Genomic DNA, 44,295 nt, shown 5'->3' with positions numbered 1-44,295 from the left:
GAACCCGGACCACCGTGCCGTCGATCATCGCATATTCCATGTCGGCCTCGTCAGAGACCGCTTCAAAAAGCCGTTTGAAAACACCGGCTTTCATCCAGTCGCTGTAACGGGAATAGACCGAGTTCCAATGCCCGAAATACGTCGGAAGGTCCCGCCATGGGCTGCCGGTCCGGGCAATCCATAAGACCGCCTCGATAAAAAGACGGTTGTCCTGCCCGCTGCGCCCCCGATCCGTTTTCTTGCCAAGGCACAGCGGTTCCATTTTCGCCCATTGGGCGTCTGTCAGTACGAAGCGATCCATACGGATTTTGAATCACATTTGGTGACTTTGAAAAAGCACAATTCCCAACAGACCCCAAAAAGCTTCAGGAAACACCGCTTTCTTGAAAAAAGGCGGCACCCAGAAACTTTTATTATGGCAAATCTTTCTCCATTAAAAAAAAGCCCGGTACGAAACCGGGCCTTTTTCATGTCAGCGTGCCGCGATCTGCAGCCGGTCGGCCACGCGCGCCCGGCCCATAAGCGGTAGCAGGTCGCGCATTTCCGGTCCGCTGTCTTCCCCCGTCAGCGCAAGGCGTAGCGGGTGGAACAGGGCGCGGCCCGTGCGCCCCGTGGCGTCCTTCACGGCCGTGGTCCATGTTTTCCACGTGGTTTCGTCCCACGGTTCCGCAGGCAGCGACTCCAGCGCCTGCAGCAGGTAGGGACGATCCGCCTCCTCGATCACCGGGGGGATGATCTCACCGGCCACGACGTCCCACCAGTGACGCAGTTCACCCACCATATCCACATTGCCCCGCACCGCCAGCCAGAAGGCTTCAGTCGCGCCTTCGGGCAGGCGGGCGCGGATTTCCTCGAACGGCATGGCATGCATGATGCGACGGTTCAGGCCCAGCAACTGCCGCATGTCAAACCGCGCGGCAGAGCGCGAGACACGGCCAAGGTCATAGCTCTTTGCCAGTTCATCAAACGACAGTGGCGCCGGATCGTCCGCGCTGCCCAGGCGCGCAAGGTAGGACACGATGGCCGATGGCTCGACCCCGTCCTGCCGCAGCGCGCGAATCGACAGCCCGTCAAAACGCTTGGACAGCTTGCCGCCGCCTTCATCCAGCAACAGCGGCAGGTGCGCGAAGGTGAACCGGTTGCGCTTTGCCCCCAGTGCCTCGGCAATGTCGATCTGCACGCCGGTATTGGTCACATGGTCCTCACCGCGGATGATGTGGGTGATGCCCAGTTCCATGTCATCCACGACGGATGCCAGCGTGTACAGCACTGTCCCGTCCGCGCGCACCAGCACGGGGTCGGAAATGGCGGGCAGCTTCACCCGGCACGCCCCCATGACCAGATCATTCCATTCTACCGTGCGGTGATCGGACAGCCGGAAGCGCCAGTACGGCACCTTGCCATTGGCTTCGGCCTGCGCGCGCTGCTGCGGGGTCATGCGCAGCATGGCGCGGTCATAGACCGGCGGCTTGCGCATGCGGATACGGGCCTCGCGCTTGGAGGCCAATTCCTGTTCACTTTCAAAACACGGATAAAGCCGCCCGCTGGCCTTAAGCTGCTCAATGGCCAGCGCGTAGCGGTCCAGCAGGTCCGACTGCCGCACGAATTCGTCCCAGCCAATGCCAAGCCAGCGCAGGTCGTCCTGCAGGGCCTGCACATAGTCCTCCTTCGAACGACCACGATCGGTATCGTCAATGCGCAGCAGGAAGCGGGCATTGTGGCGGCGGGCAAACAGGGCATTGGCAATGGCCTGACGCGCATTGCCGACATGGATCAGCCCGGTCGGGCTGGGCGCAAAACGGAGTTTCATGCCCCCTATATGCGGCGATTACGCCCCGAATGCCAGAGAACACATGCGCAATCCGACGCGGAAACGCCACCCCTTCAGGACCGGGCCGAACGCCGGACGCACCCGGAAAGCCCGCTTTTGCGATGCCAGACGCCTTGGGGAAGTTTTTTCAGGTGGACTATAAGGAACGCCGCCTTTTTGAAAAAAGGCGGCGCCCAAAAACTTTTATACTTTTACAGATTCAAGGGCGTTCTTACGCCTCATCATCCTCGTCACCGCCACGACGGGGGTCAAAGGCGCGCCAGTCGCGCTCCATCGGGCTTGCGGCATGGGCTGCGAAATCATCCAGTTCATTGGCCGAACGCCAGCCCTGATCACCCGCTTCCAGCACTTCCGCATCCTCCCCAAAGGAAAACCATGCCTTGAGGATGTCGGCCGCCGACAGGCCTGGCATGCGGCAGCGTTCGATGCTGTCGCGCACATAGGCACGCGCAAAGGCATTGGCCTGGATCAGATCGGGGAAGCCGCCGACTTCCTCGACAATATTGTCCTCGGCACCGCCTGACAGATCCAGAATCCGCACGCGCCATCCCCCTTCGGGGGCAAAAATGGTTTCTGACAAGATGAAGCCTTTCGTTATGCGTTCGTGCGCGCGACGCGGGCCTGCGGCCTAGCGGTTGCGCATGTGGCGCAGCAGGAACTCACGCCCCGCCTTGACCCGTGGCACATCGTCATAGGCCACGATGTCGGCCGTGGCATAGGTTTCCGACCAGCGGTCGGGAATGAAGGAGCCGGTGCCGATCACATCGACCGGGGCATGGGCGTCAGCCATGCTGAGGCATTTTTCCACGCTGAAACCCGATGACGCGATGATGCGCACATGCGCGAACCCGGCCTCGTCCAATGCCTCGCGCATGCGCCAGATGGCGGCGGCGGAAACCCCCGTGCCCACAAGGTAGCGCAGTTCCTTGTCCGACCGGTACCGCCGGATGCTGCCCGGCGTGTGGCGTTCCAGCACGTCATAGGACGATTGCGGGTCCAGCCCCTCCAGAAAGCGGCCGCCATGCGTATCCAGACGCACGGCCAGACGCCCGGTTGCGGCCTGGTCGGGAAAATGGCGACAGACTTCCAGCGCGTCCGTCACCTCCCGCCCGAAATAATCCACCAGCACCACAAGATCCACTTCAGGATAGACCTCATGGAACATCTCGGCGGCCCGCAGGGTGGACCCGGCATAGCCCACCAGCGCGTGCGGCATGGTGCCCAGGCCCTTCGTGGTGCCGAAATAATGCGCCGTCGCATCATTGGCGCCACCAACAAAGCCCAGCGCCCCTTCCTTCTGGGCGGCATGACTGCCGACGGAGGCGGCATAGGCCATCTGTTCCTGCATGCCAAAGCCCGCGCAGTGCCGCGCCTCCATCGCCATGAAGCGCACATGCGGCAGCGCCATGGCCATCTGGTAGGCATTGTGGGCGGCGACACAGGCCGGGCCAAGACGCTGGAGCACCAGCGTCTCCAGCACCGCAAGCTGCGCGAACGATCCGGTCACGTAGGCCAGCGGTTCGCCCGCGCCCACCCATGTTCCCTCGGGGAACATGAGGTCACATTCGATAGCGATCCCACGTTCGGCCGCGACGGCATGCAGCCAGTCCACCATAAGCCGTGGCGCGGACACGACGGGGCGGCGCAGAAAGACGGCATAAGTCACCTTCCTGTCCCCAAAGTGTTCGACAATGGCACGCGTGCGGTTGAAATACGCATCCGTGCGGGCGGCGATCACGTCCGGTTCCACCGCACCCGCACCCCGGCCTGCCTTCTCACCATGGGTCATAGCCCCTCCAATCCCCCCGATACGGGCGGAACTAGCGTGCCCCGCCGTGCGTGCGATGCATCCGCGTCTTCAGTTCTTCAGACAGGCGGAACGCCATCTCCAGCGACTGTTCCGCGTTCAGGCGCGGATCGCAGAAGGTTTCATAGCGTTCACCCAGATCCTCTTCCGTCAAGCGGTGTGCGCCGCCGATGCACTCGGTCACGTTCTGGCCGGTCATTTCGAAATGCACGCCGCCGGGATGGGCGCCGGCTGCCTCGAACACGTCAAAAAAGCCGTGAATCTCCGACAGGATGGCGTCAAACGAACGCGTCTTGACACCCGTCGAGGTCGAACTGGTGTTGCCATGCATGGGGTCACACAACCATGTGACCGTCCGCCCCGTGGCCATCACTTTCTCGAGCAGCGGCGGCAGGTGGTCACGCACCTTGCCCGCCCCCATGCGCGAGATGAGCGAAATGCGCCCCGCCTCATCTTCCGGATTGAGGATGTCGAGCAGGTGCTCCAGATCCTCGATGGTGGTGGTGGGGCCGACCTTGATCCCGATGGGGTTGCGCACCCCGCGCAGGAATTCGACATGCGCGCCATCAGGCTGGCGGGTACGGTCCCCGATCCACACGAAATGGGCCGAGCAGTCATACCATTCGCCCGATGTCGAATCGATGCGGGTCAGCGCCTGTTCATACGGCAGCAGCAGGGCCTCGTGCGAGGTATAGAACTCGGTCTCGTCGATCTGGGGCGTGGTGGCCGCCGTCAGGCCGCACGCGGCCATGAAGTCCAACGTTTCGCCAATGCGTTCGGCCAGCAGCCCGTAACGCTGCGCCAGCGGCGAGCGTTCGACAAAGCCCAGGTTCCACCGATGCACCTCATGCAGGTTGGCATATCCCCCGCTGGCGAACGCGCGCAGCAGGTTCATGGTGCCAACGGACTGGAAATAGCCGGTTTCCATGCGCTTCGGATCAGGAATGCGCGCGGCTTCCGTGAAGTCCGAGCCATTGATGATGTCACCGCGATAGGACGGCAGCGTCACGCCATCCTTCGTTTCCGTGTCGGACGAACGCGGCTTGGCGTACTGCCCGGCCATGCGCCCGATCTTGATGACGGGCACCTTTGCACCAAACGTCAGCACCACGGCCATCTGCAGCAGCACGCGGAAGGTGTCGCGCACGATGTCGGCGGTGAATTCGCTGAAGCTTTCGGCGCACGCGCCGCCCTGCAGCACGAAGGCCTGCCCCGTGGCGGCCTTGGCCAGATGGGCGCGCAGGCGCCGGGCTTCACCCGCGAAAACCAGCGGCGGGTAGCGGCGCAGACGCGCCTCCACGCCCTCCAGGGCGGCTTCGTCGGGATATCGCGGCATCTGCCGCGCCGGAAACGACCGCCAGCTCTCCGGCGTCCAGGCCTGCCGGGAAGAACTGTTGTGGCTGTGCGTCGCACTCATGGGTCGGATCCTAATTCCTCTTGATACAAGACAGTCCCCACCGCCAGCGGCGGAAGGGCAGTCTTTATGTCGAAAAAAGCCCGGCATGGCAAAGCCTGTTCTGGCCCCGGCCCTTCCACTCATGCCGCCAGCGGGGACTCGATGTTGCATTGACGCCACAAACCGACCCGATCCATACAGTACCAGGTCGCATTACAGTCATGCTTCGCCCATATGTAAAAGTGACATGGTTGGCCTGCCAGACCACGGCTTCCCCTGGCGAAGCATGGTTGGCATGGTGCCCTCTCAGGTAAAAGGATTACGGATCATGGCCACCACACGTGGGAAATTCATAACCGCCCTGGCTGCGGGGCTGTGCCTGTTCAGTGTGACGGCCATGGCCGCACCCGACAACAGTGACGACAGCAACAGCCAGAGCGAAGACAAGATGACCGTTCATGGCCAGCGCAACCACCTGCCGCCAGGCTATGAGGAAGCGCCGTCCATGGAACTGAACCATGGCCCAGACCCCGACCATCTGGAACACGTGCATCGTGATTCGGTCACCGGCACGGACCTGTCACGCTTTGGCAGCGCGTACCAGAGCAGCGGGATCAACGGCGATGGCCAGCTTGGCGATTCGACCGGCAATGGCTGGGTCGCGCCCCGCTAGAAAACGGCTTCAGAAATAATAAAAGTTTTTGGGTGCTGCCTTTTTTCAAAAAGGCAGCATTCTCCCACGCCTGTCGGAAAAAAGCTTCACCAGAAACTTCTTTTTGATTCCCGGGATATTTCAACCGTTGCCGAGACACTGCCCGGCAACGGTTTTTCATATGGACCGTATCAGACTGGGTGATGGGGCGTGACACGCGTGCGGGTACGCATGGTCACGAATTCCTCCGCCGAGGAAGGATGGATGCCGATGGTCCGGTCCCAGTCCCCCTTCTTCAGCCCCGCCGTTACCGCGATGGCCAGGCCCTGCATGATTTCCGGCGCGTCATCACCCAGCATATGCGCGCCCACCACGACCTGACTGGCCTGATCCACCACCAGTTTCATGAACGTGCGCTGCTGGCGGCCGCTGAGCGTGTTGCGCATGGGACGGAAGCGGCTGACATACACATCCACGGCGCCCTTATGCGCGGCCTCGGCTTCCGTCAGGCCAACACTGGCAAGGGCGGGGGTGAAGAACACCGCCTTGGGCGTCGTGGCATAGGACCACTGGCGCGCCGGTGCGCTGCCAAACAGGCGGTCGGCCAGGTTATGCCCCTCCGCAATGGCTACGGGGGTCAGGTTCAGCCGGTTGGTCACGTCGCCTATGGCATAGATGCCAGGCACGGTTGTCTGGCTGCCTTCATCGACAATGATGCGCCCGTTTTCCTCCATCGCCACACCAAGCTGCGTCAGGCCAAGGCCGGTGACCTTGGGATGACGGCCGGTGGCAAAGAAAACGCAGTCGGTTTCGATCCGGCCACCGTTATCAAGGGTGACGGCAAGGCTGCCATCCTTGCGCTTTTCAATTTCAATGGGCGATGCGCTGACATGCTGGCGGATGCCGCGCAGGTCGATGGCGTCATGCAGGGCGTGGCGCAGGTCACCATCAAAACCACGCAGCGGCTGCTGCTGGCGGTAAACCAGGTCAACTTCCGAGCCGAATCCACGGAATATCCCCGCAAATTCCACGCCAATGTAGCCACCACCCACCATGCACACCCGATGCGGGCGCTGTTTGAGGTGAAAGGCCTGATCGGACGATATGGCGTATTCCGCACCAGGAATTTTCGGGGCCGTCGGGGTGGACCCCACCGCAATGACGATCCGGGCGGCGGTTACCCGGCGGGGGGCTTCATGGGGAGCAAGCGGGGACGGGTCGATGCGCAGGGTGTGCGCGTCCTCGATGGTGGCATGGCCGGTGAACAGGGCGACGCCCGCCTTTTCCAGCATCGAGACATACAGGCCGTTCAGGCGCGTGATCTCCCGGTCCTTGGCTTCGATCAGCGCGGCCCAGTCGTGCTGCCCGCGCTTCGTGTTCCAGCCGAAACCATGGCTGTCATCCACCCAGTCGCCATATTCACTGGCCTGGACCATCAGTTTCTTGGGCACGCAGCCAAGGTTGACGCAGGTACCGCCCCAGTGGCGGCTTTCCGCCACGGCCACGCGCGCCCCATGGCTGGAGGCCACGCGCGCGCACCGCACGCCCCCCGAACCCGCGCCGATTACAAACAGATCGAAGTCATAACTCATGCCGGTTGTGCATCCTGCTTCCGGCCGGAAGGACGGCCTGCAGCATGCGTCATTCCGGCGATCTCCCGCCCGGACGCGGGGTGGGAGCAATAAAAAAAAGCCCCGGCCATGGTTCCTGTGGCCGGGGCTGGTGCGCGATCAGCGTTCAGCGAACGCCTTTTCCACCACGTAGGCGCCGGGGTTGGAGTTGTTCCCCTCGTCAAAGCCACGGTCCTGCAGCAGCTTTTCCGTATCGGCCAGCATTTCCGGCGAACCGCAGATCATGACGCGGTCATGCTCGGGGTCCAGTTCGGGAATGTTCAGGTCGGTAAAGATCTTGCCCGTCTCGATCAGCTTGGTGATGCGGTCGGTCACGGCAAAGGCTTCACGCGTCACGGCCGGGTAATACAGCAGCTTGCCCTTCACGTCCTCGCCGAGGAACTCATGTTCGGGCAATTCGTGGCGGATGTGGTTGGCATAGGCCAGTTCACCCGAGATCCGCACCGTGTGGCTCAGGATCACGTGGTCATAGCGTTCGTAGCATTCCGGGTCCTTGATCAGGCTCATGAAGGGCGCAAGCCCCGTGCCCGTGGACAGGAAATACAGGTTGCGGCCCGGCCGCAGGTTGTCCAGCAGCAGGGTGCCGACGGGCTTGCGGCCGATCAGTACCTTGTCGCCCACCTTGACATGGCGCAGGCGCGAGGTCAGCGGGCCGTCGGGCACCGCGATCGACAGGAATTCGAGGTGATCCTCGTAATTCGCGCTGGCGATGCTGTAGGCGCGCAGCAGGGGCTTGCCCTCGACCTCGATGCCGATCATCGTGAACTGGCCGTTCTCGAAGCGCAGCGCGGGGTCACGCGTGGTGGTGAAGCTGAACAGCCGGTCGGTCCAGTGATGGACCGACAGGACGGTCTCCGCATTCAGGTGGCTGTATTCCTTGGTCGGTTCAGCCAGGTGGAACACGCCTTCCTGCCCATCGACCGGGGCAAGACCGGTGAGCATGGTCTCAGCGGTTGGCACAATCAATGTATCTGACATCTGGTTATCATTCTCCCGGCTGGATATGACGCAGACACAGGATTCCCTGAAACATGCGCCCGGCCACAGCTACATAACTAAGGCGGGCATGTTTAGGCCATCCACAGCGTGGAATTCCAGCACAAAACTAACATATCACGCGCCACGGGAAGCAGATTCACCACATAATCCCCATTCCGGGGCGCGCATGTCACGTCACACGCGTACGATGCGGGGTTCTATTCAATGATTTCGGGCATGGATGCAAGTACTGAGTCCATTGTCGTCAGCGCGTGGATGACGCACATAGTCAGGTATGACTTCTGAATTCCCCGACCGGGCCGCCCCTGCCCTGCTGGCGCTGGATGCGGCGATCGCCGCCACCGGACTGCATGTTGAAACCCGCGAACGCCCGAAGCTGGAACGCGTGATCGCCCGCAGCCTGCAGCCCGGTGCGACGCGGATAGATGACGCCACGTTCCGCTCCGCCCTGTGCACCGTCCGGCGCAAGCCGTGGGGATCGCGCCTTATGGACCTCACCCGTCGCGCGGGGCAGGTCTGGGTAACGCGCGCGGATACGGAAGCCGCTGCCGTCAGCGTGGACGACCCCGAACCCGATGATGCGCGCCTGCTGTCGGCCCTTGCCCCCGTGCTGCGCCAGAAACTGCGCGCGCAGGGCGATACGCCGCGCGTGGCGGTGGAAAACATCCGCGCGGACCTGTTTGACGGCACCGGGCGCACGCTGGCGCCTGCGGAACTGCGCACCCTTGCCGTGGCGGTGGCCGACGCCTTCGCCCTGCCGGATGCGGACGCCTTCGCTGCCGAACTGGAACGCGAGGACGCAAGCCGCAAGGACCGCGACACCCAGATCGAGGATACGGCACGTGCGCGCAGGCGCGAGGAAGTGCTGCGCCTGCGCGAATGGGAAAAAAGCCTTGTCCCCTTCAGCGACGTGCCCGGCCTGCTGCGCTGTTCGCACCGCGAGGCCCTGCGCTGGATCGCGGAAAACCGCCTGCCCGTCGCCCGGCGCGTGCCACAGGCGGATGGGCAGGAACGATGGGAGTTCGACCCGACCGAACTCATGGCCCTGCGCCAGCAGTTGCCCCAGTGGCGCAGGGAAGGACAGGAAACCCCGTCCCGCACGCCGCTGGCCCCCGACCTTGGCAACCGCCGCGTAGGCAACGCCGTCATTGCGCAGGTCGCGGCCCTTGACCGCTACGCTACCCATTTCCGCACCGCGCGCGCGCTCAACCGCCGCATCACGCTGGTGACGGGGCCGACCAACAGCGGCAAGTCCCATACCGCGCTCGATGCACTGGCCCGCGCCGAAAGCGGGCTGGCGCTGGCCCCGCTGCGACTGCTGGCGCATGAGTTCCGCGAGTCGCTGACCGCGCGTGGCGTGCCGACATCATTGGCCACGGGCGAGGAACGCATCGACGTGCCCGGCAGCCGCCATCTGGCCGCGACCGTGGAAATGTGCCCGCTGAACAATCCGGTCGATGTCGCGATCATTGACGAAGCCCAGATGCTGACCGACCCCGACCGGGGGGCGGCGTGGACGGCGGCCATCATGGGGGCACCCGCGCGGCACCTGTTCATCCTTGGCGCGCCGGACTGCATCCCCATGGTCAGGCGCATTGCCGAACTGTGCGGTGACCCGGTGGATGAAATCCGGCTGGAGCGCAAAAGCCCGCTGGTCGCCGCCGAACGCTCGGTCAGCCTGCATGAACTGCAGAAACATGATGCGCTGATCGCCTTTTCCCGGCGCGAGGTGCTGGACCTGCGTGCGCTGCTGCTGGCGCAGGGCAAGCGTGTCGCGGTGGTGTATGGCGCGCTCAGCCCCGAAGTGCGCCGGGCGGAAGCCCAGCGTTTCAATGATGGCGACGCCGATATCCTGATCGCGACCGACGCCATCGGCATGGGGCTGAACCTGACCATACGCCGCGTCGTCTTTGCCGCGCTGCGCAAATATGACGGCAACCAGACGCGCGACCTCAACCCGCAGGAAGTCAAGCAGATCGGCGGTCGCGCCGGGCGCTACGGCAAGCATGAACAGGGTGTGGTGGCCGTGCTGGAAGGGGTGGGCAGCCCGTCCTTCATCCATGCCATGCTGGCAGCCCCCCCGCAGCCGATCGAGGACATGCGCCCGCAGGTGCAGCCCGATGCCGACATTGTTCAGGCGGTGGCCGCCGAAATCGGGTCGGACAGCCTGTTTGGCGTGCTGGTGCGCATCCGCCGCGCGGTGCTGCGGCGTGATGACCCGAATTACCGGCTGGCCAACATGGAACAGGCCTTCGCCATCGCAACCGCGCTGGAAGGCGTTGCGGACCTGACACTGGCGCAGCGCTGGGTTTACGCCATGTGCCCGGTGGATGACCGCGACAACGGCATCCAGCGTCTTGTCCACTGGGCGGCGGACCATGCGGCGGGCAATGCCGTGCCGCCACCGGGCACCGGCCGCCTGCCACCGCCCGAACGGGCCGAGCGCACGGAACTGGAACGCGCGGAAAAGCGCCACAAGCGGCTGGTGGCCTGGCGGTGGCTGGCGCTGCGCTTCCCCGAAGCCTACGTCAACCGCGAGGAAGCCGAGGCCACGACCGCGCGCCTGAATGACTGGATCGAGGACGTGCTGCGCCAGCAGAGCATCCGCGCCCGCGCGCCGCGCATATCCCCCTTCAGCCCCGATAACCGCGCCAGTCCACCGGGACGCGGCAAACGGGGTGCCCCATCAAAGGACAAACGCCCGCACCGCAAGCGGCGTTAAGGGAAAGACGGGAAAACGGAAGCTTCGCCAAAAACGTCTTTACTGATTTCAAGTTTTCAGGCGGCGCGGATGACCTCGATGCCGCCCATATAGGGACGCAGCACATCGGGGACGGCAATGCTGCCATCCGCCTCCTGGTAGTTTTCCATGACCGCGATCAGCGTACGGCCCACGGCCAGGCCGGAACCGTTCAGGGTATGGACGAAGGCGGGCTTGCCCTCCGCCGTGCGGTAGCGGGCATTCATGCGGCGGGCCTGAAAGTCACGCGTGGTGGAACACGACGAGATTTCGCGCCATGCCTTCTGCCCCGGCAGCCAGGCCTCAAGATCAAAGGTCTTTGCCGCGCCAAAGCCGGTATCCCCCGCGCATAGCAGCATGCGTCGATAGGGAATGCCCAGCTTTTCCAGCACCATTTCCGCGCAACGGGTCATGCGTTCATGCTCGGCGTCACTTTCCTCCGGCGTGGTGATAGACACCATCTCCACCTTCTGGAACTGGTGCTGGCGCAGCATGCCGCGCGTGTCGCGGCCTGCGGCCCCGGCCTCGCTACGGAAACACGATGACAGCGCGACAAGGCGGCGCGGCAGCATGGTGCCCGGCAGGATCTGGCCCGCGACACTGGCGGTCAGCGGCACTTCCGCCGTGGGGATCAGCCAGCGGCCGTCCTCGGTGCGGAAGGACTGGTCGGCGAATTTGGGCAACTTGTCGGTGCCGTACATCGCCTCGTTATTGACCAGCACGGGCACGGCGGTTTCCTCGTAGCCGTTTTCGCCGGTGTGCAGGTCCAGCATGAACTGCCCCAATGCGCGTTCCAGCCGCGCAAGCTGGCCACGCAGCACCACGAAACGCGCCCCCGACAGGCGGGACGCGGTTTCGAAATCCATCATGCCCAGCGCTTCGCCCAGTTCGAAGTGTTCACGCGGGGCAAAGGCGAATTCACGTGGCGTGCCGTTCTGGTGCACCTCCACGTTCGCATTTTCATCCGCGCCCTCGGGCACGCTGGCATCCAGGCGGTTGGGCAGGCGTTCCAGCGTGCCACGGATCTGTCCATCCAGGTCATCGGCACGGGTCTGCAGTTCTTCCATCCGGCCTTTGGCGCTGGCCACTTCGGCTTCCAGCGCCGAACTATCCGCACCGGATTTGCGCATTGCCCCGATTTCCCTGGAAATCTGCTTCCGGCGCGCCTGCAGTTCCTGCAATGCGGTTTCAGCGGCGCGGCGATCATGGTCCAGCAGCAGCAGCGCCTGCGCCACGGCAGGCTCGCCCCGCCGCTTCAGGTCAGCATCAAAACCGTCGGGATCGGCGCGAAGGGCGCGCAGGTCGTGCATCAGGGGGTCTCCTCGGTGTCTTCAGGCGGGGTGCGCGGCTCGACAAGGCGGGCGCAGATAATGGAAATTTCGTACAGCCCGATCAGCGGCACGGCCAGACCGGTCTGGGTAATCACGTCGGGCGGCGTCAGGATGGCGGCGGCCACGAACGCGCCGACATAGGCATAGCGCCGGACCTTCGCCAGCCCCTTTGACGTGACCAGCCCCACCCGCGCCATGAGTGTCAGCACCACGGGCAGCTCAAACGCCATGCCGAACGCCAGGATCAGCTTCATGACCAGCGTCAGGTATTCCGATACCTTGGCCTGCAGTTCGATCTGCAATCCGTCCTGCCCGTCCGCCGTCTGGAACGACAGGAAGAACTTCCACGCGGCGGGGAATATGAAATAGTACGCCAGCGCCGCCCCGATGGCGAACATGACGGGCGTTGCGACCAGGAACGGCGCAAAGGCGCGTTTTTCGCTGCGGTACAGCCCGGGGGCTATGAAGATCCACGCCTGCACCGCCATCATGGGGAACGACAGGCAGGCCGCGCCGAAGAACGCAACCTTCATGTAGGTGAAGAAGGCTTCATACAGCGCGGTATAGATCAGGTGCGGCTGTTCCCCATTCTGGCGCATGATGTCGCCCAGTGGCTTGGCCAGGAAGAAATAGATCTGTTCCGAATAATAGTAACAGACGGCAAAGCACACCATGAACGTCACGATGGACCACAGCAGCCTGCGCCGCAGTTCCACCAGATGTTCCAGCAGCGGCATGGGCTGGTCGTTGATCGAATCCTGATTCAGGGTTTCGTCTCCTGCATCCATCGCGTTCTTATTCCCGCCCATCGGCTGTAACGGAGACACGCTGCCCCCGGTGAATGACCCTGACCGGCGGCAGGAAGGCCGGGGGCGTCAGGTCTGGCAGTTCCGCCGCGATACGGCGCGCGATACGCGGCGGAAGGAAATCCGGCGCACTGGCCAGCAGGGCTTCATCAACTTCTTTCCGGGCGGCGGCGGACACGGGGGGCATATAATGGCGCGCAGGCACCTGCTGTTCAGGCAGCGCGTCACCTGCGACGGGTGTTGCCGGAAGGGCGGCGGGGGTATCCCCCATCAGCGTGGCGGGATCGAGCGAGCGGCGCAGCGCGCCATCCCCGTCAATCGCCTTCATCAGCTTGTCGCGCACGTTCATCCGCTTGAGCTGGCCAAGCTGGTCGCGCGCTTCCGTCAGGTCCGCCTCACGCACCATTTCGTCCACATGAGACTGGAATTCGGTGGCAAGACCGCGTGCCTTCTTGATCAGGCCGGTCACCGTGCGGATGGCGATGGGCATGTCCTTTGGCCCGATCAGCAGCAGGCCCACCACCCCGATCATGGCAAATTCAGACCACGCGAAATCGAACATGACCACTTTCCTCCACCACCATGCACGCACGGCACACCCGCACGCCACCGCGCGGCTTCATGTTTCGCCCGTGCATATCCTGCACACCTATCACGACGCGGGCGGGTCAGGAACCTCGTCCGGCGCATCGGGGGGCATGGCGGTATCGGGCACGTCCACCAGCAGTTCCTCGCGCCGGGGCAGGTCGCCCAGATCCTTCAGGCCGAAATGCCGCAGGAAACCCGATGACGTGCCCCACAATATGGACCGCCCCGGTACTTCCTTACGACCCAGCGGCATGATCAGTTCCGCCTCCAGCAGGGTGTCCAGCACCTGCTGGCTCAGGCTGACGCCACGGATTTCCTCGATCTCGGCACGGGTGCAGGGCTGGTGATAGGCAATGATCGCCAACGTTTCCATGGTCGAACGCGCAAGCCTGCGTGGCCGTGGCATGACGCGGGTCAGGCGCGGGGCCAGGTCGGGCGCCGTGCGGAACTGCCAGCCCCCGGCCACCTCCACCAGCACGACCCCACGCCCCGCATACCGCGCCGCCAGCGCGGACAGGGTGGCGGTGACATAGGCGTCCCGGTCGGCCGTGTCATGCGGTATGCCGCCCTGCGCGCCCAGTATTTCGGCAATGGCGCGGGTGCTGAGCGGATCGGCGCGGGCAAAGATCAGGGCTTCCACCAGGCGTAGCGAAAATTCCCGCACGTCGATCATGGCGGCAATCTCATCTTCCGGCGGCAGTCCCGGCTGTTGCGTCTCGTTCATCAGGCCATGTCCCCTTCCGGTTCTGTCCCGGCAGCATCTGGCTGCCCTGTGCGTTCGCGCAGCCAGATACGGCCAAACTGTTCCGCCTGCTGGAGTTCGATCATCCCGCTGCGCGCCATTTCAAGACTGGCCAGCAACGTACCCGCCACGGCGGCGCGGCGGCCGGTCTGCACCATTGTTTCCGTCATGCCGGCCTGTGGCGGCAGGTCGGGCACGAAGCCCTCCAACCCGCACCAGTCCGCCTTCAGGTCATGCGTGCCGAGCATGCGCCGCAGCCGTGCCAGCGCGTCCTGCACCGTCCAGAACCGCAGCACGCGCGGCTGGTAGACGGATCGGCGCGCGCGCCGGCGCATGGCCGCCATGTATCCACGCATAAGCTGCGGCACATCGACCGCAAGGCCCGAGCGATCGATTTCCACAAGGTTTTCCGCCTGCCCGCGCTCGAATACTTCCAGACCCAGTTGCGGACGCGCGGCCAGCCAGCGGCCAAGCTGGACCATCCGCTCCAGTTCCAGCAGCCGTTCATGCAGCAGGCTGGCCGCTTCCTCCGCATCGGTGGCTTCGTCGTCGTCTTCCGGCAGCAGCAGGCGGGACTTGAGCCACGCCAGCCACGCCGCCATCACCAGCCAGTCCGCCGCCTGTTCCAGCCGCACGTCGCGTGCCGCACGCACCACGGCCAGGTACTGATCAACCAGTTGCAGGATGGAAATGCGCCACAGATCCACCTTCTGCGCCCGCGCCAGTTCCAGCAGCAGGTCCATCGGCCCGTCAAACCCGTCCAGATGCACGATCGGGGCGCTGGTGGACGCGGATGGAACGGACGGGGAATTATCCCCGCTCACCGTTCCCTCCGCAGCACAGGGTCGCGGGCCGTGGCGGGATCAGGAATGGACCAGCTCGCACGCCTGGCTTTTCGCCTTGGCCTTTTCACACAGGCTGACCGCCTGCGCCTTCGCCAGTCCCTTGACGCGCAGGCGATAGAAGGTCTTGCCACCCCGTTCCGCCTTCACCACGGTGGGCTGGTATGGCCCGAACACATCGGGATAACGCGTAATGAGGCGGGTCCAGCTTTTCAACGCCGCTTCCTGCGAATCCAGCGCAGCAAGCTGCACGCCATACGCCCCTGTACCCGTGCCGGATGCACGTGGCACGGGGGGTGGCAGCGGGGCGGCCTGCGGTTCGGGTGCTTCCGCCCGCGCCGGGGCGGCGGGTGGCGGCGCGCTGGCGGGCGTATCCGCGGCTGGTGGCGGGGCGGGGGCGGCAGCTGGCGGCGTCTGCGCCGGGGCCGGGGCCGGTTCGCCTTCACCGGCCACCTGTCCGTACTGGCGGGCCATGGCGTCGGGCTGTGGCTGTTCGGGCGGCGGGGACAGGCGCATCACGCCGCCATCGGCGGGCATGCCGTCGCCCGCGCCAAGTATCTGCATCCCGCCCGGATCGGCGGGCTTGACGCGCACCGGGCCGGGCGGCGGCCCCAGAACGGGAATCCCGGCCTGATGATGACCGAACAGCGACCATCCCCCAATGGCCACCACCAGCACGCCACCAAGACCCGCCGCGCCATAGACCAGCTTGCGCGTCAGCGGATCGTCACCCAGCAGGTTGCTGCCCGCCACGCGCGCCAGCAGGGCCCTGAAGTCAAAGCCGCCCCGGCGCCCCTGCGAGGAGGCGGCCGGACCGATGTCATCCGCCGGTTCCATGGGTTTGCGCATGCCCAGATCGGGATTGGAATCGGTCCCCATGCGCTCCCGCCCCGGGCCGGAGGGCGCGGAATAGGGATCGGGCGCGGGCGGGTTGTCGCCCCTGCTGTCAGGGGGGACATTGGGGGGGGATGTGTTGTCAGGGCTCATCGCATCTCCTCGACCGGCTGTACGCCGAGCACTTTCATACCCGATCGCAGCACGGTTGCCGTTGCCTCGACAAGGGCAAGCTTCATGCGGGTGGCGGCAATATCATCTTCCTGCAGGAAGCGCAGGGTCGCATCATCGCGCCCCCGGTTCCACAGCGCATGGAAATCCGACGCCAGTTCATTCAGGTAAAAGGCAATGCGGTGCGGTTCATGCGCGGCCGCCGCCGATTCGACCATGCGCGGCCACTGCGCCATGCGCTGCAGCAGCGCCAGTTCCGCATCCGCCGTCAGGCCCGACAGATCCACGCCCGCCAGTTCCGCGGGCGTGATGCCACCCGTGATCCTGCCGTCATTGACCATGCCTGCCGCCGACCGCAGCACGGAACAGCAGCGCGCATGGGCGTATTGCACGTAGAAGACGGGGTTGTCGCGGCTCTGCGCCACGACCTGATCCAGATCGAATTCCATCTGCGCATCGGCCTTGCGGGTCAGCATGGTGAAGCGCACGGCGTCGCGCCCGACCTCATCAATCAGGTCGCGCAGGGTGACGAAGGTTCCCGCGCGCTTGGACATGCGCACCGGCTGCCCGTCGCGCACGATGCGCACGATCTGGCATAGCAGCACATCCAGCACCGGCCGGCCGTCCGTCGCCAGCGCCGCGACCGCCGCCTTCATGCGGGTGACATAGCCGCCATGGTCAGCACCCCATACGTCCACCAGCACATCCGCGCCCCGGCGGATCTTGTCGGCATGATAGCCGATGTCGTTGGCGAAATAGGTGTTCGATCCATCGGACTTGCGCAGCGGACGGTCCACGTCATCCCCGAATTCGGTGGAGCGGAACAGCGTCTGCGGCCGGGCTTCCCAGTCATCGGGCAGCTTGCCCTTGGGCGGCTCCAGCACGCCTTCGTAGATCAGGCCCTTCTTTTCCAGCTGCGCGATGGCGCGGTCGGTTTCGCCATCGGCCAGTATCCCGGCCTCGCTGGTGAAGACATCATGATGCACGCCAAGGGCCGCAAGATCCTCGCGGATCATGGCCATCATGGTATCGACCGCCTCACGCTTCACCGTATCCAGCCACAGGGCGGGATCGGCGGGTTTCAGGCCGGGAGCGGCGAGGCTGTCGGCAAACCTGCGGGCCAGCGCCTCGCCTACCGGGACCAGATAGTCGCCACCATACTGGATCGCGCCACCGGGCACGACGGCGGCGAATTCTTCCTCGGTCACGGTGGTGCCCAGCGCCTGCAGGTAGCGCCAGTAAGTCGCCCAGGCCAGGGCGATGACCTGCGCGCCGGCGTCGTTGATGTAATATTCCTTGGTGACCTCGTAACCCGCCTTGATCAGCAGGTTGGCCAGCACGTCACCCACAACCGCCCCACGGCAATGGCCCACATGCATCGGGCCGGTGGGGTTGGCGGATACGTATTCCACGTTCACCTTCACTCCGTTCCCGGCGGTGCTGGTGCCGTAATCCTCCCCCGTCTCCAGCACGCTGCGCGCCACGCCCTGCCACACGGCGGGGGCCAGGCGCATGTTGACGAAACCGGGGCCGGCCACCTCCGCATGGGCGATGCCGGGCACATCCGCCAGCGCCGTCACCAACTCGCCCGCGATTTCCGCCGGGCGACGCCGCGCGGCCTTGGATACGACCAGGGCCGCATTGGTCGCAAGGTCGCCATGGGCCGGATCACGGGTGGGCGTGACCTCCACCCGGTCCAGCAGCGCAGGCGGCAGGTCGGGCACGATCCGGCCCAGTGCTGCGCGCACATGCGTAAGGTAACGGACGAACAGACTGTCTGACATGCGGCACGGTTTCCCAACAAAACGGTAAGTGGACCATCAGGCCCGGCAGGAATGGCCCGCCGTGATACCAGAACGGCAGGCAATCGGATAAATGCGATGGGCGTGTTTCACCCCGGCGAGGACAGGTCCGTCAACCGTCGATATTCCTCCATCGCGCAGCGATCGGTCATGCCGGCAATATAATCCGCCACAACGCGGCATGCGCCCGCCCTGTCGCCCCCGTCATGCGCGGCCAGGGCTGGCTCCCGCGTGCCATCGGGCAGCAGTGCAAGGTTTTCCGACAGGATGGTGAAAATCGATTCGACCGTCAGCCGCGCCTTGCGCGTCATGCGGTTGACGCGCCAGTGACGGTACAGCCGCGCATACAGGAATTTGCGGATTTCCAGATTGGCGGCGGCAATATCCGGGCTGTACGCCACAACGGGGCGGGCGGCATGGCGGATGTCATCGGAACATTTCGGGGCAAGGCGTTCAAGGTTACGCTGGGTCTGCCCGATCAGGTCCATGGCCAGCGTGTTGATGACGCGCCGGATGGTTTCATGGCGCAGGCGGGGATCGTTATTGCTGGCCTGACACCCGCTGAGGCGCTGGGCCGTACGGGCATCGGCCAGGGCTTCACGCACGACGGGCAGGGCTTCCAGTTCCTCGATATGCAGCAATCCCGCGCGCAGGCCGTCATCAAGATCATGGGCGTGATAGGCGATATCATCCGACAGGGCCGCAACCTGTGCTTCGGCCGCGGCATAACTGCCCAGTTCCAGCCCGTGCCGGGCCGCGTAATCGGCCACATAGGGCGTGGGATGGTCCACCGGCCCGTTATGCTTGGCCAGCCCTTCGAGCATTTCCCATGTCAGGTTCAGGCCATCAAAGGCGAAATACCGCCGCTCCAGCAGCGTCACCAGCCGCAGGGACTGTGTATTGTGGTCGAAACCGCCCCACGGCTTCATGGCCGCCGACAGCGCTTCCTCCCCCGCATGGCCAAAGGGGGTGTGGCCAAGGTCATGGGCCAGGGCGAGGCCTTCGGTCAAGTCTTCCTCCAGCCCCAGCCTGCGTGCGATGGAACGGGCGACCTGGGCGACTTCCAGCGAATGGGTCAGGCGGGTGCGGAAAAAATCGCCTTCGTGGTTGAGGAACACCTGCGTCTTGTACTGCAGCGTGCGAAACCCCGCCGAATGCAGCACCCGGTCCCGGTCGCGCTGCCATGGGCTGCGGGTCGGGGCCTCGGCTTCGGGGTAGAGCCTGCCACGGGCCGTGGCGGTCTGGACAGCATAGGATGCAGTGCTCATATAAGATCAGGATCCAGCCATGGATGGAACGGCACATGATGATGCCGCCGCCCATCCATAACCCGCGCGCAGCCTGTGGCCAACATGGTCCCATAGCCCTGCGTGCCATTGATCATGGTGAAACCCGATGTCCATGCCCCCTGCCCCCGCCACTGACAGCTTCCGCGTATCGGACGCGGCGGCTCGCCGCCTACGTGAAATACTGGATGAACAGCCAGCCTCCCCCGCGGGGGAGCCTGCGCTGCGGGTATCGGTCGAGGCAGGGGGGTGCAACGGCTTCCAGTACAAATTCGCACTCGATGGCGAAAGCCAGCCCGATGATATCGTGATCCCCGCGGGCACCGTCCGTGTCGTGGTCGATCCGGCCAGCATGGACCTGCTGACAGGGGCGGAACTGCATTTTGATGACAGCCTGATGGGCGCGCACTTTACCGTGCGCAATCCCAATGCCGCGTCATCATGCGGGTGTGGCACGAGCTTTTCGGTCGAATGATGAAATTCGCCACCTGGAACGTCAATTCCATCCGCCAGCGCCAGGACCATGTGCTGGACTACCTGGCCCGCGAACAGCCGGACGTGCTGGCGCTGCAGGAAATCAAGTGCCAGACCGAGGTCTTTCCCGTCGATGTGTTCAGGGCGGCAGGCTATGACAGCATCATGGTGGGCCAGAAAAGCTATAACGGCGTCGCCATCCTGACCCGCCACCCGCACGAAGTCACGCATACCGCCCTGCCCGGCTGGGAAACCGATCCGGCACAGGCACGCTACGTCGAAATCCGTTGCCGTGGGCTGGTGTTCGGCAACCTGTACCTGCCCAACGGTAATTCCGGCGGCAGTGCGGGCTACGACTCCAAACTGGCGTTCATGGAGGCACTGGCCCTGCATGCACGCGGCATGCTGCTGGCCGGTCAGGATTTCGTCCTGCTGGGTGATTACAATGTCTGCCCCACCGACGAGGACTACGCCCCCGGCGCGCTGTCGCCCGATGACGCCTTGGTCCGCCCGCAAAGCCGCGCGGCCTTCCGCCGCCTGCTGTGGCTGGGGCTGACCGATGCGTTGCGCGCGCTGCACCCGGTGGGGCGGTTCTATACATTCTGGGATTATCAGGCGGCGGCATGGCAGCGTGACAGCGGGCTGCGCATTGACCATGCCCTGCTGTCCCCCCGCGTTGCCGAACGGCTGCTGACCGCCCTGCCCGCACGTGACGAACGGGGCAAGCCGCAGCCATCCGACCATGTGCCGCTGGCGGTTACGCTGGCGGATGCGCCGGGCTGACGCCACCATGCCCGCGCGCCCCACCGGGCAGCGGGCAATGGTCGGGCACGGGCAGCAGCCGGAATTCACGCAACGTGCCCGACATGCGGAACTGCCCGAAATCCATATCCACCCGGTCGGCCACGCCATTGCTGAAATAACGCATGCCCGTCTCGAACACCGGGGTCATGTCGCGGGTGGTGGTATTGTAATAGGCAACATGCACCCGCTGCGCCGCAAGCGGGGCAAGGGCGGGGAACGTGGTCGCGACCGGCGGCGCGTCATGCCCCAGAAACAGCACGTATGTGCCAAGCGCCCCGGTATCCACCGTGCCATCGAACAGGAATGGGGCAATCGGCCCCTGCCCGTCCTGTCCCGCCTGAATGACGGCTGCCGTATGGGCCACGGGAAACAGCGTGCCCATGGGCAGCGTCACGTCATGCGCCACGGGATCGGTGTAATGCACCTGTCCCCCGGTGGGGCGCATATGCGCCTCCCCCGCGATACGGGGGGCGGGATGGCCGTTTTCCGTCTGGTCGGCACGGAATACCAGGGATGAGCCGTCCTTTTCCTCCAGCACGGCATAATCCGAATCACTGACCGTTTCCGTCCCTTCGCGATCCACGGTGCGCAGGCGCAACTGCTGCTGCGTGGACCATGCCGAACACATATCGGACAGGACGAAGGTCAGCCTGCCCTCCGCCGTGACGACATCGCCACCGCTGACCGCTACCAGCGTCAGGTCATAGACCGCGCGGTGGGCCGCCATGACCGGCGCCGCCTGCACGGGTGTGGCGCGCCACAGGGCCGCCAGCGTCATGCCCACCATCACGCACCGCCCCACCGGCACCCCGTACTGCACGGCACGGGGCATCAGGAAGGCAAGTGCATCGGCCGGCATCACGCCACTCAGTTCTTGGCCTGACCAGGCTTGGGGCGCGGCAGGTCAAGGGCGAGCGAGAGTTCCTTCAGCCGCTGCGGCTCGACCGGGGCGGGCGCGCCCATCATCAGATCCTCGCCCTGCTGGTTGAGCGGGAACAGGATGACTTCGCGGATGTTCGGCTCATCGGCCAGTAGCATCACGATACGGTCCACGCCGGGGGCCGAGCCGCCATGCGGCGGCGCGCCATAGCGGAAGGCGTTGAGCATGCCGCCAAAGCGGGCCTCGACCTCGCTGGCCGGATAACCCGCGATCTCGAACGCGCGGATCATCACGTCAGGCTGGTGGTTACGGATCGCGCCCGAGGACAGTTCGATGCCGTTGCACACGATATCGTACTGGAACGCCTTGATGGTCAGCGGATCCTGGTTCTGCAGCGCATCCATGCCGCCCTGCGGCATGGAGAACGGGTTGTGGGAGAAATCGATCTCACCCGTTTCCTCGTTGCGTTCATACATCGGGAAATCCGTGATCCAGCAGAAGCGGAAGGCGTTCTGTTCGATCAGGTCCAGTTCGCTCGCAACCCGCGTACGCACGGCGCCGGAGAACTTGACCATCTCATCGCCCTTGCCCGCGACGAAGAACACGGCATCCCCCGCCTTCAGGCCGGTTCTGGCGCGAATGGCCTCGATGCGGTCGGCCTCGAGGTTCTTGGCGATCGGGCCCTTGCCGCCTTCTTCGGCGAAGATGATGTAGCCAAGGCCGCCAGCACCGGATTCGCGCGCCCAGTTGTTCAGCTTGTCAAAGAATGCACGCGGGCGGTCACCCGCGCCGGGGGCCGGGATGGCGCGGATCTGGCCGCCATCGGCTGCGATACGCGCGAACAGGCCAAAGCCGGAACCGGCAAAGGCTTCGGTCACGTCCGACAGCTTCAGCGGGTTGCGCAGGTCTGGCTTGTCGCTGCCATAGACTTCCATGGCCGTGGCGTAGGGAATGCGCTCGAACGGTCCTTCGCTTACGATGCGGCCACCGCCGAATTCGCGGAACACGCCTTCCATCACCGGCTCGAGGGTCGCGAACACGTCTTCCTGCGTCGCGAACGCCATTTCGAAATCAAGCTGGTAGAACTCACCGGGTGAACGGTCGGCACGGGCGGCTTCGTCACGGAAGCACGGCGCAATCTGGAAATAGCGGTCGAAGCCCGCCACCATCGCAAGCTGCTTGAACTGCTGCGGGGCCTGCGGCAAGGCATAGAACTTGCCGGGGTGCATGCGCGCGGGCACCAGGAAGTCGCGCGCGCCCTCCGGCGAGGACGCGGTCAGGATCGGGGTCTGGAATTCCACGAAGCCAAGATCCGTCATCCGCTTGCGCAGGCTGGCGATCACCTGCGCGCGCAGCATGATGTTGCGATGCACCTTCTCGCGCCGCAGGTCGATGTAGCGGTAGGTCAGGCGCAGGTCCTCGGGGTAGTGCTCGTTGCCCGCAACCTGCAGCGGCAGCACGTCGGCGCTGGACTGGACATCGATTTCACGCGCGCGCAGTTCGATCTCACCGGTGGGCAGGTTCGGGTTTTTTGTCGCGCCATCACGCAGCACGACTTCACCCGTGACCGTCAGCACGCTTTCCACGCGCACGCGTTCCGCCGTTTCCAGCACGGGGGAGCCTGCGGGGATCACGATCTGCGTCATGCCGAAATGGTCGCGCAGGTCAATGAACAGCAGGCCGCCATGATCGCGCTTGGAATGTACCCATCCGGAAAGGCGGGCCGTCTGCCCGGCGTCTGCAGCCCGCAGGGCTGCACAGCTATGGGTACGATAGGGATGCATGATCTTGTCCTGATTCTACCAGATTTGGGGGATGCGCCCTGAAGGGGCCACACCCGGTTGCAGGCGCGACAAAGCCAATACCGTCCACGCCTGTCAAGGTCATAGGTGGCAGCCCCGGCCTGCGGGGCCGTACCTTACACGTATTCGGGGAACAGGTCGCATAACCCGTCCGCCGTGGCGGGGCAGCGGCCACGTTCGGTAATCAGCCCGGTCACAAGCCGCGCGGGCGTCACGTCAAACGCCGGATTGGCCGCCCGGCTGCCATCGGGCACAAGCTGCACGGCCGTTACGGCGCCGGCGTCGTCACGGCCCTGGATGTGGGTGACCTCGCGCCCGCTGCGTTCCTCGATGGGGATTTCCTTCACGCCATCGTTGATGGTCCAGTCGATGGTGGTGGACGGCAGCGCCACCCAGAAGGGCACGCCATTGTCATGCGCCGCCAGCGCCTTGAGGTAGGTGCCGATCTTGTTGGCCACGTCGCCCGTGCGGGTCACGCGGTCGGTGCCCACGATCACCATGTCCACCTGGCCATGCTGCATCAGGTGGCCCCCGGCGTTATCGGCAATGACCGTGTGCTTCACCCCGTGGCGGCCCAGTTCCCATGCGGTCAGCGATGCGCCCTGGTTGCGCGGGCGGGTTTCATCCACCCATACATGCACGTCAATGCCCCGGTCATGCGCCATGTAGATTGGCGCCAGCGCCGTGCCCCAGTCCACGGTCGCGATCCAGCCCGCGTTGCAGTGGGTCATGATGTTGACCGGGCCGGGACGGCGGGCGGCAATGTCCTCGATCAGTTCAAGGCCCTGCCGGCCGATGGCCTCGTTCTGGATCACGTCTTCATCACAGATGCGCCCGGCTTCGTCATACGCCGCCGCCACACGGTCCGCGACTGCCGTGGTGCGCAGGCGGGTCAGCATGCGCCGGATCGCCCAGCCAAGGTTGACCGCCGTGGGCCGGGTGGCCGCAAGCAATGCCGCGTCACGTTCCATGGCTTCATCGCTGCTGTCATGCCGCAGGGCCAGCGCCAGTCCATACGCCGCGACAGCACCAATCAGCGGCGCGCCACGCACCTGCATGGTGCGGATGGCATGCGCCACCTGGTCGCGTTCGGTCAGGCGCAGGATATCCAGCGACCACGGCAGGCGGGTCTGGTCAAAGATATGGACCGACCAGCCATCATCCGTGTCCACCCATACGCTGCGATAAGAGACGTTATCAATCTTCATATAATACGTGCCGCCATCCAAAAGCCAGAACACACAAAAGGGCGCGCAGGGAAGCATCCGGCCCACCGGCATTCAAGCCCCTTCGGCCCCGAATACTTCATGAACCGGCAATATGGGCCTTTTGTACCACGTGGCAACATGGCCGTGCCCCCGCATGGCAACCATCATACAGGCAGTCCGCATGGTATTCCACACCGGAGCGCATGCCCGGTCATGCATGTGGTCCCGATGCCCTGCAAAGGAAAGGGTACGGGCATCATCACGCCATGGGAATGCACGAAAGAAACACTGCCGTTCCATGACGGGCACATGGACCCATGTGTGCGGCAGACAGACTGATAAAAAACAATAAAAGTTTCCGGATACCGCCTTTTTTGAAAAAAGCTTCGCCAGAAACTTCCTTATGACTGACAGCCTTGAGGAACAAAAAATCCCGCCATGCGCAACGCATGGCGGGATCGTGCCGATCAGCCCCAGGGCCGGGATATTTAGCCCTGCGGTCCGTCCGACAGCGGCAGACGGGTCAGGATCGTGGTCAGGCGCTGGGCAAAGCCGGTCGGGTCCTTCGGGCTTTCGCCATCCTGGATACGGGCCATGTCCATAAGCGTCAGGGCGATGTCCTGCACCGGGTCGCCATTCTTCACCCGGGTCGCAAGATCCGCGATCAGCGGATGCGCCGGATTGACCTGCAGCACGGGCGCGGTGTCGGGCACCTGCTGGCCGCTGCGCTTCATAAGCCGGATCATCTGCAGGTCCGGTCCGGATTCGGGGGCCGCCAGCACCACGGCGCTGCTGACCAGGCGGTTGGTGCCCTTCACATCCGATACCGCATCCCCCAGCGCTTCCTTCAACGCGGGAATGACGACGTCCAGCGCATCCTTTTCAGCCTGCGTTTCCTCCGGTGCGCCGAACTTTTCCAGATCGGTGTGGAACTGGCTGATATTGCGCAGCGGCGTGTCCTTGTACACGCCCAGGCGTTCGGGCCAGAAGGAATCCACCGGGTCGGACAGCAGCAGCACCTCGATGCCGCGGGCGCGGAAGCCTTCAAGCTGCGGGGAGGACGGCAGCATTTCCGTGCGGTCGCCAGTCAGGTAGTAAATGGCTTCCTGCTCGGGCTTCTTGCGCTCAAGATAGGCATCCAGCGTGGTCCAGCCGTCCTGCGTGCTGGAACGGAAGCGCGCGATGGTGGCCAGTTCCGTACGGTGTTCGGCGTCGTCCCAGATGCCTTCCTTGAAGGTCGGGCCGAAATTGTCCCAGAACTTCTCGAAATCCGCCTCGTCCTTGCTGCGGGTCTTGAGTTCCGAGATCACGCGGTTGGTCACCGCCTTGCGGATGCGCGCCAGCACCGGTGTCGCCTGCAGCATTTCACGCGATACGTTCAGCGGCAGGTCCTCGGTATCCACCACGCCGGTTACGAAGCGCAGCCACGGCGGCAGCAGCCCTGCGTCATCGGTAATGAACATGCGGCGGACATGCAGGCGGATCTGGCTTTCACGCACCGGTTCGGCGAATTCGAACGGCTTGCTGCCAGGAATGAACAGCAGCGCCGAGAATTCCAGCATCCCTTCGGCATGCCAGTGCAGCGTGGCCCATGGCGTGTCGAAGTTGTGGCTGACGTGGCGATAGAACTCGTTCAGCTGTTCTTCATCAATCTCGCCACGCGGCTTGCGCCACAGCGCCGTGCCCTTGTTGGCCGACGTTTCCTCGCCATCGTCCTTCACGATCGTGATGGGCCACGAAATATGGTCGGCCCATTTGCGCACGATGGTTTCAAGCTGCCACGAATCAAGGAAGTCGTTCGCATCTTCCTTGATGTGCATGATGATGTCGGTGCCCGCCCTGTCGCGCGTCGCCGGACTGATCGTGTAGTTGCCCTTGCCGGTGGAGGACCAGCACCAGACTTCATCACTGCCCGCGCGGCGCGAGATCACGTCCACCCGGTCCGCCACCATGAAAGCGGCGTAGAAGCCCACGCCGAACTGCCCGATCAGGCTTGGCTTGTCCTCGGGCCTGGCATTGGCCAGTTCCTCGCCAAAGGCACGGGTGCCCGAACGCGCGATGGTGCCAAGGTTGCGGGCAAGGTCTTCCTTGCTCATGCCCGCGCCATCGTCGCTTATGGTCAGCAGGCGGGCGTCCTTGTCGGGATTGATGCGGATCTTCGCATCATCAGGCAGGGCGCGGGCGCCATCGGTCAGGGCCTCGAAACGGCGCTTGTCGGTGGCGTCCGCCGCATTGGCGACGAGTTCGCGCAGGAAGATCTCGCGTTCGGAATAAAGCGCATGCACCACCAGATCGAGCAGGCGGCCGACCTCGGCGCTGAATTCATGCTGTTCACCCGTGGCTTCGGGCGGGGTTGTCGTTGTGTTTTCCGTCATTGCCGGTCCTTTGTTCATGAAAATATGGTCAGGTTTCAATTTGTAATGAATATGGAAATCTTCGCGGCGTTTTCAATGGCCTGCGTGCAGGAGGAAATGGAGAGCGTTTCTGTATCCCGCCTGTAAAAGGTCATTTGAAAAATCAGGCCGGGAAACATCGGGCAATCAGGAAAAGTTCTTGGCGAAGCTTTTTTCAGAAAGCTTCGGGAAACGCCGCCTTTTGGAAAACAGGTGGCACCCGGAAACTTTTCTCATTTCCTGTCAATCCGTTATTTCAAAACCCGCTTTCAATCAAAATCCGTCGGCAGGGCCGGATCGCGGACATGGTCGAACATACGCGCGATCTGGTGGGGCAGGACGCGGCCCATGGACAGGTCCGTAGGAATTTCATCGGGGCCAAACCAGCCGATTTCGGATGTCTCGACGCTGGTCCGTGCCTGTCCACCAGTCAGCGCGCATATGAAATACAGCGTGTGGCATGAAAACGGCGCGGATGGATGGCCCTGCCGGTCACGGTCCCATACGGCGGCAAGCTTGGTCACACGGACATCATATCCGCTTTCCTCGCGCACTTCCTTGACCGTGTTTTCCACCGGACTGAGGTTCACATCCGCCCAGCCGCCGGGAAGGGTCCAACGGTCATGGTCCAGTACTTCACGCACCAGCATGATCCGCTGGCGGTCATCAAACACGGCGGCCCGCACTGTCACCTTTGGCGTGGCATAACCGTCCTGCTGGCTGAACAGATCCAGCACGCGCGTCATGTCGGCATCACTGCCTGCGGCCATCATGTCGGCTGCGATCTGCCGTATGCTTTCATAACGTTCACGGTCGAACGGGCTTTCGGCATAGGTCAGGCCACTTTGCGCCAGCGCCTGCAGGTCACGGGCCCAGATCAGCCATTGCGGGGTTGTCATGCATTTTCTCCTTCGGGTGACCAGCCGGGCGGGGCCAGTTCAAACTGGCTGAAGACAAAAGCGGGCGCGACCTGACAGCCCATGAGGCTCCATGCCCCCTGGCTGGCCGCCGCCTGCCATGCGCCCGGTGGCACCACCGCCTGCAGCACCTGCCCCTGCGCGGGCAGCGGCCCCAGCACGATCCGCTCAACAGGCGCGCCCTGCCCCGCCGCGATTTCAAGCAGCAGCGGGCTACCGCCCTGCCAGCACCAGATTTCCGCTGCATCAACCCGGTGCCAGTGCGAACGTTCCCCTTCCGCCAGCAGGAACGTGATGGTCGAGACCGCGCCACGCGGGCCATCAGCGGATGCGTCACGCCATATCTCGCGGTAGCTGCCGCCTTCGGGATGAGGTTGCAGGTCCAGCAGTCGCCGCACGGTTGCGGCAGGCGTGCCGGGATCGCGCAAATCTGTCATGGTGGTTCTGGCTCCGGTCATGATCTCATGCCCCGGCGTAACGCCCCTGCCGCCAGACCGCAAATGGCAGGCATGATAAGGAATAAAAGTTTTCGGGTGCCCTACGGCCCGCCACCATCCGGCGATGGCGTGAAATCGAGGTTCTGGTCCGTATAGATTTCCATCACCTCGCTAAACGGACGGCCCTGCCCGTCGCGCAGCACCGCGCGCTGGCGCATGATCGTGGCCGGCGCCACGACCCGCCCGCTGGCCGCCCCGAACAACGGGCCGGGCCATGGCGCCCATAACGGGGCAAGCTGCAGCCGCTCACGGGTGAAATGCAGCGGTGCCACGACATGGCCAAAGGCTGTGTCCGTATTTTCCAGCGTAGCGTTCATTTCCGGCGTCAGCAGATCAGGCACATACCAGTTATCCGCAACCGAAAGCACATGCGTGCCGCAGGTCAGCCGGACCCGCCGGTGCCGCACCGCCTGCGTGGCGCCTATGCCCAGATCGGCCCGCACCTGCGCGGGCACCGGGTCAGGCTGCGGCAGGGGCGCCTTCTGCGCCACCACCACGGGGCGGGCGGCCATATGGTGGGTGGCGCACCAGTCTTCCAGCGCCAGTGTGGCGCTGGCGTGGGTCCGCAGCGTCTTTTCCAGTGCCTGCACGACTGTCAGCAGGTTCGCCCGCCCGGACGGGGTATCAGGCCAGGACAGGCCATCCGCCCGGGCATAACCGGCATTGAACAGGCCAGCCCCCACGATTATCGCCGCCACAAACCGGCCCCTGCCCATGCTGCGTCGCTTCACGGCGCCATGGTCCGCCCATGCACATGCACCGTAACCTGCTGGCTGTCATCCACGGCTGACGTACCCAGCCAGACCCGGAAGCGGCCCGAAGGGATGTCCCACCGGTCATGCCTGCCATCAAAATGAGCCAGCAGCCGCGGATCAACCTGCACCGAGACCTGACGGCTTTCACCCGGCGCCAGCTTCACGCGCTGCCAGCCCGCCAGCCTGCGCGCCCCCCCATCGGGCAGGCCGACATAGACCTGCGGCACGTCCACGCCGGGACGCGTGCCGGTGTTGCGCACGTTGAACGTCACCGTCAGCTGCTTGTGGTGATACCCCGCCACCAGCCCATCGGTCGCAAAGGTGGTGTAGGTCAGGCCATGGCCGAACGGATAGAGCGGCTTGAGGTGATTGCGGTCGAACCAGCGGTAACCGACATCGCTGCCTTCGTCGTAAACCAGTTCCTGATCGGTGTGGAACTGCATTTCGAACACGTTGTTCGCGTTCACGCCCGCGATATCGGGATGGGCCAGCTGGGATTCAGCCTGCGGGAAGGTCATGGTCAGATGACCCGATGGCGCGACCTTGCCAAACAGCAGCCGGGCGAGGGCGGTCCCACCGCCGGAACCGGGGAACCATGCCTCCAGCACGCCCGCTACGCTGCTGTTCCACGGCATCAGCACCGGGTCGCCGGTTTCCATGACCACGACAGTGTGCGGGTTGGCGGCGGCGACAGCGGCAATCAGGGCATCGGCATTGCCATCAAGGTGCATGTTCGGCGCGTCCATCCCCTCAAAGGTGAACTGCGTTGCATACACGACGGCCACATCGGCCGCGCGGGCGGCACGGACGGCGGCGGCGATATTCGTGCCCGGATCATAGGTGATATGGGCGGCCGGGGCTTCGGCCCGCATGGCCCTGAGCGGGGAAGACGGGAAATACACCGGATCGCCCGGCCAGTCCTTCTTGCCCGGTCCCTTGACCACTTCGCCCCCGATGGGATCGACCTGACTGGAACCGCCCCCCGAAATCACGCCCACATCCGCATGGCCACCAATGACCGCGATGCGGGCGGTGGTGGCAAGCGGCAGGACATTGCCCTCGTTACGCAGCAGAACCGCGCCTTCTTCCTCATCACGCTGGGCGACAAGGGTATCGGTCACCACATCCAGCGGGGCCCGCACGGGCGGATGGTCAACCAGCCCCTGCGCGAACAGGGAGCGGACAATCCGCTGCGCCATGTCATCAATACGCGACTGCGGCACACGGCCTGCCTTCACATCCGCCGCCAGCAGCGTCTGGAAATAGGGGCGTGCATCGGCATGGTCCCCCGCGGATTCCTGGTCCAGCCCGGCCAGCGCCGCACGAGCGGAGGAATGGGTCGCGCCCCAGTCGGACATGACGAAGCCGGGATAATGCCAGTCCTGCTTCATCGTCCTGGTCAGCAGGTACGGGTTTTCGCACGCATACAGGTCATTGACGCGGTTATACGAACACATGACGGAACCGGGGTGCCCGGTTTCCATGGCGATCTCGAACCCCAGCAGGTCGCTTTCGCGCATGGCGACGTGGTCGATATCGGCACTCATGGTCATGCGCGATGTTTCAAGGTCATTCATCGCATAATGCTTGAGGGTGGAAATCACGTGCTGTGACTGCACGCCCGCAATGGTGCTGCCGACCATGCGGCCAGTCTGCAGCGGATCCTCGCCCGCATATTCGAAATTGCGGCCACCGCGCGGGTCACGGGTCAGGTCGGCCCCACCGCCCAGCAGGACGTTGAAACCGCTCTGCCACGCTTCACGACCGATCATGGCCCCGGCCTCACGCGCCATGTCCACATCCCACGAACTGGCGGTGGACAGGCCCGATGGCAGGGAAACCGCCGCACCATCCTTGCGGATATGCGCCGGATTACGGATACCAAGCCCCGCATCGGAAATCTGCAGGTCAGGCAGGCCCGACCCCGCAGGCGCGCGCAGGTACGCCGCCGAGCCAAGCCCGCCCGGAGGGGCGACACTGCCATTGAACCCGCCGCCATCCACGCTGAACAGCAGGGACATCTTGTCTTGCAGGCTCATATGCGCGAGTACCTGCCGCGCCCTTTCATCCGCCGGGTCGGTCGGGCCTTTCGCGGCATGGGCATGCGCGGCACCGTGCGCCACCATCATGCTGCACGCCACGGCAGACAGCAGGAATATCTTGCGGGACAATTTCATGCGGCAGGCTCCTCCTTGATGATCGGGGTAGCGGCGACGCGGGCCAGGCGGTCCCATCTGCCGGCTACGGCAATATTACTGAAACACTCTATCCCCAATCCGCATGATCTGGCGCAAGGCGGGACTGGAAATTGGGGCAACAGGTGTAAAAAAAACCCCACCAGCAGGTCATATACATGCCTGCGGGCGGGGTTATCGGCAAAAGCGGCCGGGCAGTTCAGGTCAGTTGCTGTTGCTGCGGGTGCGCATGTACAGAATGACAGTCTGGGTCGGGACGGAGTTCAGGTCTTCCGCATCGACGTCGCGGCTGACAACATAATCACCAAACGCACCGGGCTGCGACGTGATCCAGCGGCCATACAGGCCTTCCAGCACCGGGGCCAGCCATGTGCCCGACGGCTCACCCGCGCTGCCGACCTGCGGCAGGTCTTCATGCACGATGCGCATGGCCTGCTCTTCCGCCAGCAGTTCCAGCTTCACATAGCCCCAGTTGATCATGCCCAGCAGGGCATTCAGTTCGATCTGCAACTGGTGGATGGTGTTGCACAGGGGCGGCTGCAGACGACCAGCCATTCCGCGGCCGACCTCCCGCAACAGGTCATTCCTGACCTCGATCCCGGCCTGATCGTCAATTTCCCATGACAGGGCCTGCAGAAAAAGCGAGAAGTCCGGTTTTGCGTTGAAAGTTGTCATTACTGGTCCATAATAAGATAGTGTGCGGAAATCATGGCGCCGCTTTCAGTCCAGTTACCGGCCTTCTGCCAGCGCCCCGACAGATCAAGACGAAGATTATGGGTAAACCGATACCCTAGCATTAAAGCCACCCGTAAGACTAGCAACACTGTCCCCGGGATAATAGGCGCTATTTACCGTTTCCTGTGAGAGATAATCAGAACTTGTCGCATTCGTCACGTAATTATTAGCCACATACTGCGCACCCGACTGCAGCAGCGAAGACGTGGGGAAGAACGGCGACGAATGTTCGTGGAAGACCTGATAGCCCACGGAAGCATTCACGTCCCAGTCAAGCCGCTTGTGCTGGCCGGCATAACGGATCGGAACGGTGGCCGCGTAATAGGACTGTGGCGAGAAGTAGCCACCCTGTCCGTAGGTATAGAAATCCTGGTTGTTCCCATAACCGAAGTAGGTCAGGCTGACACCGATCCGCACCAGCATGTTGGCGTTATGCCACACCAGCGTATTGACGCCGATGCCGGCTTCACGCTCGCTGTTGCGCCGCACGTTCTTGCCGGTCTGGATCGCATAGCCACCGCCACCATACACGATGGTATTGCCCAGCGTCGCCTCGACCTGGCCATGGAAATGGTTGGTGACGACGCCACCCCATTCCTGGCTCCACTGCGAGGCCAGTTCCTTGCCGTACAGGCTGCGGGCATAGCGCCCGATGGCGGAATAGTAGTTCGGATCACGCATGCCGCCATAGGACAGGACGCTGTTGGTAATCGAACGGCGTTCGGCGCTGACGCGGAATGTCACAGGCCCGACACGTGGCGAGAACTCGACCCCACCCAGCACGTTGGTGATGGGGAAGCCGATCGGTGACGCACCGACATCGGCCCGCACCCAGCTATTGCCGAACTGTACATCAGGTGCAAAGCCGGCTTCGCCTTCCCCACCCTTTACAAGCTGGGATTTGTAACGGCTGGTGGAACCCTGGTTGTTGCGGTTCATGTAATTGACGTACTGGTTCCACGCCTGTGTCGCCATGTCGGTGCCAAACCGGGGCACGTCATAGACTGAACCACTATCAAGATCACCCGACCAGATCATGGTTGGCGTGATCGAGAAGGTCAGGCTGGACTCACCCGCCTGTAGCGGCAGACGGCCGACAATGGGGATATTGGCTTCCGTCAGGCGACCCATGCCGTGTTCGCCCGAACGCGACCGGAACCCGAGGCCACCGTCAATGGACGGGGCAAGGTTTTCACGCAGCGTGTTGATCTGCCCGGAAATGGAAGACAGCATCTGGTCCGATGCCTCGGGCGAGGTCGCTTCCATGCTGTAGGATCCACCGGTGACCGGCGCGCCCAGTTCCGTCTGCCGACCATAGCCATGGTGGCGGAAGGGATTGCTGGACGGCGGCGCAAGCGCATCCTGCTCGGCCCCGGCAGCACCCGCGCCCGCCGCCATGCGGGATCCCTCGACCTGCTGCAGGCGCAGGTCGTAGGCCCGGCGCAGGTCCGCGATGGTCCGGTGGCCATGTCCGTCCGCCTGGTCGGCCACGGCCATGCTCAGCCATGCGCGGGCATCCATCGGGCTTTCCTGCACGCCATCCATCGCCAGACGGGTCGCCAGGCTCTTGTGACCGCTATTGACCGCAGCCTGCACCGCAGCCTGCCGGGCATCGAGATCCTGTGGATTGTGGCGCAGCACCGCAAGGTCGATTTCCAGCGCCTTGCTTGCCTTGCCTTCACCATTGTACAGACGGGCCAGCGCCAGTTTGGGCGCCGTCGCCTCCGGATCCGCCCGCAACGCGGGGGCCAGCTGATCGTACGCCTGCGCCTGATCGCCACGCTGGTTCAGCAGGTCGGACTGGGCCACGGAAATGCCCATGCGCAACTGCTGCAGGGTCTGCTGCTGTTCCGGTGGCAGGGCATTGCCCATGCCGCTCCCGCTGCCATCGCCAAGGGGCGCAAGCAGGCGGGCGGCGGCAACCGGGTTGCTGATCTTCATATACTCGGTGGCGTAGGCAAGACGCTGGTCCGGCGACAGGTCGATCGTACGTGTCGAGGCGATACGCAGCGCCATGCGGGCATGGAGCATGTCGCCGCGCTGGCGGAACAGGTCGGCCACGGCCACGCCACGCGCACCCGTCGGGTCAGGCGGGGACAGGGCTTCCCGGATCAAGGGCACCGGGTTGGCCACCATCGACAGGCGGCTGGCCAGGTCTTCCTTGATCTCCATTTCGGTGGCGATGGAACGGATGGCCGGGGAATAATCCTCTGGCGACAGCCCGGACAGCAGGCGGCGGGTCGCCGCATCGTTGCCGGCGCCATAAGTGTACAGGATGCCTGCCTGACGATCCTGCGCCGTAACCGGATTGGCCAGGATCGGCTGCATGACACGGCCGGCTTCCGCCACGTCACCCTGCTGCTGCAGGGCATTGGCGAGGTTGATGCGCACCCACGGATCGCGCGGCGCCTGCGTCATGGCTTCACGCAGGATGGATACCTTGCGTGCCGAATCCGATGTGTGCGAGGCCGCGGCCATCAGGCCCGTCACCTCGATCTCGCCCACCTGCTCGGCGTATTGTGGTCCGACGCGTGACAGCAGCTGACGCGCTTCCGCCGTATTGCCCTGCGCCATGTCCACCCGCGCCAGCCCCATCAGGGCCAGCTGACTGTTGGGATCGCGCGCGAGAACGGAACGATATGACTGTTCGGACGCATCGATCTGCCCGGTCGTGCGCTGCAGGTCCGCCAGCATCAGCGTGGCGCCAGTGAACTGCCCCGGCTGACGCGCCAGCGACGTCAGGCGCTGCTTGGCTTCGGTATATTGATGCGCCGCGATCATCTGCCGCACGGCGGCATAGTCACCGCTGATTTCCATGCCGGCCAGCGCGGGACGCCAGCGGTCAGCCGTCTTGGGATCGGCGGCCATCGCTTCCTGGAAATAACGACGCGCTTCCGCCGCATCGCCCTGACGCATGCTGACCAGACCCATGCCGCCCAGCGAATCCGCATCATGCGCATTGATCTGCAGTGCGGACTGGAAGGACTGCTCGGCTGCGGAAAGACGACCGGCGTTCAGCTGCTGGTAACCTGCCTGGCGTGCAAGGCCCGCCTTGTCCGGCGGACCACCAGGGGGGTGAAGCATGTGTTCCTTCAGCGCCGTATCATTGGGATGCGCCGCCAACCACTGCTGCATGAGCGGCTGCGTCTCAGGCGTGACCGGCAGCCAGTTCAGTGTCTGTCGATAGGACTGGGCTGCCGCCGCGGCTTCAACCGGCGCCTGGGCCCGGAAACCCTCCAGGTCCTTCAGTCGCGCCAGACCTTCCATACGGGTGGGGGTATTATAGGTCAGTGCCTGCGCAAAGGCGAGCTGGGCACGGTAATCCTGCGGATTAGCCGCCACGACGCTGGCCAGTCCCGCCCGTGCCTGATCCCAGTCGGCGGGCACGCCAGCCATGGTCTGGTAATATTCCACCGCCAGCGAATGGGGTGGCTTTCCGCCATTGAACAGCTTCTGGTACCCGGCCACGGCCTGCTCGTTATGGCCAGAAGCGGCAAGGGCGCGCACCTGCGACAGGTCGCCCGTCGAGATTGACCGTTCATGCAGCAGGTCGGTCAGGCTGTTTGCCGCCGTACTGCCCGGTGCAACCTGCTGCAGGTGACGCAGGGTGTCGGCTGCGGCTTCACGGTTGCCGATGGCCGTCTGGTATTCACCCTGAACCTCCAGCACGTCGGGAGAGTCAGGCGCGATCCGCTGCGCGTTCTGCAATGCCTGCCGGGCATTGTCATACTGCTGCTGCTGCAACCAGAAGCGTGCCTGCTGCAGCAGGATCTGCCGTGGCGCGGCAGTCCCGCCGGTGGCCTGCGCCCCCGTCATGGCAGTTGATGCCTGCTCTGTGCACGGGCTACCGGCACAGCCATCATCACCCCCATGCAGCTGCTGGCAAGCAGCCCGGCAGAAAGTGAAAAGACGTATCGTCTACTCATGATCACGATTTCTGCCTTTCTTCCTGCAGCTGCCGGCGACGGTACATCGCGTGGCGGAACAGTGCGCGCACCAGGACGGCCACCACCAGCAGACAACCGAACAGGCCGACCACAACCACACGGATCGGATGATTGTGCATATACCAGTCAGGCATGAGCCACATCGGCAGCGTGCCAACCGTATAAAGCGGTGAACTGCGGTAGGATGTCAGGTCGTCGCCATGCGCCAGCACAAGGTCGCCCTGCACTTTTGCCTGATTCTTACGCTGGCCCAGGATCTGGACCAGGTTATCCAGCCCCTGTCCGTCACCCGACAGCAGGGCCAGCACCGTGCGCCCGGATGCCAGCGGGGATTCCGCTTCCACCATCGCGCCGACACCACCGGTCAAGGTCGTTTCGACCTCGGTCGGATGGGTATTGCTGATGACCGACATCGGGTCCTGGAAGATGTTCCACACCCCGCTGAGGGTGGAACGCAGCCCCATGTGCAGCCGCCCGTCCGAAATCTGGTAAGCCGAGTTGGACAGCAGCGAGGAGACTTCCCCACTGTTCGACAGGGTGGACAGGACGATCAGGTTCCGGTCCGCCACGTCGCTTACATGATCGGCCGAAACGATATCGACACCCGACACGGGATACCAGGTCGTCGCCCCCATGAAGCCCATCAGGTCGAGATAGGCGCTGACCACCGTGCCATTGGGATGATCCGGCAGCACCACGGCCGAACGCGACAGATCGGCATAGGTGGTGAACGGATACCCCGCGCTGGCCATGTAAGCCAGGTTGGGCATGCGCGTGATATGATAGGCGTTGGACAGGTCGATGGTTGAATCCGGGTCGACCGACATGTGGATCAGGCTTGGCCCGGGGCGACAGCCGGGCTCCGTCAGCGGAGCTGCGTCAAAGTAGAACTGCAGCTGATCCTGACCGAACACCATCCACGGCGGAATGGTCAGCGTATGCTGTTCCACGCCTGCGTTCTGCGTGCCCACGCCAACACGGCGCAGAAGCTGGTCCACAACGGAATTCTGCTCCCGCAGTGAATAGGACTGCAGGTAGGTGTTATTGATACCGACATCCAGATGGGAACGCGCGACATCCAGGATCGGACCATCCGGCGCGCGGAAACGCACGTTCAGCTTGTACGGCCGGTCACGCCAGGTATACAGGTCGGGGGACACGCGGAAGGGAACCGACAGGACACCCGGCGTATAGCCTTCCCCCTGCAATGCGCTGACAGGCACCAGTTCACCCAGCCGGACCGGGCGGGTGGTGGGCAGGAAGGATGGCGCATCATTTGCGACACGCGGCGCCACGTCGATCGGCGCCACGTCCATGCGGCTGGCGACCGGCAGGGCACTGGAACCGAAACCGATCCCCTTGCTCGCCGTAATGACTTCATCGCGGTCACGCCCGGTCACCAGCAGCAGGGTGCCATTGGGATCGGACGGATTGGCGACCTCCATCAGGGTCGGGCCACTGACCGAAGGCCGCCCCAATGCGGATGGCAGTTCATCCGCCACACCGACCACAATGGCGTTGCCTGTCTGGGGAATGGTGGAAAAGACGGGGAAATTGACCCCGCGGTAATCGGTCTGCTGCCCGAACCATGACGCAATGATGCCGGAAGCCTTGAGCACCTCGGGATCAAATGTCTGTGCAAGAACAAACGGAATGACCACTTTCTGCCTTACAGTCTTGTCAAAGAAAGGCTGGGGCAGTCGAGCCAACTGGCGCCGGGGGGGAAGCGGAATGGTTGTGATCTGCAGTTGTGAATGTTCGGACACGCTGGCCCACTGCAGCCCGTTGGACGGGTCCGTGCATCCCTTCGATCCGGTGGCAAAGCTGAAATTCAGGCGGTTGCCGCTGACAAAGAAGATGGGGTTGACGTCAAATGACAGCGGACCAAACGCCGGGTGCGACGGATCGGGGCGCAGCGTACCGATATACTGTTCATTCAGTGTGATCGTGACCGCACTGTTGTCAGGCTGGAGGTTGGGCGACATCGCACCCGACACCACCAGACGGGCCGACGTCACCAGCTGGTCCGCCGGGATGCCGAACTGCAGGCCCTGCAGCGGTGCCGTACCCCGCATGGTCAACGCGCCTGCCGCACCCAGTTCCTGCAGGGAATAGGTATGAACGGTCGCGACATCGGAACTGGCGCCGGTCGCATTTTCGGCGTTGTCCAGTATCGCATCAGCATTGCTGCCCGCGTCCCCTGCAGGGGCGGCGGCAGGCAAGGGAGGCAGGTCGTTACCCGTCGGCTGGGGGGCTGGCGCCTTGGATGCAATCGGGGCAGCCTGTGCTCCCGTTGCAAAGACCAGTAGCGCGATCAGGGACACCATTTTCATATCACGAGGCCGCACGACTGATCTTTCCTTCCTGTTTCTGACCACCCTGACTGGTTGTTGGCTCCCGACGCTCAACCGGCAGTGCAATTGGTTTTTTCTTGGGACGACTATGGGCAATCATCTGACCCTTCTTGCGGAACAGTGCCTTGATGCTGAGGATCAGACTCCACAGGCTTCGTAACGGCCGGTCATCCTCATAATTATTCCACTGCAGCCAGGCATCGGCACGTCCGAACACGAACCGGACCACAGATGCTTCAATCTGAATGTTATTGATCGACCATGTAAACACGGCCTTGCCGTTGGCGCTGCGGATCATGGTGGCCGGAAGGTTGACTTCCTCGCCCTCCAGTATCGCATGCACCACAACCTGTACAGGCTGATCCGGCGTCACGTCGCGCCAGGGCATATGGATCGCCACACCACCCATGGACACGTCCTCGGTAATGCCGTGGCTTGAATTGCCTTCGTAATCATAAACCGTAACGGGAATATGGGCTTCGATACGGTGGCTGTGGCGGATCTGCTTGGTTTCACGGCCCACGGCGATGGCGGCCAGCAGGATGATCAGGCTGATCACCGACCAGATGCAGTTCAGCGCGTAGGCACGTTCCGCAATGATGTCCAGATGCTGGAAAATCAGCGCATATGCCCCGCGCAGCAGGCCAAGGGCCATGACGACAGCGAAGATGATGTTCGGATAGGTGGCGTCAAGGTCGAATGTCTCGTTTTCCAGAACGCCGCCTTTTTCCGTCACGTTGAACTTGCCCTTGGAGGGGAATATCATCGTCACGATGGTCACGCGCACCAGGAACAGCGCCATGACGGTTTCGTACACTTCACTCCAGAACGAATAACGCCAGCCCCTGTTGACCTTCGCCGCCGTCGCAATCGAATGGAACATATGCGGAATGGCGTAGGCCAGCACCGCCAGTGGCGACGCGGCGATAATGTTCTGGTTGAAGAACAGGAAGGCCAGCGGGGATGCCAGGAAGATGACGCGGGGAATGGCGAAGAAGAACGACGTCATGGCTGACAGGTAGCACAACCGCTGCCCCAGCTTCAGTCCCGGCCCCAGCATCGGGTTATCAACACGGAAGATCTGGATCATGCCACGGGCCCAGCGCATACGCTGACCGATATGCGTGATAAGGCGTTCGGTCGCCAGGCCACTGGCCAGGGGGATGCGCAGGTAGGCGGTCGACCAGCCCTTGCGCTGCATGCGCAGCGCGGTATGCGCATCTTCCGTCACGGTTTCCGTTGCGAAGCCGCCGATTTCCTCAATCGCCTTGCGGCGCAGGATGGCGCACGAACCGCAGAAGAAGGTCGCATCCCAGAAGTCGTTGCCGTCCTGAATGACACCGTAGAACAGGTTGCCTTCCGGCGGGGTGCGATACCCCACGGCCAGGTTACGCTGGAACGGGTCAGGGGAATAGAAGTGATGCGGGGTCTGCATCAGGGCGATCTTCGGATCCTCGACCATCCAGCCCATCGCGATCTGCAGGAATGCACGCGTCGGAATATGGTCACAGTCAAGGATGAGGATGAAGTCGCCCCTCGTCTGCTTGATGGCGTGATTAAGGTTGCCGGCCTTGTAATGCGTATTATCCGGACGGGTGATGTAACGCGCGCCACATTCCTCGGCAAAACGGCCGAATGTCTCACGCTTGCCATCATCCAGAATATAGACGTTCATCTTTTCGGGCGGCCAGTCAATGCCAAGCGCCGCCAGCACCGTCAGGCGCACGATGCTCAGGTCCTCGTCATATGTCGGGATGAAGATATCGACCGTCGGCCATTCGTCCGGATTGGGCGAAAGGGGAAGTGGCGCGCGATGCAGGGGGGATATGGTCTGGAAATAACTGAGGAACAGCATGTACAGCGCGTACAGTTCCGCCAGCAGCAGCGTGACACCCAGCAGGCCCTGGATCCACGTATCGAAGTCCAGTGTTTCCGTCAGGCGCCATGTCAGGTACCGCAACGACACCAGCGCCGAAAGCACCTCAAGAAAGACCTGTGTGCGGCGGCTTTTACGCCGGCCGACGATGAAAAATACTGCGACACATATTAATGCCACAATCAACTGTTCATGTATCGACAGCGTGACTGTAGTGGCGGCGAGCAGGGCAAAAAGCCCCACAGCCCCGACTATGTAACTGGCACCGCGCAGTGACAGTATCTTGTTGGAAAAGCGGCCAAACCAACTTTCCGCAGGCGCTGACGACTGAACCTCTGACATCAATAACTCGTCCGATTAATAAATACTGATAAAACAGATAGTTACGTTCAAAAGAAAACCGTCAGACGCATCTGGTCCGTCATGTCGCCTTTCGGCCCGCGTGGCCTGCGGGTCATACGCGGGATCATTCCCTTCCTTTTACCCGTCGCGGGCTGGCCTGCCATCATGTCCAGCCCGCCGACGTGGCTCAGGATTCCCCGTTTTCTTCTTCGCGCTTGCGCAGCAGGGCTTCACGCAGGCTGGGCTTGGGGATCAGACGATCCGTGGCCCGTCCACCCAGCGTCATGAAGACTTCCGTCAGGGTCGGGGAGTTGTCCGTCGGGGCCGACGGCCGTCCCGCGCTCTTGTTCCATGTATTCTTGTCTAGTTTGGTCATCGTGGTCACCTTGGAAACAGGTTTGGGAACAGGCGGTGATGTCGGCACCGGAGGGGATTGGAACAACCGGGCCATCTGGGTCCGGTCACCTGCCTTGGCGAAGAAGAATCCAGGCCCTGTCGGGCGCTGTCCACGACGTTGCTGCGCCTTTGGTACGGGGGCCCAATCATCTGTCGCGGTAACCACCGGTTCAGGCGCTTCAACCGTGAAGGGCGCTGACTGCACCGGCGCCGGACGTGGCCGCACGGGGGTGGCCGGCGCTTCGGTAAATGGCGGCAGGCCACGTCGTTCCTGTCCACCCGCCTGCACCACATCCGCTGCCGGAGCAACAGGTTTCGGCTGCGGCGCAGGACGCACCACGGTTTCCGGCGGCGGAGGAGGAGGTGGTGGGGGCGGTGCAACCGTTTCGGCCACAGGCGGCTGGGGCGTATGCACGACTTCCGGTGCGACCGGCGGCGGCGCGGGGGCGGGCGCAACCGTTTCAGCCACAGGCGGGCGGGGCGCATGCACGACTTCCGGCACGACTGGCGGCGGAGGCGGTGCAGGCGGCGGAGACGCTACAACCGGCGGCGCCACAGGTTCCGGCTCAGCGACAGGAGCAGGCTGTTCCGGTTCGGCATAATGATCCTGGGTGTAGGCATGCATGTCCTCATGGACGGACTCTTCCGGGTCCGCCACGGGCATATCCCGTACGAGCGAGCGGAAGGAACGGTAATGGAACCCTTCCCCGCTCAGACCGTAGCCAGCCGTAAGCATACGGGCCACATCCTGTGGATTGTCCATGTCCACGTCAGGGCGAGGTGGCTGCGCCCCTGCTGCTTCATTATTGGCTGAACTCACATCCCACCTCCCTCGGCACGGGCGATATAAACCAGCAATGTAAGCGCTGCGGAATAATAATCCGGCGCGTGGTCCAGCGTGGGCAGTTCCCCTGCCGATGCCAGACCCGAACACGACGCAACGGCCAGATAGCCGGGAGGCGCATTATAGGGCGATCGCGAACCATTTGTCAGGTCCACCCAACCCGGCAGCGCCGATGCGCCGAAATGGTTCCAGAAACGGGTGAAATCCGCCAGCAAATCCGGCGACAGCATATGCGCCCAGTACAGGTAGAGCGGCACGCGAATCGCATCATAGGAGAAACGTGGCGGCCAGCCCTTGGCAATTGAAAAAGCGCCGGTCTGCCGATTGATCGACAGCCAGTCCGGCGGAAGCTTCCATTCCCCGAATCGTCCCTGGGCAATAATGCGCAGCCCGTTTTCCATTACGGTCTGCCACCGGGCATCGGCCGTCAGTTCAAACGCCTGCATGAGCGAGGGCATGACGTAATAGGACAGGTTAAGGGTGACCGCTTCCTTGGTGACGAATCCGGTCGCGCCGGGCAACAGCACTTCGTAAGGACCGACCTTCATGGTCATGAGCTTAAGCACATCGGCGTAGATGGCCATAGCGTCCTGAATATAGTCAGCCCGCTTCCAAAGCTTGCCGGCCCGCGCCAGGCCAAGCGCAATCAGCAGATCGCCATCGGTGGCGTTGTTCTTGTCCGCGACCGGTGGATTATGCCCGTCCAGATAGCGCCAGGAAAACAGGGCATCGGTCTTGTGCTGGAGATTGGTGCGCGCCCACACCCATATTGCCTCGAACGCTGCCTGGTCACCCGCGGAGGCAGCGAAAAGCATGCCATAGCCCTGCCCCTCGCTATGGGATTCGCCACTGTTCCCCGTGTCAACGATACGACCATCGGGGCGGAAATATTTACTGCGGAAAATGGCCCACTGCTGGCTTACCGGCGTACTGTCGCCCGCTTCAGCCGTGGAAACAAGCGGAATGCTGCCTGCTGCCGCCATGACGGACAGAAAGGACCGACGCCCCATCCCGGATACATGTTTCTGCAGCTTCATAAAATCCAACAGCATTGATCACCACACACTTCAGAAATCCGAACCGATGCAACCACAGGCGGGAACTGGTGTTCAATTCCACACCCGGTCGCATCCAATGACGCCTTAGTCGCAAACTCCCCCATCCTGCAACCCGGACACCGCCACCACGAAACGGACTTTGTTACGGAAGATGAGCATACCGTCTTACCTCCCGGTGACGAAACAGCCACCAGCGTCTTTACGGACCGGAAAGGCGGGGAAGTTGCATTTTTATCACGTCAGGCCCGCAGGCACCCCCAAAATCCTGTTGATTATTCCTGCAAAAATCAAAAGAGAAATATGGAAAATGGCCAGTGCCAATATGCTGCCATCCTTCCCGAAATTAAAAGATGGAAAATATTTTTAAATTTCAGGGCGACTTGACCTGGATCAATGCTTTTCATTCAAATCGTACAGGAATCGATATAAGATGCCTTTATTATATATTAATATGAAAAGCATCGCCATGCCATAGCCTGATCGCTCTTCAATAAAAAATAACTATTTAAAAATATTACGCGCTATACGAACAAAGCCGCCGCATGCCGTTTCTTTTCTTCGACAACCATGGGGGATGGATGAAGTCCACCGCCCCCATCCATATGCACTGACGGCAGGAAACCCGTGGGCCACCCCGGCGCATGCCGCCAGTTCCAGCATCATTTCATGGTCGATATAAGCGCCCGCCCAACCGGAAAATTCCAGGTTGCCGCGCATGACGATTGCCCGGCCACGGCCCCGTCGTGCCGTATGCGCCAGCACATCCAGCCATATCCGGGTCACTAACGAACGCAGTCCACGCAAACAAGGCCATCACTGCATGAAGGGTCATCACGCATGGACTGACCATCCACGGGTCGAATATTTCATGTGTGGACCGGTCAGGTTAAGTGATGATTTCCACCATATCACGCATACATCCTGAATCCATGAACGCGGGGCAACAGCCCCGATACCTGTTACATGGTCGCAATTCAGGAAAATGATGGCAACTGGCCAGCCACCACGAAAAAGCTGTGGCAGGATATCTGGCGTCCCGTACGGGATTCGAACCCGTGTTGCCGCCGTGAGAGGGCGGTGTCCTAGGCCTCTAGACGAACGGGACAAAGGCCGGTGCCGCGTTCTATGCGATCACCCGTGGGGATGCAAGGAAAGAATTGTGGGTCGATCCATCAGGAGCGGCCAAGAACCAGCCGGGCCACGATACGCCGACCGGACGGATCCCACACCACCACACGGTCCGCAACGCCACCGCCGGTCAGCACCACCGCCAGCAGTCCATCCGCCCGGGCCGTCACGGCCTGCACATGCGTGCCCGGCGCTTCATCCATCACCAGATCCCCCGCCGCGTCCGCGCCCG

The 44,295-nt window shown here is 63.3% G+C and carries 34 protein-coding genes, 1 tRNA gene and 1 pseudogene (1 of these 36 cut by a window edge); 4 read left to right on the top strand and 32 right to left on the bottom strand.

Features of this window, described 5'->3' with window-relative positions; translation table 11 throughout:
- The 5 genes from GEU01_RS05635 to GEU01_RS05615 all read right to left on the bottom strand — a co-directional run.
- Positions 1–301: IS5 family transposase (locus GEU01_RS05635; protein WP_039794389.1), on the bottom strand; the 301-nt coding region annotated here is incomplete at its 3' end.
- Positions 302–472: 171 nt separating this feature from the next.
- The gene (gene gltX / locus GEU01_RS05630) at positions 473–1,810 is read right to left on the bottom strand and encodes a glutamate--tRNA ligase (protein ID WP_019085279.1); all 1,338 of its coding nucleotides are present in this window, start codon (positions 1,808–1,810) and stop codon (positions 473–475) included.
- A gap of 232 nt (positions 1,811–2,042) precedes the next feature.
- Positions 2,043–2,411, bottom strand: coding sequence for a hypothetical protein (locus GEU01_RS05625; RefSeq protein ID WP_010506998.1), 369 nt, complete (start codon positions 2,409–2,411; stop codon positions 2,043–2,045).
- Positions 2,412–2,459: 48 nt separating this feature from the next.
- Positions 2,460–3,620: a beta/alpha barrel domain-containing protein gene (locus GEU01_RS05620; RefSeq protein ID WP_019085278.1), complete on the bottom strand. Its 1,161-nt coding sequence runs from the start codon at positions 3,618–3,620 to the stop codon at positions 2,460–2,462.
- Between the two features lie 31 nt (positions 3,621–3,651).
- Positions 3,652–5,055, bottom strand: coding sequence for a class II 3-deoxy-7-phosphoheptulonate synthase (locus GEU01_RS05615; protein ID WP_019085277.1), 1,404 nt, complete (start codon positions 5,053–5,055; stop codon positions 3,652–3,654).
- A 307-nt stretch (positions 5,056–5,362) separates the two neighbouring features.
- Here GEU01_RS05615 and GEU01_RS05610 point away from each other — a divergent pair, with 307 nt between their 5' ends.
- Positions 5,363–5,707, top strand: coding sequence for a hypothetical protein (locus GEU01_RS05610; protein WP_010507003.1), 345 nt, complete (start codon positions 5,363–5,365; stop codon positions 5,705–5,707).
- A 170-nt stretch (positions 5,708–5,877) separates the two neighbouring features.
- Here the strand turns inward: GEU01_RS05610 and gorA are convergent, their stop codons facing one another.
- Positions 5,878–7,278 (bottom strand): glutathione-disulfide reductase, encoded by a 1,401-nt coding sequence (gene gorA, locus GEU01_RS05605; protein WP_019085276.1) that lies wholly within the window; start codon positions 7,276–7,278, stop codon positions 5,878–5,880.
- A gap of 138 nt (positions 7,279–7,416) precedes the next feature.
- Entirely contained in the window at positions 7,417–8,295 is an 879-nt protein-coding gene (locus GEU01_RS05600) for a ferredoxin--NADP reductase (RefSeq protein ID WP_019085275.1), read from the bottom strand.
- A gap of 295 nt (positions 8,296–8,590) precedes the next feature.
- On the opposite strand from GEU01_RS05600, the gene GEU01_RS05595 reads away from it, so the two are divergent.
- The gene (locus tag GEU01_RS05595; RefSeq protein WP_019085274.1) at positions 8,591–11,038 is read left to right on the top strand and encodes a helicase-related protein; all 2,448 of its coding nucleotides are present in this window, start codon (positions 8,591–8,593) and stop codon (positions 11,036–11,038) included.
- A 56-nt stretch (positions 11,039–11,094) separates the two neighbouring features.
- Here GEU01_RS05595 and serS read toward each other — a convergent pair whose 3' ends face one another.
- From serS to GEU01_RS05555, 8 genes are all read right to left on the bottom strand, one after another.
- Positions 11,095–12,366 carry a serine--tRNA ligase gene (serS, locus tag GEU01_RS05590; protein WP_019085273.1) on the bottom strand — a complete coding sequence of 424 codons (1,272 nt, stop codon included), beginning with the start codon at positions 12,364–12,366 and terminating at the stop codon, positions 11,095–11,097.
- The gene (tatC, locus tag GEU01_RS05585; protein ID WP_026018532.1) at positions 12,366–13,175 is read right to left on the bottom strand and encodes a twin-arginine translocase subunit TatC; all 810 of its coding nucleotides are present in this window, start codon (positions 13,173–13,175) and stop codon (positions 12,366–12,368) included. The genes serS and tatC overlap by 1 nt, the downstream gene beginning before the upstream one ends.
- A gap of 7 nt (positions 13,176–13,182) precedes the next feature.
- Positions 13,183–13,755 (bottom strand): Sec-independent protein translocase protein TatB, encoded by a 573-nt coding sequence (gene tatB, locus GEU01_RS05580; RefSeq protein ID WP_019085271.1) that lies wholly within the window; start codon positions 13,753–13,755, stop codon positions 13,183–13,185.
- A gap of 90 nt (positions 13,756–13,845) precedes the next feature.
- Positions 13,846–14,505, bottom strand: a complete 660-nt coding sequence (gene scpB, locus GEU01_RS05575; protein WP_019085270.1) for an SMC-Scp complex subunit ScpB — start codon at positions 14,503–14,505, stop codon at positions 13,846–13,848.
- The gene (locus GEU01_RS05570) at positions 14,505–15,347 is read right to left on the bottom strand and encodes a segregation and condensation protein A (RefSeq protein WP_019085269.1); all 843 of its coding nucleotides are present in this window, start codon (positions 15,345–15,347) and stop codon (positions 14,505–14,507) included. Before GEU01_RS05570 ends, scpB begins: the two co-directional genes overlap by 1 nt.
- 39 nt (positions 15,348–15,386) lie before the next feature.
- Positions 15,387–16,352 (bottom strand): SPOR domain-containing protein, encoded by a 966-nt coding sequence (locus tag GEU01_RS05565; RefSeq protein WP_019085268.1) that lies wholly within the window; start codon positions 16,350–16,352, stop codon positions 15,387–15,389.
- Entirely contained in the window at positions 16,349–18,154 is a 1,806-nt protein-coding gene (gene argS, locus GEU01_RS05560; protein ID WP_019085267.1) for an arginine--tRNA ligase, read from the bottom strand. The genes GEU01_RS05565 and argS overlap by 4 nt, the downstream gene beginning before the upstream one ends.
- Before the next feature lie 107 nt (positions 18,155–18,261).
- Positions 18,262–19,440, bottom strand: coding sequence for a deoxyguanosinetriphosphate triphosphohydrolase (locus GEU01_RS05555; RefSeq protein ID WP_019085266.1), 1,179 nt, complete (start codon positions 19,438–19,440; stop codon positions 18,262–18,264).
- A 127-nt stretch (positions 19,441–19,567) separates the two neighbouring features.
- Between GEU01_RS05555 and GEU01_RS05545 the strand changes: the two genes are divergently transcribed.
- Positions 19,568–19,933 (top strand): HesB/IscA family protein, encoded by a 366-nt coding sequence (locus GEU01_RS05545; protein WP_019085264.1) that lies wholly within the window; start codon positions 19,568–19,570, stop codon positions 19,931–19,933.
- Positions 19,930–20,715: an exodeoxyribonuclease III gene (locus GEU01_RS05540; protein ID WP_019085263.1), complete on the top strand. Its 786-nt coding sequence runs from the start codon at positions 19,930–19,932 to the stop codon at positions 20,713–20,715. The genes GEU01_RS05545 and GEU01_RS05540 overlap by 4 nt, the downstream gene beginning before the upstream one ends.
- Here GEU01_RS05540 and GEU01_RS05535 read toward each other — a convergent pair.
- The 17 genes and pseudogenes from GEU01_RS05535 to GEU01_RS05440 form a co-directional block, all read right to left on the bottom strand.
- Complete coding sequence (locus GEU01_RS05535) at positions 20,690–21,595, bottom strand: EipB family protein (protein ID WP_019085262.1); 906 nt, start codon at positions 21,593–21,595, stop codon at positions 20,690–20,692. The two genes, GEU01_RS05540 and GEU01_RS05535, sit on opposite strands and share 26 nt — an antisense overlap.
- Before the next feature lie 8 nt (positions 21,596–21,603).
- Entirely contained in the window at positions 21,604–23,400 is a 1,797-nt protein-coding gene (gene aspS / locus GEU01_RS05530) for an aspartate--tRNA ligase (RefSeq protein ID WP_019085261.1), read from the bottom strand.
- 134 nt (positions 23,401–23,534) lie between these two features.
- Positions 23,535–24,626 (bottom strand): S-methyl-5-thioribose-1-phosphate isomerase, encoded by a 1,092-nt coding sequence (gene mtnA / locus GEU01_RS05525; protein ID WP_026018531.1) that lies wholly within the window; start codon positions 24,624–24,626, stop codon positions 23,535–23,537.
- 488 nt (positions 24,627–25,114) lie between these two features.
- Complete coding sequence (gene htpG, locus GEU01_RS05515; RefSeq protein WP_019085258.1) at positions 25,115–27,001, bottom strand: molecular chaperone HtpG; 1,887 nt, start codon at positions 26,999–27,001, stop codon at positions 25,115–25,117.
- 287 nt (positions 27,002–27,288) lie between these two features.
- On the bottom strand, positions 27,289–27,918 hold the full coding sequence (locus GEU01_RS05505; RefSeq protein WP_019085257.1) for an NUDIX hydrolase: 630 nt from the start codon (positions 27,916–27,918) through the stop codon (positions 27,289–27,291).
- Positions 27,915–28,373 (bottom strand): cupin domain-containing protein, encoded by a 459-nt coding sequence (locus tag GEU01_RS05500; RefSeq protein WP_010507040.1) that lies wholly within the window; start codon positions 28,371–28,373, stop codon positions 27,915–27,917. The genes GEU01_RS05505 and GEU01_RS05500 overlap by 4 nt, the downstream gene beginning before the upstream one ends.
- A gap of 101 nt (positions 28,374–28,474) precedes the next feature.
- Positions 28,475–29,149 carry a hypothetical protein gene (locus GEU01_RS05495; protein ID WP_010507042.1) on the bottom strand — a complete coding sequence of 225 codons (675 nt, stop codon included), beginning with the start codon at positions 29,147–29,149 and terminating at the stop codon, positions 28,475–28,477.
- A gap of 11 nt (positions 29,150–29,160) precedes the next feature.
- Positions 29,161–31,365: a beta-glucosidase family protein gene (locus GEU01_RS05490; RefSeq protein ID WP_019085256.1), complete on the bottom strand. Its 2,205-nt coding sequence runs from the start codon at positions 31,363–31,365 to the stop codon at positions 29,161–29,163.
- A gap of 222 nt (positions 31,366–31,587) precedes the next feature.
- On the bottom strand, positions 31,588–32,058 hold the full coding sequence (gene bcsD, locus GEU01_RS05485) for a cellulose biosynthesis protein BcsD (RefSeq protein WP_010507046.1): 471 nt from the start codon (positions 32,056–32,058) through the stop codon (positions 31,588–31,590).
- A 96-nt stretch (positions 32,059–32,154) separates the two neighbouring features.
- Complete coding sequence (locus GEU01_RS22325; protein WP_019085255.1) at positions 32,155–35,934, bottom strand: cellulose synthase subunit BcsC-related outer membrane protein; 3,780 nt, start codon at positions 35,932–35,934, stop codon at positions 32,155–32,157.
- Positions 35,935–36,046: 112 nt separating this feature from the next.
- Entirely contained in the window at positions 36,047–38,413 is a 2,367-nt protein-coding gene (locus tag GEU01_RS05475; RefSeq protein ID WP_232272410.1) for a cellulose biosynthesis cyclic di-GMP-binding regulatory protein BcsB, read from the bottom strand.
- The gene (gene bcsA, locus GEU01_RS05470) at positions 38,400–40,637 is read right to left on the bottom strand and encodes a UDP-forming cellulose synthase catalytic subunit (protein ID WP_026018529.1); all 2,238 of its coding nucleotides are present in this window, start codon (positions 40,635–40,637) and stop codon (positions 38,400–38,402) included. Before bcsA ends, GEU01_RS05475 begins: the two co-directional genes overlap by 14 nt.
- 187 nt (positions 40,638–40,824) lie before the next feature.
- A complete protein-coding gene (locus GEU01_RS05460; protein WP_232272409.1) occupies positions 40,825–41,853 on the bottom strand; it encodes an endoglucanase in 1,029 nt (342 codons plus the stop codon).
- Positions 41,850–42,929, bottom strand: a complete 1,080-nt coding sequence (locus GEU01_RS05455; RefSeq protein WP_019085253.1) for a glycosyl hydrolase family 8 — start codon at positions 42,927–42,929, stop codon at positions 41,850–41,852. The genes GEU01_RS05460 and GEU01_RS05455 overlap by 4 nt, the downstream gene beginning before the upstream one ends.
- A gap of 507 nt (positions 42,930–43,436) precedes the next feature.
- Entirely contained in the window at positions 43,437–43,652 is a 216-nt protein-coding gene (locus GEU01_RS05450; RefSeq protein ID WP_152927745.1) for a hypothetical protein, read from the bottom strand.
- A 312-nt stretch (positions 43,653–43,964) separates the two neighbouring features.
- A tRNA-Glu gene (locus GEU01_RS05445) sits at positions 43,965–44,040 on the bottom strand.
- 67 nt (positions 44,041–44,107) lie between these two features.
- A pseudogene (locus tag GEU01_RS05440) lies at positions 44,108–44,295 on the bottom strand (hypothetical protein); it runs 169 nt beyond the window's last position.

Source organism: Komagataeibacter europaeus LMG 18890 (genome assembly GCF_000285295.1).
GTDB classification, from domain to species: domain Bacteria; phylum Pseudomonadota; class Alphaproteobacteria; order Acetobacterales; family Acetobacteraceae; genus Komagataeibacter; species Komagataeibacter europaeus.
Note: the sequence above shows the minus strand (reverse complement) of the source record. Positions and strands in the feature narration are given on the sequence as shown.

Coding starts and splice junctions, on each gene's coding strand:
- GEU01_RS05555 (WP_019085266.1), bottom strand. CDS start 19,440: ATGAGCACTGCATCCTATGCTGTCCAGACCGCCACGGCCCGTGGCAGG.
- bcsA (WP_026018529.1), bottom strand. CDS start 40,637: ATGTCAGAGGTTCAGTCGTCAGCGCCTGCGGAAAGTTGGTTTGGCCGC.
- GEU01_RS05505 (WP_019085257.1), bottom strand. CDS start 27,918: ATGACAACCCCGCAATGGCTGATCTGGGCCCGTGACCTGCAGGCGCTG.
- scpB (WP_019085270.1), bottom strand. CDS start 14,505: ATGAACGAGACGCAACAGCCGGGACTGCCGCCGGAAGATGAGATTGCC.
- GEU01_RS05565 (WP_019085268.1), bottom strand. CDS start 16,352: ATGAGCCCTGACAACACATCCCCCCCCAATGTCCCCCCTGACAGCAGG.
- GEU01_RS05490 (WP_019085256.1), bottom strand. CDS start 31,365: ATGAAATTGTCCCGCAAGATATTCCTGCTGTCTGCCGTGGCGTGCAGC.
- GEU01_RS05620 (WP_019085278.1), bottom strand. CDS start 3,620: ATGACCCATGGTGAGAAGGCAGGCCGGGGTGCGGGTGCGGTGGAACCG.
- serS (WP_019085273.1), bottom strand. CDS start 12,366: ATGCACGACCTGCGCGCCCTTCGCGCCGATCCCGACGGTTTTGATGCT.
- GEU01_RS05535 (WP_019085262.1), bottom strand. CDS start 21,595: ATGCCGGCCGATGCACTTGCCTTCCTGATGCCCCGTGCCGTGCAGTAC.
- GEU01_RS05615 (WP_019085277.1), bottom strand. CDS start 5,055: ATGAGTGCGACGCACAGCCACAACAGTTCTTCCCGGCAGGCCTGGACG.
- bcsD (WP_010507046.1), bottom strand. CDS start 32,058: ATGACAACTTTCAACGCAAAACCGGACTTCTCGCTTTTTCTGCAGGCC.
- gorA (WP_019085276.1), bottom strand. CDS start 7,278: ATGAGTTATGACTTCGATCTGTTTGTAATCGGCGCGGGTTCGGGGGGC.
- GEU01_RS05595 (WP_019085274.1), top strand. CDS start 8,591: ATGACTTCTGAATTCCCCGACCGGGCCGCCCCTGCCCTGCTGGCGCTG.
- GEU01_RS05455 (WP_019085253.1), bottom strand. CDS start 42,929: ATGCTGTTGGATTTTATGAAGCTGCAGAAACATGTATCCGGGATGGGG.
- GEU01_RS05545 (WP_019085264.1), top strand. CDS start 19,568: ATGTCCATGCCCCCTGCCCCCGCCACTGACAGCTTCCGCGTATCGGAC.
- tatB (WP_019085271.1), bottom strand. CDS start 13,755: ATGTTCGATTTCGCGTGGTCTGAATTTGCCATGATCGGGGTGGTGGGC.
- GEU01_RS05600 (WP_019085275.1), bottom strand. CDS start 8,295: ATGTCAGATACATTGATTGTGCCAACCGCTGAGACCATGCTCACCGGT.
- GEU01_RS05500 (WP_010507040.1), bottom strand. CDS start 28,373: ATGACAGATTTGCGCGATCCCGGCACGCCTGCCGCAACCGTGCGGCGA.
- mtnA (WP_026018531.1), bottom strand. CDS start 24,626: ATGAAGATTGATAACGTCTCTTATCGCAGCGTATGGGTGGACACGGAT.
- gltX (WP_019085279.1), bottom strand. CDS start 1,810: ATGAAACTCCGTTTTGCGCCCAGCCCGACCGGGCTGATCCATGTCGGC.
- argS (WP_019085267.1), bottom strand. CDS start 18,154: ATGTCAGACAGTCTGTTCGTCCGTTACCTTACGCATGTGCGCGCAGCA.
- GEU01_RS22325 (WP_019085255.1), bottom strand. CDS start 35,934: ATGACGGGGGCGCAGGCCACCGGCGGGACTGCCGCGCCACGGCAGATC.
- GEU01_RS05610 (WP_010507003.1), top strand. CDS start 5,363: ATGGCCACCACACGTGGGAAATTCATAACCGCCCTGGCTGCGGGGCTG.
- tatC (WP_026018532.1), bottom strand. CDS start 13,175: ATGGATGCAGGAGACGAAACCCTGAATCAGGATTCGATCAACGACCAG.
- htpG (WP_019085258.1), bottom strand. CDS start 27,001: ATGACGGAAAACACAACGACAACCCCGCCCGAAGCCACGGGTGAACAG.
- GEU01_RS05540 (WP_019085263.1), top strand. CDS start 19,930: ATGATGAAATTCGCCACCTGGAACGTCAATTCCATCCGCCAGCGCCAG.
- aspS (WP_019085261.1), bottom strand. CDS start 23,400: ATGCATCCCTATCGTACCCATAGCTGTGCAGCCCTGCGGGCTGCAGAC.
- GEU01_RS05450 (WP_152927745.1), bottom strand. CDS start 43,652: ATGCGCGGCAACCTGGAATTTTCCGGTTGGGCGGGCGCTTATATCGAC.
- GEU01_RS05495 (WP_010507042.1), bottom strand. CDS start 29,149: ATGGGCAGGGGCCGGTTTGTGGCGGCGATAATCGTGGGGGCTGGCCTG.